Source organism: Paenibacillus gyeongsangnamensis (assembly GCF_027533625.1).
GTDB lineage: Bacteria > Bacillota > Bacilli > Paenibacillales > NBRC-103111 > Paenibacillus_G > Paenibacillus_G gyeongsangnamensis.
The window spans coordinates 1-57,671 of record NZ_JAQAGZ010000001.1; the positions used below are offsets into that span (position 1 = coordinate 1).

Here is a 57,671-nt window from a genome sequence, read left to right on the forward strand (position 1 = left end):
TGTAGGCAGGGGTGACATTTCAACCCTCAGATGCGGTTTAATAGGTTCGTGTTCCTCAACCGTCCCATGCTCAGCCTAGAAACTCATCTTGGCGTAACCGCTTCGCCTCAAGCCCCGTTTCCTGCGGACTACGTCACCTTACCAGTGTCGGTAAGTCACCGCCGCTTCGGCTCACTTCTTCTCACAGCAGAAGAAGGGCATGCCTGTAAAAAAAATTCGGCATGCATTCCAATCATGCTCAAGTAACTGCGTTCCGTTGCAAGAACTCAGTTAGCTGGGCGTACCGTACTTTACGTCTATTTCCCAAAGTTGATTAGAGCCCCGGATTTCCCGGTTATTTGCCAGCTTTCTGGGATACTGCACCCGTTCTCGCCGTTGAGGCTGAAGGATGTCTAGTTCATAGCAAAGTCGATATACACCATGCTGCCGCTTGAGGCATACGGTTAATTTCGATAACCATAGGTTGACTCTTCCCCGGCAATGAGCTCCATCAGCCATTCCTTGATCTGATTGTCACTGATGGGACGCTTTTGGTGGTTGAAAGAATACCCAGGGATTGGACGACCACCATTGTATACTCGTTCTAGCTTTATCCCCCCGCGCAATCCATGTGTCGGCGATCTCTATTTTGTCCGATAGGCGGGGTTCACCTTTTTTACGAGGTCACGCAGAATCGCTATCTCCAGATCCTTTTCACCCAGCAGTTTCTTTAACTTGTCGTTCTCATGTTCCAACTCTTGAAATTCCTTGGGTGATGGCGTATAAGCCGTTATTTTTCTGGCTTCCGGAGCGGTCTTTTTCCAATCTGTTTGTTTGGATTGACGAATCCATCGGGATAACATCTTGCCGTCAACTCCATGACGTCTTGCGACTTGACTGGCATTTCCTACTTCGAGTGCTTCTTAGATGAGCTGCTGTTTAAATTCCTTGCTGTAACTCTTCCGCTGCATCTTTCATCCCTCCACTTTGCTTAATTCATATTGTAGTGGATTAAGGGAAGAGACTCAAAGGTAATTTCGGGGCTATAGAGAAGGTAGAATTGTGAACGTATCTTCCGCTTCGCACAAAAGTGCCTGGTTCGACTTAACTGACCCTTACTTGACCAAAGGGTTCTCGGCTTGGCGCGGCTACGCGCAGTCAAAGCTGGCGAACATCTGGTTCACCCGCGAACTGGCGAGAAGGCTTGCAGGTACTTCCACAACGGCAAACAGCCTGCATCCGGGCGCAGTCAGTACGAACATAGGCATCGATCGCGATACCGGCTTCGGCAAGGCAATCCACGCCGTGCTGCGTCCATTCTTCCTCACCTCGGCGCAGGGCGCGGAGACGGCTCTTTATTTGGCTTCGAGCCGGAGGTTCGAACGGTCAATGGGGAGTACTTTTACAAAAAGAAAGTGGCGGCAACCTCTGCGAGAGCGGAAAATGATGAACAAGCACACCGGTTTTGGGAATGGAGCGAGCAAGAAGTCGGGCTCACATCGGTTCCTGTATAAGGCAGCTATGATAAGCAAAAGGCACCGTTCTCAATATGGGTCAGTTTCAGTATAATCTACGTAATCAATTCTCTATAATTTGCAATTCGAAACAGCAAAGACTAGGACTAACAGGAAAGTGCACAACGACCACATGCTGCCGGCATTACTGGGCGGCCTGTTCAGTTATAAAGGAAAAGATACAAGCATTATGCCAAGCCAGCGACCTAAGGATCATAGAAAGTCAAGCAAAAGTTGAACCTCGAATAAATTGTACCGAGGTTCAACTTTTACTTGACTTAAATAGACTCTCGGTAGTCGAAGGGGGATAAGAGCGGCAAATAGCGAAAACAACTGGAAATTCGGATATAACCGAAGTGCAAACTTCCGTTTTCAAGATATTTTCAAAAGTGGGCATGTCAAAGAAGCCGTTTCATTGGATTTTTTTTAAATGAGCCGGGTTATGCCACAGGCAGGTTCACAAGATTTCGAAGCTCTTTCAGCTTTTCTTCCTGGTGGACATACCAAGCGTCAATATGCTGGCACATTATAATGCCGTATGTGCGGATGTACCACATCTTCGTTGAGCGATGTCGGCCGGACTCCAATTTGTAATCGATCTTCTCCCGTTTGTTGGAACGTTCGACCGTCGTACGACGCTTGTAAATGAGCTTCCACTTTTCGGAGTCGCGAGGTGTTTCCGGGAAAAGCCGCGGGTTGTCTTTGCAGGATATATGGAAAGTACGTCCATGCTTCGCGGTTGTGCAGGGCTTCGAGCATAAGTTTTCCGTACCACGTTGTAGCGGGCAAATCCACTTGTGGCGCTTTCGTTTCTTTTCATAGCCGTTGCGGTGCATCTTCTTTCCAATGGGACAAATGGGAATGCCTTCTGGTGAGATGCGCATATCGCCGTCTGTCTCTCTCAGATCGTAATAGTCACGCAGGTAGGTGGCTGTAAACGAAAGATCGGTAATAAGACAGCGGAGGATGAGGGGCCAGTCTGAGTTCACGAGCACGAGGATACCGCCGGAATAGTGCTGGCGAAGCTGCTGAAGCACAAAGCTTTGGTAAGCGGAATGCGAAACATAAACCGGTTTCAAGTGAAACACCCCAATTCGGTTGGTAAGGTAGAGGACACCCTTCTCACGCGATTTTGGGGCGACTTTTAAAAAGTCAAGTGTTTTTTGCAAGAAATTGGCGAGTTTTAAAAATGTTTTTTCCAGTTTGAAGCTTGATCAAATAAAAATTCCCCCCAATAAATTGGGAGGAATCTCATATTGATGGTACGAGCAGAGCCTTGTTCCATCTGCCTCGGCATTGCCGAGAGGCTATTTAAAATATTGGGAGGGTTTCGTAGGTCTTTCCGAACATAATGGACTTAGTAGGAATGCCCATCCACGATTCAGCTAGGGTTCCAAAGACTGAACGGAAGTCGATTCCATACTTGAAGTCTCCGAAGGCATCGAGATTATGAAAGTTCGGAAGGTCTCCGTAAAGTCCTCCCTTTACCTTTCCTCCGATGACAAATACCGGATTCGCGGTTCCGTGGTCAGTTCCTCCGCTTGCGTTTTCGTGAACTCGCCGACCGAATTCACTGTAGACCACGATCACGACTCGATCCAGTACATTTCGCTGTCGGAGGTCTTGGTAGAAGGCATAGAGGTTTTGGTCGAACGTGGACAACACTCTCGCATGGGAGTTTCGTTCTGACTCGTGTTCGTCGAAACCTCCTTCAAGTTCGGTTACGTAGGCTTTCGTCGACAAACCGGAAGCGATACATTGGGCAATAAAACTTAAACGTTGAGAGAATCCGTATTTAGAAGGATAAAGACTAGTCGGGTCTTGATATTTACTCGTTTTTACAAGTCTGTCCGATGCGGTTAACGCGGATAAACCTCGGTCGAAGTTGTTGTACATAGCCGAGATAGCACGGTCACGGCGGGCGATCTCGTCGGCTTTCGCGTGCATAACGAATTTAAATGCTCGGGGATCGTCTATACGTGGATACTGTAAGTTTTCAGCATCTAGTGCTTTTGTCGTTGCACCGACCGTTAAGGCAAACAGCGGGTCTTTCTTCTCGTTCGCAAGATCAGTATAACGTCCTACCCATCCGGTAGTTTCAATTCGATTCGGAGAAGACGTTTGCCATATCTCCTGAGCTTCGAAATGAGAACGGCTGGAATCAGGATAACCTACGTTCTGGATAATTGCAAGTTTACCGTCTCCGTAAATCGACGATAAACCTTTAAGAGATTGTTGAAATGCGAGAGTGTTATTTATCTGGATAACTTCATTTTGCTTATAGCCGATCGTCGGGCGAGCATCGTAGTAGGCTCCGATTCCGTAGGGAATGATCGTGTTAAGACCATCATTACCTCCTGTTAACTGAATAACTACGAGCACAGGGTCCGTAGAGGCAACAGAATCGGCTTTTACGAATTGTTCGGCGAAACTATTAAATAAGAGCGGGGTCAGCCCGAAAGCGGTCATTGTTTTTAGGGACAGTCCTAAGAATTCCCTTCTGCTCATCGGATTACTCATCGAATACACTCCTTAGGTATACTGTGCTTCGGGAGACACATAGACTAGATACAATAAACCTCTCAGCAACTGCATAGGGTCATTTTGCCCGTTCGCGTAGTCGTTTAAAGCTTTTCTTGTAGTCGGGGAGATGTCGTAGTATCCCGCATAGTCTAGGACTTGATCTACAGCGGCAGTTCCCGTTGACTTATCTAGACCTAGTTTTTCATATGTCGCGGTATTGCAGATTTTCTCAGCGTAGTTTCCGCGAGCAAATAGATAACTTGCCGAGAGCCACCAATTGCCGCCCTTCCATCCGGCGACGTTCGGGGGTTTAAAGAGAGTCATACCCATTTGGTTTACGAGGTAGAGATCATGAATTGAGAATTCATAGGTCGGAACTTTCCTTATCAAGTCGGTCATATATTCCGTAGGGTCTTTCACTATCGATCTTAAGGCTTTATCAGAATAGAAAGTGTCCGATAGGAAGATATCTCGGAATAGACCTTTTATATCGTACCCACTATCGAAGAAGCGGTCAGCAAAGGGTTTGATATCCTGCTCGGTAGGATTCGGGAATACGAACTTATTCCAGACCTTCCTTACAATAAAGTTCGCACATTCTCGCGTAGATGTTAGAATCCGAATGACATCATTAAGATCATAGTCGCCACGTTTACGGAAGACTGTTTTGAAGGAATCGTCAAAAGAGTTCCGGTCAAAATAGACGGTCTCGGATTCACTATTTAGTCTCCAACCGGTCAGAGACTTTGCAACGTCTTTTACGTCATCCTGATTATAGTTTTCGACGCCGACTGTAAAGAGTTCCATAAGCTCTCGGGCGTAGTTTTCGTTAGGAGCTTTCTTCACGTTGGAACGATTATTTAGGTATATCATCATTGCAGGTTCGATAGAGACCTCATACAGGAAGGTCTTAAAATTTCCAAGAGCGTGAGATCGGAGAAATTGATTCTGCTCAGCCATATAAACCGGACTCACCGAAGTTAAAGACGATGTAAAATGATTATGCCAGAACAAAGTCATTTTCTCCAAGAAAGAGTTCGCGGTAGTTATGATTTCGTTATACCACCAAAATATCAATTCTTCGTTACTATTTTGATAGGTCAAGTCGACATTAGGACTCGGAGAGGTAGCGGGGGCATTCAGTATTTGGTCTACGATATCCTTGATCGGAGTACTTAGGTAGCTCTCAACTTCCGACTTCGATGTACCAAACCGAGTTCGGCGTAGTAGGTGCAATATTTTCTCTTTATCGTTCATAAAAGTTTACCTCACCGTCAATATTAGTTGACCAAGATCAGTGCCGCCGTAAGAAACATTAATTTTACTCTGTCCGGTAGGGAGATTAACTCCTGAAACAGAAACATTACCGTTCGCGTCGGCTATGTTAGCCCCACTTAGGTCTAGGTTATCACTCTTGATAGTAAAGTTCTTCGGGTCTACGGAAATTCTCAGCTTTTGTCCTAATTGATCTTTTACTGAGAAGCTAAAGGATGTATCTCCGGACTTAAGTTCCTCTGGAGAATAAACCAAGGAGGTAGGGATTTGCTCGGGAAAAATCTCTAGTCTCGCTTGATAGGAGAAGTCACCAACAATAATTCCTACCTGCGCAATTCCAGGAGTGACAGGTATCAATTTTCCGGTATTATCGACTTTCACTATCCGCTCGTCGGTACTATAATACGTATGATCCCCGATGTCTATATCTTTTAAGTTAACAGAAGTTCCATTTTGATCAACAGCGGTGTCCACTACCATCATCAGGTCGAGGTCACGATTCCCATCATTTTGTACGGTAACGTACTTAGAGTCCCAAGTCTTACCTGAGAGAGTTACCGTTTTAAACGATGTAGGTCGATATCCTACGCCGGCGTCGTAGATAGTAGCCGTTGTCGCGGCAGAGTCTATAATCTTCCCTTTTCGATCCTTTAAGGTCGCAGTATATGTTACAGTTGAGCCAACAGGGAGCGGATTCGAAGTATTGTCGAAGTATCCGTCTTTTGTTACATGAGGGTCGTCACTAGAGAATTCCACGGTTTCCCCATCACGGAGAGGTACGGAATCACCATTTTCGTTATATGTTAGATACAGAAGGCGGTCTTTCTCGACTTCGCCAGCATGTATCGATAGGCGAGTCTTAAAGGTCTTAATTGTTTTCACAGGAGAACCTTGCCACGTTACGGTAAAATTATAATTCAATCCGTTGTACTCGATAGTCTCCCAAGTTTGTCTTGCAGGCTGGAGGGAAGGTACGATTATCGTCGTTGTTTTTCCGTTCGTAAAGGTTACGTCAACTGAAGTAGGTGAGGTAGCGATCGCTTTCGTGATTGCGAGCGTTGAAGGTTCGGAGTCATGTGTTCGCTTATACTCTGCGAGTGCTACGGCGGCGATATCACCGCGCTTTATCGGGGTATCGATTTCAGAGACGGTTTCGGGAATTCCTGCACGTCCGAGAATAAGGTTAACTTCATGACCGGTAACGTGGTCGTCAGGATAGAAAAGAGTATCGGTCTTTCCGTTAATCCATCCTTTTGCGTTCGCGGTAGCAACTACACTATCCGACCAATGGGTTTTCGTATCCTCGAATTTACTATGATCGGAAGCAAGCGGAAGTTCAAGAAGGCGAACGAGCACCGCAGTAAACTCTGCGCGGGTAACAAGGTCGTCTTCTCGGAAGTCGGTCATAACCGATTTATCCTTTAGGATTTCGAAGTCAGATTGACTATGGGTTTCAGATAGTACAGGGTGCTTTTGCTGAGCGATCGCGTTCGCACAAGAAGAAGTCATTAGACCTAATAACAGCAGGGTCGTAAAGATTCGTGATTTCATACGTACCTCCTAATTCCATTGATTTAGCAGATAAACTCAAGGTCGTAGGTATTCTACCTTGGGTTCGTCTCGTTGATTGTACGGTTTCGTTAGTTTCGTTAGGTTCTGGTCCATAATCGTATTTAGTTGATGCATAAGCAGGTGATGTTACAAATAGCATCAACGCACCAGTTGCAAGTAGTATTCTTCAAAGTTATCCTCTATAAATTTTGATGTTTCTATCATTACTTATATCGAAATTGCTTTAAGAAAATATGAGAAATTTTTTTGTGGTATAACAATCTTGGTCAGGCTTGTGTTTGACATATGTATCAAATCAGGCATTTGGTACATATGTCTGGTGTTTATCGTTACGAACGGGCAGGATAGTTACATTTGATCTTGCTCGACTGGACTGTTGACCTTTCATGTATTCATTGAAATTTTGTGTTTTAGTACGGTTAAAGGAGTAGGCATTACCTCCATAAGTTACAGGATGTTTTTTAGAATGGTTGATTACTCAGTTGCTGATTTTATGACAACCATATTCATCGTGCTACACTGTTAGTTCCCGCCAACAAAGAATGCACTTTCGGTCCCATTAGGAATATATCAGAACAACGCGAACGCTTGAATAACATTCGTTAGCATGATAATTTGAGTTTGTTTATGAAGATGGTCATTTCAATAAAAAGATAATGTCCAGCTGTAGGAGATCAGCAGGATCTACATGGGGAAGGATGATAAAGTTGCTTGTAAAAGTAAAGCTTGAACGTACTAAGGGCCCAGATGCGTGGATTCTACTATCGGATTAGAAGGTATGGTCTGGATTAAGAGGTATACTGCCGATAGGAGCAATCGGAAGAATAACTGATGGGAGGAGGGTACGATGAACACGGATCTGATTACCCAGGCGAGGGAGGGCGATGGCGAGGCATTTCGTCAACTCGTTGAGCCCTATCAACGTGAGTTGCACGTCCACTGTTACCGGATTCTCGGTTCGACACATGATGCCGACGACGTCTTGCAGGAGACTTTGATGGCTGCCTGGCGCGGTTTAGGGGGGTTCAAGGAACGCGCCTCGATCCGTACTTGGCTCTACCGGGTCGCCACCAATCGCTGCTTAAATGCACTGCGATCTGTCAAAAGGCGTGCCAGTCGGCGCTTGCAAGCAGATGATCTATTGGCCTCTCAACTTGATCTACCTGAGCCTAGTTCAGTAAGTGAGGCTCTATGGGTCGAGCCCTACCCGGACATTATGCTTGATTTTTCGACTGATATACAGCCAGGCCCGGAGGCCCGATACGAAATGAAGGAAGCGATCTCACTGGCCTTCATGACAGCGGTGCAAATGCTGCCTCCTCGGCAGCGCGGCGTTCTGATCCTACGCGATGTGCTCGGTTTCCAAGCCAGCGAGGTGGCGGAGGTGCTCGACTCGAGTGTGGAATCGGTAAATAGTGCCCTAAAGCGTGCCCGAGCCGCCTTGCAGCGCAGGCTTCCGCCATCAGAAGAGCAACCTTTGCCTCTTCCGGACTCACTAGAGCGAGAATTGATCGATCAGCTTACCCGAGCTTTCGAGGCTAGCAATGTAGATGGTATTGTTGCCCTTCTCGCCGAGGATGTCATGCTCACCATGCCGCCTGAGCCGATGCAGTATCACGGACGGGAACTTGTCGCCAGATTCCTTGCCGTTGTGACCTTGCAGGAGCGTCGCCGATATCGCACGGTCACGACTAGGGCCAACGGTCAACCTGCATTCGGCTTGTATATGTGTGAACCTGATGGCTCCGTGTTCCACGCACTCGGACTTCTTGTGTTCACCGTTGCCGGTAGCCGCATTAGCGCGATCACGCGATTCGACAACAGCATGTTGTCACTCTTCGGGCTACCGAAAAGTCTGCCGCGTTGAATCCAATGGACATGCGACGGCCATCCTCAATTGCCTCCTGAAAAAAGCCACGACATCATTTGTCGGGGGGCACCGCCCACTTTGTGTCCCGACCGGTGTCTATATGAATGAGAGGGTCGTTTTGAGCTGATAGCTCGAAAGTAAGAGCCTCAACCATTCATTTTTGAGGAGAATGTATATGCAAATTCATCTTGAAACCACGCTTCCAGCAGCACCCGAGCGTGTCTATGAGTTGCTCACGAATGGAGCGAAGTTCGGTGAGGTGACCGGGCAACCCGGCAAAGGGGGGGGCAGCGCCGGCGCCTACTTCTCGTTGTTCAACGACTGGCTTGAAGGGCGCCAGATCGAGCTAGTCCCGAACGAGCGAATCGTTCAGGCGTGGCGCTTCATGAACTGGGAGCCTGGCGTCTACTCGATCGTCCGCTTCACACTGACCCCTAATGGTGATGGCACGAAGCTGGTCGTCGACCAGGAGGGTGTCCCGGAGGCCTTTCATGAGCACGTGAAGACCAACTGGAAGCCGTTCTATTTTGAGCCGTTCGCGAAACATCTTGAGGGGCTGGCATAGAGAATTTCGTGCAAAGGAGACTGCCCTTGGATACCAATCGCATTGAAACCACCATTGCCCTTCGAACAACGCCGAATCAAGTTTGGAACGCAATCACCGACGCGAAGCAATTTGGGATCTGGTTCGGCGCGGAGTTCAACGGACTTTTCACCGCCGGTGTGCAGGTAGCCGGAACGGCTTATTCCGACAAAGGTACACCCGGGCATTGCTAGGGTGCAGGAGCCCTACCTCGGGATGCCAATCGAGCTCTACGTGGAACGGGTTGAGCCAATGCACAGCTTTGAGTTTCGCTGGCACCCCTTCACTGTAGACTCTTCGGCCGATCTCTCGAACGAGCCGACAACACTCGTCTCCTTCGAAATCGAAGAGATCATAGGCGGCACGCGGCTCACGATCATCGAGTCGGGCTTCGACCAGATCCCAGCGGCACGGCGTGAATTGGCCTTTAGAGCGAATGAGCAAAGCTGGCCGACGCAGGCTTACCTCGTCGAAAAGTACCTCGCGGGCGCAATCGATCTTCTGCCTCGCGACGGAAAATAGATCTAGTTCTGCGAGTTTAAAGAAAATATTTCGCTGAGCTAACCGGGTACGATAGCTCAATACGTTAGTTCAATGAAGGACTCTATACAAACGATCAAGGAGCTGCCGCGGCGGCTCTTTTTGACATGTTCACAAAATCGGGTATTTGATACATATGTCTGCGTGCTTGAGGATTAAATCAATTGAAATTGGTTCTGCTCAACTCATTAAGTATTGCAGAAAATAGGGTATTTGAGACTTTAGCTAATGGAAAAGGTCAACCCGATGATGTGAGCAAATAGCAAAAATAGCAAAATAGCAAAAATATGAAATTTATTCCTAAAAACACCATTGAATTGATGAAGGAGTTGCCGCGGCAGCTCCTTTTCAATTGATAAATCAATTGTTTATGAATGCCGGAAAGCCGAATCATATCGGCTGTTCTTTTGTTTAGAGAGCGGAAAGCTTTTTAGGATGGATAAAAGACGTGGTACCTTTTTTGTTAAAAAAACATTAACTGACAACAAATAGCGACATTCTTTTTTTAAAACTTATAATAAAATCAAATTTGTTGTCCATTTATATGGTTATAAGGAGATTAAAAGAATTCCATGAAAAAAATATTGATCGTGGACGACCAAACTAACATTTGTTTATTACTATCCGCTGTTTTTTCAGCTGAAGGGTATCATACCTTCCAGGCCTCATCTGGTAAGCAGGCACTTGAATTTATTAGAATGGTAAGTCCTGATATCTTGATTACGGATCTGAAAATGCCAGAAATGGACGGAATCCAGTTAATAAATAAAGTTCACGCACTAAAACCAGATGTAGATATCTTTTTAATGAGCGCATATTGCGAATTGTCTGTAACTACGCAAGTCGAGGGAAAAGGCGTTAAGGGTTTCTTTCCCAAGCCTTTTGATATCGATGAAGTTAGGATGAAAATCAATGAACATGTTCTGGCTCAAATTTAGTTGATATCACGTCTACGAAAGCCAGACCTGTTCGTTTATATAGTTTGAGAACGTTAGAGAAATAACATCAGCTAGTTGTCGAGGTTTTCCACGACAGCTTTTTGTTGTACTACAGAAGAAAACAAAATCAGGCATTTTGTACAGATGTCTTGGTATTTATATTTTTTAATTCAATAATTTTCTGAAAATTCTGTATCTTTATTGTTACATATGAAGTATGATCAGGTAGGAAGCGATTACAATAGGGAGGAAACCATATGTATTTTTGTATTAAATGCAACAAAACGCACGAACATTCTGAACCCGGCACTATCTTCTCAAGCGGATTCACAACAAAGGAAGACAAGGTAATAAACGTTGGTTATTGTACAGCTTCCGTTTCAACCAAAACAAATTCAGATGGCCTAGAAGAAAAGTTAGCATACCTAAAAAGACACGCTTGTTGATCTTAACACAAGAGCAATAAGATAATCTGCTCTTTACTTTAGTAACACTGAAAGTCAGGCATGCTCAGTAAGCCTGTCCTTTATTCAACCATAGATCCCCGACAAGGCTAACTACTTGTTATCATGGATCGTGGCTCTTGTTGTTTCATATCGTTTTGCAATTACTGGAGAAATGGTAAATGAGCCGCATCCTCACAAAACACCGGCTTTGGTGAACATGTTCGCTTGAAGATCCGCCGCGGCGATATTTGTAATCAACATGTAATCTAATTTTCATGTGGCTTTAATGAACCGAGCCTATAATAAAACTCGACCCCCTTTTTAATATATAAATTAAGACCCACATCCCGTTGATGTGGGTCTCTTTCTGCGATCAGAGAGGTGACGTAACTTAAAGTAGGGGTAGAGCCAACGAGATAGCATAAAACCCACGCTAAACCAAATTGATTCCAGTTAAGCGGCGCTTGTGTCGGAGAAGATGACTTCTACGATATTTTTCGATGCTAAGCAAATTTGAAACTGGCATAACAATTAATGCTAAGGAGCCGAAAAAGTATCGTAGAAATCCTTAACATAGTGAATATGGTGTTTCTCCTTCCAAAAAATGTCTTAGCGTGGGTTATACGTCATTTGGTTGGCGGGACCCCAAATAGGACTTATGTACGCCGGTGCGAGCTGCGTCCTGGACGCTCCTGTGCGCTGTGATCGGGGGGCAGGCCGTCTGTCCGGATCTCCGCGTTCAGAAGGGCCACCGCTTCGCGTCTACTGGCAAGGGGGGGGGGGGGGTATTACGCCGACTGAGAGAATTGCGGCGTTACAGAGTGAGAAAAATAAAGCGGACCCCCATAACGGTGCTTGTTTATTTGTTACGGGTACATATGTACGCTAGATTTTATGAGCATATCCGATCACAGAAAGAGACCCACAGCAACAAGCTGTGGGTCTTAATTTTATATATTAAAAAGGGGGTCGAGTTTTATTATAGGCTTGATTCATTAATTGCAGATGAAAAACAGATTTCATGTTTATTACAAAAAATGGCCGCGGACCAACTTGTAATACCGGTTGTTGTCGTTTTGCCTACTCCGCCTTTTTGTATACCGAACGAAATTGTAATACCCATTAATCTCACCTCCTTTGTCTATGTTCTACATTCAACGTACATTTACCTTTTATCTTTTACATACAAAAACAAGAAAAAAACTGCCTCTAAAGCTATTTGTTAGGACAGGAAGCATTTTGGAGGTACGAACCATCTCTGATTTACAAAAAAATGCAAATTGGAGCTGTTTCAAATGAAAAATCTTCTCTTATCCAGCCTAAGCACCCATCTTTATTGCACATCCAAACTGATGTTTCAACCTCTTGAACCGGTTCCTTGTCCTTAGAAAATCTCAAATTAAAACCTCCTTTGAATTGGCAACTTTAAATGTCTATGTGAGAAGAATAACATTTCATATTCCTGAGAAGTTGTTCAAGCAATTAAAAAGGTTATCTGTACAAGAAGATATGACGATGCTGGAGATCGGCGCGGCTATGGCCAAAGAGTACATTGAAAAGAGAAGTCAAGACAAGTAGATCCATAGGGTGTTTTCACGAATTAAAAATTAAATATAACTGGGGTACAGCCGACATACGTGTAAAAATAGGTCACTTTCTGGAATTATATTACAATTTGCCGCCCTTTTCTTTTTAGGTTACTTATTAATTGTTGACTATAGGTTACTTTATTTTGTACAGTTAAAGTAACCTATATGAGAGGATGAACGCTATGAATTGCATGAACTGTGGCAGTACCCATGACGTGATCGATTTTATCGCCGGAGAGGAAAAGTTTGTTTTATGTGCCGATTGTCGCTACAAGCTCGTCAATAGAAGGGGAAGGGTCGTATCCATACTTAACGCCCGAGAACCCGGCAGGCCGTCCCTTGGTGTCACAAGAAAAGTGTCCCTAACGCTGCCAGAAGCCGTCTGGGAGCATCTCGACAGCCAAGCGAACGGGAACCGCTCGTTGTACCTTCGCAAGCTGATCGACCGCAACATGTCGTCAGAGGGAAGCTGGAGCAATAATGCTTGCCTCGGCTACACCATACTCGGCGCGAAGCGGCTCGGGTACAGCGAAGAGCAGACGAAGGAGCTTGTCCGGGCGATCTACGGCTTCTTCGACTGTAAGACCGTCGAAGAAGCCCGGACGGTCTACGAGCAGTCGCCGTACTGATCGGGGGGAGCAGCTACATGAAACGGCAATTTGTTTGCGAGCGATGTGGGAAAACCCACAAGTGGGACGAAGCTTTGAACGGCGTGCGCGGCTTCGAGACGCTTTGCGGCTTCTGTCGAACGTGGGACGAAAATACCGTTTGGTCGAAGCGCCGAGGCGATCTGCTGATCGCGCAGGGAAAGAGCAAAGACCGGTGGGAGGTTATTCATGGCATTCACGTCTGCCCGATCAACCGGGGCATATGGTGGCTATATCACAGCCGGGAGGATGATTCCGCCTTCGAGAAGTTTTTCGGAAACAAGGCCGAACTGCGGGCGCGGTGCAAGGAGATTGCCAACACTGATGCAGATACGCAGTAATGCCCGAACCGGCTTGAATCACACAAATGCTGTGCAAATTTATACCTTATGTGTGGTTTAAAGAACGGAAATATTTTTTGTAAATGACATATCTCCTTACTTCCCTTTCAGGGAAAGGCTTCGTAGGGTTTTTCCAATCACACAAAACTACATAATGTAACATAATGTTGCTTTAAGTTACGTCACCTCTCTGATCGCAGAAAGAGACCCACATCAACGGGATGTGGGTCTTAATTTATATATTAAAAAGGGGGTCGAGTTTTATTATAGGCTCGGTTCATTAAAGCCAGATGAAAATCAGATTTCATGTTGATTACAAATGTCTGCGTAGCAGAGCTTCGAGTAGACATCTTCACCAAAGCCGGTGTTTTATGCTGTAGTATCGTAGATTTAAACGTTTGAGCAAGTTTAAAGTTGTGACCCCACGCAACCTTGAAGCAATGAAGTCTAAATTTTGAAAAATGTGTAGATCTACGGTGATATTTTTGTTCGTTCTAATAGAATAATAACATGACTCCATGTATTTAGAAGGGGACAGTTACATTTTGAACAAGAATATAAAAAAAATGATTAGAAGAAAAAAAGTCATTGGGTCGGGTGCGAGGCGATTGGTATATGATCTGGGTAATGGCTATGTTTTAAAGGTATCAAAATCAAAAAATGGGATTAGAAGCAATAAGAATGAAGTCGTAATATATAAGTCAGCAGCCTCCAGATTAAAAAAACATCTTGCTTACATTAAAAAATACGATAAGGGATTTAATTGGCTAATTATGAAAAAATATATTCGGGATTTCCCTAAAACAAAAGAATATAAACGAAAACTTTTCAAAGTGAGGGCCAAATTTAGAAAACATGGAATCATGACTTATGATTTAGTCAATCTTCAGGGTATACCTAATTATCAAAACCTATCCAGTACTTACGCAACTAAATATGATAGATTAATAGTATGAAGTAGAGTAAGAGGTGAGGACATGAAGGAGTTAAAGGAAGCCATACTTGTGAACCATAAAAACAAAATAGTTGTTGTCGGGTCATACGAATTCATTAGCAATATTGAAAAGGAAACGAAAAAAATCAAGTAGAAGCGTTTTATTTCTACACCAAGCACGCTTGCGACCGGTTCATGAAACAGGAAATCCAGCAAAACTTTGCGCATTATGCGATCGAGCAGTTTATTTTTTGAAATTAGCTTTTCCCCAGATAATTCAAACAAGCTTAAGCTAGATCGACTGGCGAAGTGATGCTGCGATGAAACGACGATAAATAATGGTAATTTCCGAATTACTATCCATTCATGATTATCCAACGTAGATTCTTTTGAGGTAATTAACATGTCAGATGTACCTTTATCCAAGTATTCGTCTATATCCCCATGATTGCCCTGGTATAGATCAAAACGGACCTTAGGAAGATGTACTTGATAATCTTTGATAATGGAAGGGACCAAGTCCACACCTAAAATATTTAGATAGGATATGTGAACGACGCCGGTTTCGGGATTAGACAATTCGTCGATTTCATGCATGCCATTTTGGATATTTTTTAACGCTTCTTCAACCCACTTACTGAACATTTCCCCATAACGATTTAAATGGACGTTCCGACCATTACGCTCAAAAAGAGGGACCCCGAGTTCATTTTCCAGTTTAGAAATAGCATGGCTTAAAGCAGGTTGAGTAAGATTTAGGGCCTTTGAAGCCATGGTCATATGTTGAAGCCTTGCAACAGTTAGAAAGTATTCCAATTGTGTAAGTTCCATGAATGCACCCACTTACATGAATATTTGTAATAGATTTTATGAAAAACTATAAATTAGACACAAATGTTAGTCAAATTTAAAATAAGGTTGCTAATCGATGAAAGCGACCATCCTTCTCAGGATATCTCGTTAATAATAATGATAATGCTGATGAGGAATGAAAATAAAAAAAAAAGGAGTTGTTATTAATTGTCAGCGTATGTCATTTTTATCAGAGAAAAAACCAATGATCCAGAGGAATTAAAAATTTATTCTTCTAAGGCACCGGCTGGACTTGCTGGCCATCCAGTCAAACCGCTCGCAATGTACGGTACCCATGAAGTCATTGAAGGTCCGCAAGTTGAAGGAGCAGCTTTGCTGGAATTTCCCAGCTTCGAGGAAGCCAAAGCCTGGTATTCTAGCCCAGCTTATCAAGATGCATTGAAACATCGACTAAAAGGTGGGACTTACCGAGGCATTATCATCGAAGGAGTTTCAATAGAAAGTAATAAAAAATAAAGAAGATACGAAATAAAAAAGAAAATTGACTGTTATGAACGGCTTCTGACCCTATGCTTCCATTATCTTTATTTCGGATTCCTGTATTTATTGTGAGCAGTCTTGTGAATTTTACCGGTTTTTTTGCACCTAAGGGGGATCATCTTCCTCTTGACGCTTCATTTTTAAGTGCTTCAAGGTTATGCAGCCTTCCAAACATCTTAATACCTGGTATTAAGACGTATTAATCAAAGAAGAATTGCATTCGCGCAGCGGATTTTGTATACTCTCACATGGGAACATATGTTTGCGTTCAGTGGGCCTTATTCGAAAATGGCGGAGCCTTTAAAAAATATGTATCATGAAACATTTTCTCCGGGAATTCGGCATGAAGGTTCAGGGCATGTATCGCCGATTTCAAACCGAAAGCTTTGTATCTAGCGTGCTCGAAGAAGGATGGGAAACGTTGGAGCTGAAAGGACGCATTCGCCGGATTGCGTCAGTGTTGGGAGCGCATTTGCCGGACCGTTATGCCTACGCGTTGGACGTTCTTTTCCGGATCGACGAGGAATGTGTCGGGTTTCCTTATTTGTTTTTCCCAGATTTCGTTGAGGTATACGGCCAGGCGGAAGACGATTGGGAGCTATCCATGCGCGCGCTTGAACGTTTTACGGCTCGTTCATCGGCCGAATTCGCGATACGTTCCTTCATTGTGCGCGATCCGGAACGGGCGATGAAGCGAATGCGCGAATGGGCGCTGCATTCGAACGAGCATGTAAGGCGGCTCGCCAGCGAAGGATGCAGACCGCGGCTGCCGTGGGGGCAATCGCTTCCGGCGTTCAAACGCGACCCGGCCCCCGTGCTGCAAGTATTGGAGCTGCTGAAAGTCGATCCGTCGCTTTATGTGCGCAAAAGCGTGGCCAACAATTTAAATGACATCGCCAAAGATCATCCGCAACTCGTGGTCCGTACGGCCAAAAGCTGGATCGGCTACCATCCGGAAACTGATTGGATCGTCCGCCACGCGTGCAGGACGCTGATCCGGAAGGCCGATCCGGAAGTGCTCGCCCTGTTCGGCTATGCCGAAGGGGAAAAAGGAGAGGCGGTTGCCGTATCGGCGTCGATCGAGGCGAAGCCGTCCGAGCTCATGATCGGCGGCAGCTGCGAGTTGCTTTACGAGTTGCGAGTACGCGATGGAGATCCCGCCCGAATTCGGGTCGAATTCGGCATTGATTTCGTGAAAGCGAATGGGCAAACGTCGCGCAAACTCTTTTTGCTGTCGGACAAGACGGTGCCGGGCGGCAGCGTCGTCTCGGGAAAACGCACGCATCGTTTTGCCGACTTGACGACCCGCAAGCATTATCCTGGCGAGCACCGGATCGTCCTTCTTGTGAACGGCGAGGAAGCGGCCGGAACATCGATCTTCTTGAGCGGCGCGGCAGAGACGATTTAAACGGACAGGGATCCGAACACCAGAACGGCGGTGTCGATTTCTACAGCGTGAACAGCGAAGTCGCGCGAAAAATCGCCCCTTTTTGCTAGAGTAATTTTTTTCGCTGATATTTCTATGGTTTAGAAATATAAAAATATGGAGTGTGAAAGGAACAGTACGATTTATGTCGAACACGTGGAAAATTTACTTGCTGGCCGTCGTCAGTTTTCTGGTCGCAACGTCGGAGTTTATCATTGCGGGCATTTTGGATAAGGTTGCGGGGGATATCGGGGTATCTGTATCCGCGGCAGGGCAGCTGATTACCGTATATTCGCTTACCTTCGCCATCGGAACCCCTTTCCTGATGGCTTTAACGACCCGCCTGGAGCGGCGGAAGATGTTGCTTTACACCCTCGGCTTATTCGTCGTCGGCAACGGCATTGCCTTCGCTTTGCCGGGCTTCGGGTTTCTGCTCGCTTCACGAATTCTCTTGGCATTAAGCGCAGGGGTATTCTACGTCACAGCCTTCACCGAAGCTTCCCGAATGGCCCCTCCCGGGAAGCGAGGTAGCGCCATGGCGACGATTGCAATGGGATTCAGCACCGCCCTGATCGTCGGCGTTCCGTTCCGATCGGACGCGTCTTCGCCGACTTCTATAATTGGAAGATAATCTTCGGCGGGATCGGCGTTCTGGGGCTGGCCGCCATCGTCGCGATTTCCGCCACGTTTCCGCGGACGGGCGGCGAGGAGCCGGTGCCGCTCCGCAAGCAGCTGTCGCTGCTGAAGAAACCGAGTATCGTCGTTGCCTTGCTGATCAGCTTCTTCAGGTTTGGCGGGTATAGCATCGTCTTCACCTACATTTCGCCGTTTCTTCTCCAAGTTACCGGCATGAGCGAGCAGACCGTCAGCGCGGGGCTATTTGCCTTCGGCATCGCCAGCCTGATCGGCGCCAAGCTTGGAGGCTATGGCACGGACAAATGGGGATATCTCCGCACGCTCGTCGGCGGGTTAGGTGCAGTGACAACCCTATATCTTTTAAATTACAGAATCAGAGTGGCGAGGGGTTTCTGAAATTCTTAATTCCAGAATATTCAAACATGGAGGGGTCGGGAATCAACTACGATGAGGCTAACCACATTCAAATATCGGAAATTGAGCACACACTTAGGAACGTCTGGAAGACGGCCACGGGAACTTTGGGTATCGCATTGGATGGAGCCAATTTTTGGCTTCGTATAGCTAACGAAGCTGGTCATACCCAAAGTCTCCACTTTAGTGGAATGCATTCCAGGTTTCGTGACTTGTGGAGTGCGTTTGATGCTCTCTTTTCTCAAGAGGTTGGCTTCGAGAGAAATAAGATGGTTGATTACATGAACAATCGTCCTTACGCCAAAACATATATCTCCAACTACATCGCCCAACATATGGGAGTGGTAGAGAACCGAAAATGTCATTTTTACTAACATAAGTAATATAAATACAGAAGAGATTTATTTAATAATATTGAAAAAAATGGGTTAATAAAGTATTATTATGTTATAATTTATAACATATGAGAAAAATTTAAATAGTTTATGTTTGTTGTGTTATATTTACTGTCAATATCAATTAGATGAGGAAGAGATGAATATATACATAATTTTTTTAGTATACTATTTTTGTGAAAGCGCTTAATATTAATTTGAGAAGATATTTGACTTGGTTCAATTTTAAACTCAATCATCTTAACACTCGGTCTTTCTATCCGTCCTTCTACGATTAATGTGTATATTTCTGCTAAATCAAGCGACCACGAAACGGAAGAGGTAGTCCGTATTTTGTCAACTTTTTGTCAACTGCATGAATGGTTGGCTAGCTTGCCGAGCTACATCAAGCTTTATTCAAAAAATTAAGCATATGAGTTAGTAAATTAATTATGAAAGTCTCCGATACCAAGAATCCGTGGAGTTTCATGGTATTAAACCGTTAGAGTTCGCTTATTTTTTGTATGTAATTGTCACGATTGAAGCGTTAGCAATATCGGCAAAAGCATTGAAAAATAACAAAAGCTACGGGGGGAAGTAAAACAAATGTTAACAGGATTTAGCTTTCTCAAAAGAATCAGCTTTAAAAAAAGACTGCTGATCTATTCTCTTTTGTTCAGCGTTATTCCTGTTATTGTGCTTGGCACATTGTCGGCCTACATCACTTCAAACAGCATTCAAAACGAGGTCAATCGTAACCATCAAATCACCTTGAAGCAAATTGAATATCAAGTAGATTCTTTTTTGAAGAGTTTGGACTATGCTTCTATCCAGATAGCGGGGGATTTGATCATTGAAAAATCAATCAAGCTGGGAATATCGATGGACGACCTGGAGACCCTTGAAACCACATTGAATATGCTTGAAACGATTAAAAAATATCGCAGTTACCCGGATATTATTTACAATGTTTCGCTCGTTTATAATAAATACGACATGGTATACTCAAACCTATTTGGGCTATCTGACATAAAAGATTTTCCTTTCTACCAGGAGTTAGACTCCATTAATCCTTCACATATCGGCTCGGTCGTGATCCCTCCGAATACTTATCCGAATCAAACGGATTTATTACTGCTTAGGAACATACCCGCTTATTCTTCTTCGGCAAACGGTATCCTAGTTCTGCAGGTTGATGCCAAAAAATTATATGATTTTTTTCGTTCCGTCAACTTAGGAGACAAGAGTAAGGTAATCGTAGTGGACAATGAGGGCCGCATCGTGATGAGTAGCGATGCCCATGAAGTCGGGGTACGGCTGCTCCCAAATTCGGATTTATTCCGTTTTTGGGAAAAACCCGAGTCCTTCCTGGAATCCTACACTCTGAACAATTCGCAATACAATTTGTCGTCGCAAAAATCGTCCTTTAATAATTGGACGTATATCACGATGACACCGACAAAGGAATTGATCCGTAAATCGGAGAATATCAGGTGCATCACCTGGGTAATGGTGTTCAGCCTTATCGGGTTATGGAGTTTACTTTCTATCATCGGTTCACGGCGTTTGTATTTTCCAATTCACCGCATGACGTTAAGGCTGCCAAAGTCGTTAAAAACAAAGGATGGTCTTCAAGCTTTGGATTCGTATATGAATGAGGTGGTTGAAACAAACGAGCAATTAAAAGCACAGATTGACAAGCAGCTCCCTTATCTGAAAGAAAATGTGCTTTTGCATCTTCTGCGAGGGGAAATTACGGAGGATGAATTTATTAACGACAAAATGCACTGCGACCTGCGGCTTAAGGGCAACTGGTTTTATATTTGCGTATTTGAAGTAGATCGGTTGGTTGCCTTTAAACAGAGCTATCTTGGCAGGGATCGAAGTTTGATTGTTTATGCCCTATCCAAAATGATAGAAGAGATTTGTGAAGATTCGTTTCCCTGTGCAACGGTGAGTCCACAATTGGGGCAAGTTGCTTTAATTATTGGCACAGAGCAAAATGATGAAAAAATCGCTTTGCATATCAGCCAATTATGCGATCTCATACGCAAGAAAATAAACGAATATTTTCATTTCACGATCACCGTCGCTGTAAGCAGTACGCAAAAATATTACGGAAGTATAAATGAAGGCTATCAAGAAGCGCTGGACCTTTTAGATTTCCGCCTTTTAATTGGTAACGATATTACGATTACCCCGCAAAATGTTGAGAATCCCGATTCCATGAAACAATCTTGCCGCATTGTTGTCAAATGGCAAAAGCTGATCGTGCGAAGCATCGCTGAAGGGAAGATAGACCAAGCAGAGGATCAATTTATAAAAATGACCGAAGCGGTTCCCCAATCCGTATTCAATTCCAAACCGGTTATGGGACTGTTTACCCACCTTATCGGGGAAATCGATAGTTTATTCGAGGAGATGGGTTACGAGCTTAGCGAATTTTACCATTATAATATATACGCCAAATTATACTCTACAAGTTCAATCCAAGAAGTAAAAGAGTGGTTTTGTGAATCGTTTTTCCCATCGATCAAGCAGCATTTGGAAAACAAGAACCAATCGACGAAACGAGCGGTCATTCAGCAGGTGTTGACATATATTGGCGATAATTATGAAACAGACTTATCGCTGCAGCAGGTTTCCGATCAATTCGGTTTATCGACTTACCAATTAAGCCGAATGTTTAAGGAAGAAACAGATTCCAATTTCGTCGACTATTTAATTAAATACAGAATTTCCAAGGCAAAGGAATGGCTTGTCCATTCGGATATGCCGATTAAGGAAATAACCGAAAGGCTTTGCTATACGACCACCCAAAACTTTTCCAGGATATTTAAACAAACAACCGGAATTACACCGGGCAAATACCGCAGCGAAGTAAGGCACGGGGATAAGGCCCATTAACATCCCTATCATCATAAATGGACACTGACATTTGTGTTAGTAAAAAGGATAAAAGTCCCCATAGGGGCTTTTATCCTTTTTTGCAGCTTTGTATCTTTGAATGTAACGATTGTGTGAAAAATGGATACTTTCGGTTTATTTACTAAATGGATATAGTTATTAACAGAATGGATACGAAAAAAATTGAAAGGCAGGGAGTTTAGCGAATGATTTTGGATAAAGTTGGCGTTATCACGGATGAAGTCTCCGCCGATTTAATCGAAGCGTTGGATTGGACGGCTGAGCAAGGATTAAAGCATGTGGAAATACGGATGGTTGACGGCAATAATGTGATCGGACTGAATGACGATCAAATCCAGAAGAATTCGGGACGAAGTGGAGAAACGCGGACTGTTTGTCTCGGCAGTTGCCTCACCGTTATTTAAATGTGCATTGGACCCAGCCCGCCCTGTAACCGGTGGAGATCGATTCGGACAAGAAGAAGAGGATGTAGCGGCCCATTTTGAAAAATTGCCACGTATCCTGCAAATTGCCAAGATGCTGAATACGAGACGGATTCGGATTTTTTCCTTTTGGCGGGAAAAGGAACCGCAAGCCCATGAGGCCGAAATTGTCGGACATCTGCGGAGGGCGGCAGATATAGCTTGTAATGAAGACATCCAATTGCTGCTTGAAAATGAACCTTCCTGAAATGGCGGTTACGCCGAGGAGGTCGGCCGGATGGTCCACCATGTCAACTCCCCGGCATTAAAGGCGTTGTGGGATCTTGGAAACGAGCAGTTCGGGAGCAATCCTTTCCCGCAAGGGTACCGCCAGGTCAAAGATATCCTAGGGCACGTACATTTGAAGGACGCCAAAACTCAAGCCGACGGAAAAACGACATGTGTGCCGATAGATTCGGGAAGCGTACCATATGCCGATCAATTTAAGGCTTTGTTGAGCGATGGCTATGATGGATTGTATACGATCGAAACGCACTATATTCCTGAAGGCGGCACACCCATGCAGGGAACGGCAATGACTTTAAAAGGTTTGAGAAATTTGTTGAAGAGAGAGAACTTGGAATAACCCTTATGACTCATCACGGGCAAAGAATAGTAAGGAAATAGAACCGGAAATAAAAATAAAATACCATTTAAAGGATGGTTGATGGAATATGAAGAAGCTCAAGGTTGGCATTATTGGGCAGGGCCGTAGCGGTCGGGATATCCATGCTTTTTCATTAAATAAACTGACCGATCGTTACACGATAGCAGCGATCAGCGATCCATTGGAAGAACGCCGGCAAAGGGCGAAAAAGGAATTAGGCTGCGATACATACGGCGACTATAAGGAATTGTTTGGCAGAAATGATCTAGATTTGATTGTCAATGCCACACCCAGTCATCTACATGTCCCCATATCGCTGGAATGTCTCGATAACGGGTTCAACGTTCTTTGCGAAAAACCTCTCGCGAGACGAACGGCGGATGTTGATAAATTGATTGACGCCTCCAAAAAGTCCGGGAAGACATTGGCGATTTTCCAGCAATCCCGGTATTCCCCCGTATTTCAGCAAATTAGAAATATTATAGCCTCCGGCAAAATTGGCCGGGTTGTTCAGGTGAGCATCTCTTTTAACGGATTTGCCCGCAGATGGGATTGGCAAACGCTTCAGGAGAAAAATGGCGGTAATCTGATGAACACCGGGCCGCATCCCGTTGACCAGGCGCTGCAGCTTTTCGGAACGGATATCATGCCAAAGGTTACCTGTCTAATGGATCGTGCGAATTCTTTCGGGGATGCGGAAGATTATGTGAAATTAATTCTTTCCGGTGTGGGTCGCCCGACAATTGATCTGGAAATTTCATCCTGCTGTGTGTATCCAGGAGAAACTTATAACGTTCAAGGTACACTTGGCGGCATTAAGGGATCAAGCGACCATTTACATTGGAAATATTATAATCCTGAGGAAGCGCCGGCCCAACATCTGGTCACCGAACCGTTGACTAAGGCGGACGGTACTCCAGCCTATTGCGGTGAAGAGCTGAAATGGTATGAAGAAAGCTGGGATTTGGAGAAAAACACCGATCTTTTCAATACGATGGCGGGTCAATTTTACACAATGCTTTATAACGCTTTGGCCAATGGAGAGCCGTTAAAAATAACACCGCAGGAAGTACGGCAGCAGATTGCTGTAATGGAAGAATGCTTTAATCAAAATCCCGAATTCGGAAAGAACCATTCGTTTTAGTGCACCGGTCATGTTTTTAAAGTCAAAGGAGTTGTAACAATGAATCAGCAAACAAGAAGGGAAGAACTGTACGGTCGTCTGGGTAGGCTGCCTTCCCGCACAAGAGATATTTCCGTGACGAAAGTATTTGAAGAAGAACGCGATTCCTTTTTTCTGGAAAAGCTGGTGCTCGATTTGAATGGGATCGAGCCGGTTCCCACCTATTTTTTACGTTCCAAGAAGGCATCTGAAAAAGCCCCCGTCATTATTTATAATCATGCCAGCGGGGGCGAATACCAACTGGGAAAAAGCGAATCACTGGAAGGCAGATCGGTTTTAATGCGGCCTCCTTACGGGGAAGTGCTCACACAGCGGGGAATCTCTGTACTGTGCATGGATTGCTGGGGCTTTGAGGAACGAAGAACGAGATCGGCCAGATGGAGCTGATCAAGGAAATGTTGTGGAAAGGTCACTATATATGGGGGATAATGGTTTACGACAGTATTCGCGCGGTTGACTATCTCGTGTCAAGGCCAGATGTGGATGCTACTCGAATCGTCACTTTGGGTTTGTCAATGGGAAGCACCATGGCTTGTTGGCTGGCGGCCTTGGACACCCGTATCAAAGTTACCGTCGATATATGCTGCCTGACCGATTTTCAAGCATTGATCGAAGAAAAAGGTTTGACTGGCCGCGGCATTTATTATTACGTGCCGGACTTGTTGAATCATTTTACAACGTCTGAGATTAATGAACTGATCGCTCCGCGTCCCCATTTGAGTTTGGCGGGCGATCGCGATCAACTGACTCCGGTGAAAGGTTTAATCAAAATAGACGAGGAACTCAAAAAGGCATATCGGGAGCACGATGCGGCGGACGCCTGGAAATTGTTAAGATACGACGTGGGGCATCAGGAAACGCTGGAGATGCGCGAGGAAATTTTGTCCTTTTTGCAAAAGTGGCTTTAATGTCGACGTTTCCGGAACAATGATGGCAAATGCTTTACCGAGTTACATCAATGGATTGTTCAAAAATTAAGCAGTGAAAGTTGAGTATATTAGTAAGTTGAAGTTTAAAAGGTGAGGTGCTGTTATGAATGATCAAAAACTTGCTATTTTCGGAGGGCCAAAAGTAAAAACGACGCCTTACGGAACGGGCAAACGATTTGGTTTGGAAGAGATGAAGGAACTGACGGAGGCATTGGAACAAAACACCCTTTTTTATCATTCAGGCAAAAAAGTAAAGCAATTTCTTCACGATTTCAATCAATTATACGGGGCTAAGTATAGTGTCGCTACATCTTCCGGCACCGCGGCAATTCATGTTGCCCTTGGAGCTGCGGGAATCACTGAAGGCGATGAAGTAATTACTAGCCCGATTACGGACCAAGGGACGTTAATCGGCATTTTATACCAAAACGCGATTCCCGTATTCGCCGATCTAGATCCTCATACATATAACATGGATCCACAATCTATCGAATCACGGATTACACCGCGCACCAAAGCACTCCTAGTTGTCCACCTTGCCGGCAACGTAGCAGATATGGATGCGATCATGGAAATTGCCGACAAACATAATCTCAAGGTGATCGAAGATTGCGCACAAAGTTATTTAGCACGCTATAGAGGCAGATTGGCTGGTACCATAGGAGACTATGGCTGTTTCAGTACTAACGACTTCAAACATATGTCTACAGGCGACGGCGGCATTGTGACGGTTAACTCCGGTAAAGAGGAGGATTTCCACATTACCCACGCCTTTGCAGACAAAAACTATCAGCGTTTCGGGACGGCCGTAGTGCGTGATTTAAATTATTTAGCTCCCAACTACCGGATGACCGAGCTGCAGGGCGCCGTTGGAATCGCCCAGCTAAAGAAACTGCTTGCGATATGTGAGAAAAGGCATCAATACGGAGAGCGGCTTACCAATGGATTAAAGGGGCTTAAGGGGATTTCACCACATCAAGTCATCGACGGCGTATGGTGCTCATACTGGTTCTATATGCTGCGGTTGAACGAATCCGAGTTGAACTGTACGCGAGAAGAGTTTGCAAAGGCACTGTCGGAAGAAGGAATCAGCTGCAACGCAGGATATATCCCTCAGGTTGTGTACATGCAGCCCCTCTTCCAAAAGCGCCAGGCCTACTTGAACAGTCAATATCCTTTTGATTTAACAGGCATAACTTATGAAGAAGGGTTGTGTCCGGAAGCAGAACACATTCTGAAGACAGCAATCCGAATTCCGGTAAATGAATTCTTTACTGCACAGGATCTTGATGAAACCATTCAAGGTGTAAGAAAAGTGACGAGTTATTATACCCAATAACAAAGGAGAACGGTACAATGCACAAAACGTTAAAAATTGGCATGATTGGTTTGGATACTTCCCATTGCATAGCTTTTACCAAATTACTCAATGACGTAAACAACGAATATCATGTTCCCGGTGGCAAGGTGGAGGTGGCGTTTCCCGGAGGCTCGCAGGACTTTGAATTAAGCAGTTCAAGAGTAGAGGTGTATACAAATCAATTGCGCGATGAGTTCCACGTTCAGATCGTCGAGTCTCCTGAAGCTGTTGCTGAATCCTGCGATGCGATTCTATTGGAATCGGTTGATGGTCGTGTCCATTTAGAACAATTTAGAAAGATCGCCCCGTTCGGCAAGCCGGTATTCGTCGATAAACCGTTTGCAGTAAACGGGGAAGCGGCGAAGGAAATTGCCGCTCTGGCCGAACAGTACAATATCCGATTGATGAGCGCATCCGCTCTTCGTTATGCGGAAGGCTTGTCCGAAGCTATTCGCCAATCGGAAAAAGGCGAAATCATTGGCGCCGAAACATATGGTCCTATGGCGATCGTGCCTACTCAGCCGGGTTTTTTCTGGTACGGGATCCACTCGGTCGAGATGTTATTTACCATTCTTGGCGGCAACTGCGAACAGGTGAAGACCATAACAAATGAAAATCATGATGTCATTGTCGGCTTGTGGGAAGACGGCCGCATCGGGACGGTGCGCGGGAACCGTAAAGGCAATAATACTTTCGGAGCCTTGATACATCGCGAAAAAGGAAGTGATTTTGTCGATGTTTATGACAATCCTAAGCCATATTACGCTAGTTTGCTGGAAAAAATAATGGTGATGTTCCAGGAAGGCAAACATGATATTAGCATTGACGACACATTGCAGATTGTGCGCTTTCTTGAGGCGGCAAATGAGAGCAGAATTACAGGCAAATCTGTTGTCCTATAGAAAGACTGTCTTACATACTACTGATGAGATTGTATTAAAAGACTTAAGAGATTATTTCTCTTGAGTCTTTTTCTCAAATACGTTTGTACAAAAAAGAGTGAACAACATTCGCTGGTAAGTTCTCGGTAGAGATGACGAAGGCCGACTGTTGATGTTAAGTATAGAGGCGCAGAAGCAAGAAAGTGAAACAGCATCAATGCCAGAAAAAATACCTCTGATAATTTTTTGAAAGGCAAGAACACATGCCCAGCAAGGTAGGGGTTTATTGTTCAACCCTCGTATCAAACTTTGCATAGATGTATCTTTTTTTTAGAAAGAGTCCAAATAAATAGATACTTTTGTTTTATACGAGATCTCAGTAAAATGATTTTTGTGAAGGAGGTCTGGATGAAATGGAAACCCTATCAACAAACCCAATAAATAATGTCCCACAGATTAATAAAACGGGTAAGCATTCGGTGAGCAAAAAACTTTGGAAAAGCCGCTACATGTATGCTTTTGTTTTGCCGGGAACGATCTTTTTTATTCTTTATCGCTACATCCCACTGCTAGGCTCCGTTATCGCATTTCAAAACTATAGTCCGTTTCAGGGATTTATCCACAGCCAATGGGTGGGGTTCAGCAACTTTCAGCGAATATTTGCAAGTGCGGATGTCGTCCAGGTAATAATTAACACACTGACGTTATCGTTACTGCAAATTGCGTTCGCTTTTCCGGTACCGATAATTCTTGCTCTGATGTTGAACGAAGTAAGAAACGATTTTTTTAAAAAATTTATTCAATCAATCGTTTATTTGCCGCATTTTTTGTCTTGGGTTATCGTTGCCAGCATTATTACAATCTTTTTGCGCAGCGACGGATTAGTCAACATTTTTTTGCACGATATGTTCGGTACAAATCCCATTCAATTTTTACAAATTCCAGCCCTCTTTAAACCGATTGTTGTTCTGGAATTGATCTGGAAAGAGTCGGGCTGGGGAACGATTATATTTTTAGCCGCTTTAGCCGGGGTGAATCCGGAATTATATGAAGCCGCATTAGTGGACGGGGCCAACCGCTGGAGAAGAATATGGCATATTACGCTGCCAGCCATTCGCAGCACGTTCGTCATTTTATTAATTCTTCGCTTGGGAAATGTACTTGATAACGGCTTTGAGCAAATTTTCCTGATGCTGAATCCTTACGTCAACGACGTTGGAAACGTGCTTGACACTTACGTTTATTACAAGGGGATACAGCAGTCCGATTTCAGCTTCGCCACCGCCGTCGGTTTGTTCAAGTCGGTTGTCGGATTGATACTTGTTCTCGGGGCCAATCAGTTAGCCAAGCGATTTGGTGAAGAGGGGATCTATTAAGCAAATTTTAAAAAAATGAGGTGAAAATACCGATATGCTGCATCGAACGCTTGGGGAGCGAATTACAGACGTTATTAACACGATTTTGCTCTTACTTATTGCGATTGCAATGTTCTTTCCTTTCGTTTATATATTTTCTGTATCGTTTTCTTCTATAGACGATTATCTGCAGAGTAATTTTGTTTTATGGCCGAAGCATTGGGTGTTGGACGCATACAAATATACTCTGCAAAACGATCGATTCATTCACTCGATTTTTATAACGATTTATATTACCGTGATAGGCACATTATGTAATCTCGCATTCACTTCAACGATGGCTTACGGGCTTTCGAAAAACTTTTACGGGCAAAAAATTTTCATGCTCATGGTTTTGTTTTCTTTTTTGTTTGGCGCTGGTATTATTCCGACTTACCTTATCGTTAAAGCGACCGGACTTATTAATTCGATATGGGCTTTAATAATGCCTGTTCTGATCAGTCCTTGGAATTTAATCGTATTCCGACAATTTTTCAAAAGTATTCCGGAGGAACTGAACGAGTCGGCGTATATGGATGGAGCCAATGAATTTAAAATCTTTTCGCGTATCATATTGCCGCTATCCAAACCGGCGATGGCCACTTTCGGATTGTTCTATGCCGTTATGCTCTGGAACAACTACTTCACCGGGATTTTATACTTGAACGATCCTACCAAATGGCCAATTCAGGTGCTGCTTCGGCAAATTGTCGTGGTCAACGATATGACTGCCATTTCGGCAACAGCGAATCAAATGCTGACGAATCCTCCTCCAGCAGAAACGATTCAAATGGTGTCCATTTTATTGGCAACGGTTCCTATCCTCATCATCTATCCATTTCTGCAAAAACATTTTGCTAAAGGGGTGATGTTAGGCTCGGTCAAAGGTTAATTTGTTTAATTTTTCTGTAACAGGGGTTGTAAAAAAAATATGGAGGTGCTTATATGAAAGCAAGAACCGGATTAGGTTTGTTGGTCGTTGTTAGTCTGCTGCTTTCCGCCGCATGTTCAAGCGCCAGTAAACCGGCAGCGACGGGAACGGACGAAGGAAGCGCGGGAGGCAGTTCGAACGCTCCTACGGCAAGCAGTAAAAGCGGCGGGACTGATGGAAAGACATACGACGTCAACTTCATGAACTTTGCCTACACGATATTTCCACCGGCAACAGGCCCGGCAATAGATGCTATTAAGGCAAAGTACAATGTGAACGTTCATTCTCAATTTATTGCCAATGCCGATTTCAAGAATAAGCTGAGCGTCGTTATGGCTTCCGGGGATATGCCCGATGTCGTCGAAATTGATTATGCCGATCAAAATTATCACAAATGGGCCGGACAAGGCGCATTTCTGCCACTTGATCAGTACATCAATCAATACCCGACGTTCAAAGAGGTCCCCGATTCGATCTACAATCAATTTAAAGTGAACGGTCATATTTACAGCATTCCGACTTATTCGCCGACCTACACCTTCAGCGGCCTCATCCGCCAGGACTGGTTGGATAACCTGGGCTTAAAAATGCCGACCAATTACCAAGAACTGTTAAATGTGGCGATCGCCTTTACGAAAAACGATCCGGACAAAAACGGAAAGAATGATACGTATGGCTTTGCGCTCGGGCAAGACATCTCTCCCAATTATATGATGGGCGCCTGGTGGTCCGACGCCTGGTATCATAAAAGTCAAGACGGCAATTATATACCGGGCATCATTGGTCCCGGACGCAAAGAGATCATTCAAACACTTCACGACGCTTACGCTCAGGGTGGGGTGACGAAGGACTTCGCGGTCCTGAATTGGGCGCAAGTCAATAAAGAATTTTATTCCGGCAAAGCCGGTATATTTATCGGTACCCCTAGCGGCATGGTCGAGGACTATTATCTCGGATTGCTGAAAGTTGATCCAAAAGCGAAGCTTTCCCCCATCCCTTTCTTTACATCACCGGACGGCAGACAGGGCGGACAGAAAGGCCCTGGATATTTTGGTTTGGCTACGCTTTCCAGCAAGTTGAAGGACGACCCGGGCAAAGTGAAGAAAATATTGCAGATTATGGATGACGGCCGCACATTCATTCCCTATGCTCAGCGCAATCCACAGAACCAACAGTTCGATTGGGAGTTTGGCGGTGTAGGTAAAGGTTACGAGATGAAGAACGGTATACCTGTGCTACTACCGAAATCCGAAGGAATTACACCAATCCAATACATGATGCAGAGAAACGAATTTTGGAAACCATGGGCGCCAAGCAACGCAGCTAACGAATACGACAAAACCTACAATTCGCCTGAAATGCAAGCTCTTATCAAGTCGATAGAAGACATGGAAATACAGTATAACAAGCAACCGTATGACGACCCTTCTTTAGGCGTTTACTCGGAAACGAACGCAACTAAAGGAACCGACTTGGCCAAATTTATTAACGGTGAGGAAACGAAGATGATTTCAGGTCAGCGTCCAATCTCCGACTGGGAAAAAATGGTTCAAGAATGGAAAGATCGTGGTGGTGCTCAATGGATTAAAGAAGTGAACGACGGTATTAAAGCGAAAGGCAAATAATCGTTGAAAAAATGCAACCTCGCCGTGGCTTATGCTGCGGCGTGGATTTTTCCACAAGGTGTAAAATGGGAAATGAAGAGAAGGGGGCATGAGTATGCAAGATCGTAAGTCAGTACATGAAAATATGTGCCGGGTACTTCGTGAATTTATGCCAGTGTTAAAATCGTGGACAGTGGGCAAAGAGCAAAAAATGAAGGAACCGTTCGAAACAGAATACAGTGAGAATTATGCTCCGGCTAATGCAGCGGTTATTTATGCAAGTGTTTATCGCAATCACAAAGCTGCGGAGGATCTTGATTCGCTTCGCATCATGATCGCGAGATCCGTCACTTTGCTGAAGGATAAAGAAGTGAGCCCTTTCTGCCGCGTGTTTATTTTTCATTACAGCATGATGGCGTTATTAATATTGCCTGCACTGGAACGATTGGCTTTTGCTGAGCGATACAAAGATTTTTATGCGCGGTATGAGGATGACTGCAAACAGATCAATACGAACTGCGCCGCGTTGCAGTGGGGCATCGAATTGTTCGTGGATGCGCTGGGTTGCCGTCCGGTGGATGAGACTTATTTGAATGAATTATTGGATTTTGTCGAACACGGACAAAACGAATACGGGTTTATTAACGATGAAATAGACCCACAAAAAACAAAACAAGACGGTATGCCGATTGCTTACCATGCCTTTACGCTGTTTATTTTGACGGGCGCCATCGCCGTAATCGAAAATTGGAAACCGACTCTTATTTCGCAGAAAACCCGGGCAGAGGCGATTATTGCCAAGGGATTGGAATGGTTGAAGCATGCTGTATCCTTTGACGGTTTCTTTGCCATGGTGGAGAGAAGTAGCTATCAAATGTTTACTTGGGGAACATTTGTTGCTCTTTACAGTTACTCGGGAATGCAGATGGAGGGGTTTCTAAACAGGGCGTTTGAAAATTGGCTGCCTTATCAACATAAGGACGGAACCTACGGCGTAACACCAAATCATTTACCGCATGAGCTGCGAACCGGGTACGAGGGATACTCCCATGTGAACATGTACAATAACTTGGGGTTAACGGGAATTGCTGTGGCAGTACGAATTTTGGAGAGAGACATAACGATGGATTCAAGCAAGGTATCCGCGGATCTGCCGCAAAATAGCCAATTCATTGATGTGCAGAGCGGGTACGCTTTTATACGCAGAGGGTTTGATTTTTTTGGGTGCACGCTGCGCATGCATAACCGCAAATACGTTCCCGCGATGCAAGCATTCCACGTTCGTTTGGCGGATTGCAGGTTGCCTTTGGCGGAAGCGAAATTTGAAGGATATCGGCAAAAGGATCAGCGTTTCCTGTCTGAGGGCGTGTGGGAAGGATATTTATTGACGGACAATGAAGGCCACAAGCACTTTCCTGACATGACGGAGAATGTGCAGGTTATTACAACCCGTGATGGGATTGAGATGGAAACCGAAAACGAATTTCTTTACTGCAAGAAGTTGATCGCGCTTTTGTGTAATGGGATTGAGTGGAACTACACAATAAAACCGAAGCGGGATTTCCTTTCATGCGAGCAGGTCTTGCCGATACTATTGCATGACGGTAAGGAAGGCTCTCAAGTGATAGAAAAGAGTGCGCAGATGCTTCATATACATTATGGAGAACGCAAATTTGCATTAAGCTGCAGCGCTTCCAAGCAAATCGGAACTTCATTGCATCGCTCTCTGCTCTCAGTAAGCGGAGTTTCCACGAAGGCTCATCTTAAAATCGAAGGTTTTTGCAATGTTGGTGCGGAATTGCGGTGGAGCACGAGGTTAGAATTGATTTAGGCATTAATAGATCATCTGCACGGATGACTTTCTCCGTGCTTTGAAGGAGGTACATGCCCGTTTCTATGAAGTTAAAAGTGTGAGGAGCCTATTCCGATTGAGGTTGAAGGTATGACTGAGCTTGAACTGTAGTTATCATTTGAGAAATAATTCTGAAATGGAGATGGACGCTTTGATTATCGATGCCCATAATCACCCGGATTGGTACGGCTACAACTTGGAAAGATTTATTGAAAATATGGATCAATACAATATCGATAAAACTTGGTTGTTAAGCTGGGAGGCGCCGCATGACGAGTACGATCCAAATTATATTAAAAAAGTGCCGGATTACGGTCCCAACGGGCCTATTTCGTTTGAACGCTGTATCTCTTATGTTCAGCGCCGCCCGGATAAATTTATCCTTGGGTATGCGCCTGATCCCCGCCGTCCGGAAGCGATTGATCGCCTTAGTTCAGCTATCGATCTTTACGGGGTACGCGTATATGGAGAAATTAAATTGCGCATGATGTACGACAATCCCGATGCTATCCGCCTGTTCCGTTTCTGCGGAGAAAAAGGACTTCCTGTCGTTGTACATATCGATTACGAATTCAGTACGGGTAAAGAATACCCGCGCCCGAACTGGTGGTACGGCGGCGGGATTGATTCCTTTGAACGGGCTGTCCAAGCATGCCCGGAAACAATTTTTCTCGGCCACGCTCCTGGCTTCTGGGCGCATATTTCCGGGGACAATCAGTATGACAAGGTCGCTTATCCAAAAGGAAAAGTGGAGCCCGGTGGGAAAGTAATTAAGATGTTAAGAAGTTTGCCTAACCTTTATTGCGATATTTCTGCTGGTTCCGGCTGCAATGCGTTTAATCGCGACCTTGAATTCGCCAAATCATTTTTTCTTGAGTTTCAGGATCGTATCCTATATGGCAGAGATTATTTTGATAATATACATCAAGAACTTTTAAACAGTTTAGGGCTGCCGGAAGATGTGTTGTATAAAATTTATTCAGGTAATGCCCTTAAGCTGGTACCGCTGGAAAAAGGATGAACTTCACATCAACCATGAGTGAAATGGATGGGCATGATATACAACAAATATTGGGTTACTTTGTCAAAAAAAATCAATCGATTTCTGTTGAATGTTTCTGAGTATAAAGCATATGCAGACCGTGAATAGTTTAAATTGACTATTTTTGAAAGCTGGGGAATGCAGGAGATGGAAGATTCGCAACTGCATTTGAAAGCAGCGAGAGGAGTACAAAATGAAAAAAACAATTAGTACTTGGCAACAGTTTCAGGAATCTTGGGAAGGAGTGATTAACTTTCTGATGGATGGCGAATGTATACCGTTCTCTTATTCCATGCCGTCCATTGAGCATATTGTTGACGAACTGCGTTATGATCCAGAAACGAGAATTACTATTGGAACCAAAGGAAAGTCGCTTGATTTAAGGGATGTCGCAGAATCAGTTCGTCGTTTATCCATTGAGGAGGCCCTCCATTCCCCATTTGCTATGGCACATTTCAAGTTGCAGAAGTTTTACAATCCCGGAAAACTTTTAGATGGATTTGAAGAAGACGTGATGGAACCATGGAAAAGGGCACTCAAATCGGCGGGTTTCACTTGGACAAGATGTTATCCCATTTTATTTATCAGTGGTCCACAGTGCGCCACAAATTACCACATGGATTATTCGCATGTTCTGGCTTGGCAAATTTATGGAACCAAACTTTTCACAGGTCTCAAAGATCCTGATCGCTGGGCACCGCTCGAAACGCGCATTCATTGTAAAGGTGTACAAAGACCTGAAGGCATTACAGAAGAAGATGAACTAACATATGTAATGACACCGGGAACTGTCTTGTGGAATACCTTTTTGACACCCCATTGGGTAGAGGCATCCGATAAAATAGCTTGCAGTATCAATATCTCACACGGAGGCTTAAGCTATCGAGGCAAGTTATGCCGCCATGAAGATGAATTGAAACTATGGCAGCTCGAACACCCCGATGAGGAAGAAGTACTTAACTCCTACACTCCCAATTATTTGCAGTAAGAATCGCATGTGAAAAGAAGCCAATCACTATGCAGCAAGACGGGACCTCAAATTTAAGCAAGACTTCACTTGTAAGGTACTATCTAACCTTCTGCAACACGACGGTAAAAACGGAACCCACGGCTCGTCACTTCATCTGTAAGTGGGTTATCTACAAGGGCTCAAAAATGAAAATCAATAGTATGTTCAGTGCATATACTTCATTGAGTGGTTGTGCTAAATTGGAATTGATTAAGGTAAAGGGGAATATCAATGGGGTACAAATTCAGTAAATTCAATGAAGCGGTTCTGCTACCTGAGATTATTCTGGAGCATGAGGCTTCTGTATTTCTTGAAATAGAAAGGTGGACAGTCATCCGCCGCGAGATCTTGACTAAATTATGTTTAACCTTAGGGAATTTTCCTCCATCGGTTCCTGCGAGTTTCGAAGTCTTGGGGGAAGATTTGATCGAAGGAAGAATTGTCCAGAAGAAAATTTGCTACGCGTCAAATGATGGTGATAAAGTTCCAGCATACTTGCTGTATGCTCAAGATGCGGTGCAGGGCTCTGCCACGATCCCGTCTGTTCTGGCTCTTCATCAAACCGTAACCCAGGGTAAAGATGAAGTCGTCGGAATTTCCGGTAATTCGGATTTAATGTATGGACTGGAATTAGCTCGGCGAGGCTATGCCGTGCTTGCTCCGGATGTGCTCTCCGCAGGTGAAAGGATATTTGGCGGAAAAAAACCTTACCAAACCGCCCCATTTGAAGATCGGTATCCAGAATGGTCCATGATCGGAAAGATGATTTACGATCACCAACAGGGATTGGACACTCTGTCCTTATTCGATTTTGTCGATATGAATCGCATTGGCGTGATCGGTCATTCTCTTGGGGGAACTAACGCTTTTTTCTTGGCCGCCTTTGACAATCGAATCAAAGCGGTTGTAAGTAGCTGTGGTTTTGGATCGTTTGCCGGAGACCCCACTCCAGAACGGTGGGGACTTCGTAGAGAATGGTTCACCTATATTCCGAAATTGAATGAATTTCTTAGTAAAGGCGAGGCGCCATTTGAATTTAATGAAGTGGCGGCAGCCATTGCTCCAAGAGCCTATTTTAATTGGTCTACTCAAAATGATAAATTTTTTCCTCATTGGGAAGCTATCGGTAAATCTATGCTTACAATTAAACGAGTTTATGATGGTTTAGAAGTACCGCAGAAATTTTCTTCCCTTATCGGTGAAGGCGAGCACAGTTTTCCTGCTCCGATTAGAAAGATGGCTTATCAATGGTTGGATCGCCAACTGAACGACAATCATGATTGAGGAGACAGGACAAAATTGTTAGCGTCTACAAAACGGTCAACGATCGATCCTTGAAAGCGACCATGAATTGAGAATCGCACAAGCTGCAAGCCACACATGCCTAGAGATATCCCAATTTAAGCGAAATAATTATGACAGGATCAGGAGCCGCGGCGACCTGCTCCTGATCGGGTGATGACTGGGACATGTTGGATACGTGAACCTTCAATTTTTTTGGTCCCTAAAAGTAGACTGAGCAATAGTACATTTACGATAGTTCAACTAACCGCCTTATAATAGGCGGTTTTTCTTTTGTTTAAAAATAAGGCTATGTTATTTCATAATGTTGATATTTGATGGTTAAGTTCATTCATTTTATAATAAGAAATGGTTCAGATACTTAGACAGCAAGGAATATAAGAACACTGTGTCAAATAAGAAAAAATATGTTAGTCACTTCTTGCCTGGAGGAAAACAATGAATAGCTATGAATGCTATGTGGATTTCACTGCGCCTTTGAGCAAGGTGTACGAGGCTTTGACCACCACTGAGGGCTTACGTGGATGGTGGACAAGTGACTGTGATGTGAGTACGCAAGTGGGGCAAGTGTCCACGTCTAGATTTGGCGAGACGTTCAATCAGATGAGGATTGAAGCTCTGGAGCCAAACAATCTAGTGCATTGGTATTGTATCGGTCAATATCATCATGCTGATGAGTTGACTATTAAAGATGAGTGGAAGGGCACTAATGTGATATTTACGTTATCAAAGAACGATATCGGAGGTGCAGTTAGACTGAATAGTAGACACAGATTATACTAGATTCAATAACTTGAGTGAGGGAGCCTGTGTCTATGAAAAAGGTCGAACACGATGAGACGTACAAGAAGCAGACGGTGCAATATATCAAGGAGAGTGGGAAGTCAGTAGCCGAGATCGGTCGTGAATTAAAGATTAACGCCAATACCTTGTATGGCTGGATAAAAAAGTATGGCAGAGAGCCGGAGATCGCTGCAGTACAAGCTTTTAAATCCGAAGATCATCGACTTAAAGAATTACAAAAGCAGATTCGTGATCTCCAGGAGGAGAACGAGATTTTAAAAAAGGCGATGCACTTCTTCGCGAAAGACCGTCGGTAAGATATACGTTCATCCATGAACACCGCTCCGAGTATCGACTGGAGAAGATGTGCAATATCTTGGAAGTTTCTCGTAGCGGCTATTACAAGTGGTTAGGGCGCCCTGAGAGTGAACGCAAACGTCAGCACAAGGAATGGACGGAGCAGGTCAAAGAAGTGTATGACAAATCCAGACAGCTCTACGGAAGTCCCAAAGTGACCCAACAATTGAATAAGAATGGCGTATCGATCTCCGAGCGAACCGTCACTCGTATTATGAAAGAGAATGGGATCCGATCGAGAACGGTAAAGAAATACAAAGCAACAACCAACTCCAAACACTCCCTACCGGTTCAAGAGAACGTGCTGAATCGGGAGTTTACTGCAAGTAAGCCAAACGAAAAGTGGGTAACGGACATTACCTACGGTACGCCCAGCTAACTGAGTTCCTGCAACGGAACGCAGTTACTTGAGCATGATTGGAATGCATGCCGAATTTTTTTTTACAGGCATGCCCTTCTTCTGCTGTGAGAAGAAGTGAGCCGAAGCGGCGGTGACTTACCGACACTGGTAAGGTGACGTAGTCCGCAGGAAACGGGGCTTGAGGCGAAGCGGTTACGCCAAGATGAGTTTCTAGGCTGAGCATGGGACGGTTGAGGAACACGAACCTATTAAACCGCATCTGAGGGTTGAAATGTCACCCCTGCCTACACCGCTTAACAGGCAGGTCGCGGACTGACCTCCGTTAGTCGTATTGACGGCGATCACGAATGCTAGTCAAATATGTACGTTGACCAGCAAGGATTCAAGGAGAGTGCACAGCTAGATCTTGATGTCCGCGGCGACTTGCAGAAAGCAAGGATAAAGACTGCGATAGGCAACCTCGCCCATGTGCGGAGTCCAACATGTGAACTGGGGAAGGTTTGCACAGATGTTAAGGGAGTGTGCCCCCGATGATGTGCAAGCTGACGGAGCCTCCGTAGTAGTCTGAGACCGGGAAAGCCGGTTACATGGCGAAGGGAGGCAGTTTAAGTGGTTTGCTTGGCTCATTAACTGACCCTAGTGAGGTGAAGACCTTTGATAATCAGCGAAATGCAAAGCAAACTGGCGACATGGTCAATAGAAAATAAAGAACGCAAGTTTGACAGACTCTTAAGACTTGTTGCTGGCAGGTCTTGGCTTAGCGAAGCGGCTAGAATCACGCTGGCTTCCAGCGGATCCCGAACACCAGGCGTGGATGGTATCGATAAACGCAAAATGGAAGAACGACTCGATCTTGAACTGGAGATCATTCGCCACGAATTGCTGACTGGCTCGTACAGTCCGCTACCCGCCCGCCGCGTGTATATCCCCAAAGCGAATGGCAAGCTTAGACCGTTAGGTATTCCTTGCCTACGAGACCGAATTGTGCAAAGGGCCATGTTGATGGCAATGGAACCCATATGGGAGAGCGATTTTCATCCAGTTTCCTATGGATTCAGACCGGCGCGTAGCGTCCACCATGCGATACGAACCGTCAAAATGCAACTACAAGACGGTAATGAACAACATGCGGCGACCGCCGGCCGTTGGGTAATCGAAGGAGATTTGGCGAGTTACTTCGATACCGTACACCATCGTCTGCTTATGAAGGCTATCCGTAAACGCATTGCCGACCAACGATTTCTTGCCCTGCTCTGGAAGATGATTAAGGCAGGCTGCATTGATCGCGGCCTATTCCGTGCTGCAAGTGAAGGTGTTCCGCAAGGCGGGGTCATCTCCCCACTGCTGTCCAATATTATGTTACACGAATTCGATCAATGGATGGAAGCGAAATATTTGAACAAGAAAGTACGGAAAGACCGTTGGGCATGGAACTTCGGCATTCTTAAAGAACGTCCGATTGCCATACGAGAATCTCGGCAATGGAAACCTGCGATATCTTACTGTCGTTACGCGGATGACTTCGTTGTGGTAGTTAAAGGAACCAAAGCGCATGCGGAAGAAGTGCGTGAAGCATGTCGGGAGTTTCTTGAAGACCAACTGAAACTCACGCTAAATATGGAAAAGACGCATATTACGCATGTTAATGACGGCTTTGTATTCCTCGGCCATCGCATTATTCGCAAACGGGGGTCACGTGGTCGTATGCGGCCTGTGACGACGATTCCGTGGGAGAAGTACCGCCGCTTTTCCGAGAAATTAGTCAAGCAACTGTCAGGAAACTACGGCGTGAATGTAATGGATCTGGTCGAAAGCCTAAACCGACAAATTGCGGGTTGGGCAAACTTCTACCAATATACCGACCATACGGCGACTATATTCAGAACCGGGCTGATATTCGAATACCACCAAGATTGATCGTACAATTTTCTGGAAGCTCGGATACTGGCTGGCTCGAAAGTACAAACGTGGCTTCAGATCGCTGATGCGAGATCATGTCCGATCACCCGAGAAGGGCAAAGCCAAGATTTGGGTTCTGCAGGGCCAGAACAGTCGCGGCTTTTATGGAGAACTGGCGCTAAGAAGGCTTATAACCAGCCGAAAAGCATGGTTCACGTGGAGAAATCCGGCCGAAAATCCGTACATCCTGCGAGTAGAGAAAAGCCGTACATTGGAATCACGCTATGAAGATGTCGCCTTTGCTTTGAGCAACGCTTAAATGGAGAGCCGGATGCGCTGAGAGGTGCAAGTCCGGTTCGGGAAGGAGAGGCAGGGAAATAGCTCGACTACGCCCTGACTCTTACTTCACTTTCGACGAATGAAGGCTGGCTCTATTTGGCGAGCGTAATGGACCTATACTCACGTAAAATCGTGGGCTGGCACATGAGTGAGCGGATGACGAAAGAGCTTGTTCTACAGGCTTTAAAGCAGGCATACGGACGACAGCATCCAGAACAGGGGTTGATACATCACTCGGACCGCGGTAGCCAATACGCCTCCTTAGATTATCAAAAGCAGCTCCAAATTTACGAGATGATTGGCAGCATGAGCCGTAAAGGGAACTGCTACGATAACGCCTGTATTGAGTCGTTTCACAGTGTCCTGAAGAAGGAACTGATTTACCTTAATAAGTATGAGACGCGAGAAGAAGCGAAGAAGAGCATCTTTGAGTACATCGAGGTGTTCTATAATAATCAGCGCATCCATTCTTCTATTGATTACAATACGCCATCTGATTACGAACGTACGTACCTGATTCAGGCGGCTTAATATATAAATCTGTGTCTACTATCTTGACAGAAGTCCAGAGGTACCTATCTCGTATTTAGACATCAAGGCTTAACCCCAGTTCTTGAGTGTTACGAAATATGCAATAAAGGTTGGACCCATTTTATCAAAGTTAGTTTAAAGGGATATGTAGAAACAGGGGTGGGACAGCCGTTTATGGAACAGCAATAACAATATTTCGTGAATTAAAGTAACATAAACGATTTAATTAACCGCCTTTTCATTGGGCGGTTTTTTCTTTGATCGAAAATCAACAATTAGATATAACACAGTCAAAAATAAAAAGAAATATCAATTCCAAACAAATCATTTTGTGAAATATTTTTTCTCAATTTAAGCCACTTTTCCCGGTTTAAACCCGTAAATTTAGAGTCTCATACCCTTATCCTCGCCAATGCATAGTTTTTCATTGATTTACGTCAGTGCCGCCCTTGACACGGAGCCTCTGCGGGCATGATTTCTCGCGATAGGGCGATGCGGGTCATGAAGCATCGCGAGGCTTGCAGCCTATCATGCCCACCCCTCCCTGTAAAGGGCTTTACCCATCCACTATACCTTGATTACAAATGGCTTGACGGCTTGCAGACGTATAGCTTGAAGAAATTCCGATGGAGATAGATCATACAAGCTGCCATGAATCCGCCGCTGGTTGTAAAACAGCAGATAGTCGGAAACAATACGGTAAGCATCCTGGTAACTGTCGAACTCATGTCTGGATAGACAGTCTTGCTCCAAGATGGCGTGAAACGCTTCAATGTGTGCATTTTTATTTGGTGTTTTCGGTGGAATCCGCTCGTGCTCCACTTTCAGGTTCAGGCACGCTTCTTCAAAGGCATGGCTGATGAATTGTGGGCCGTTATCTGTGCGAATCACCGGCCGTTGTTCTTTTTCAAAGAGCTGTCGTTTCCACAGCGCCCGCTGCAGAATCTGCGCGGCATGCTTGCCTTCGCAAGAGAGACCCATATGGTAATCGATGATGGAACGATCATATACATCTATGATGCTGAGTAAGAAAAAGAAACGCTGCTCTACTGCAATATAGCCGTACTTTACGTCCATTTCCCAAAGCTGATTCGAGGCACGGATTTCCCTGTTGTTCGCCAGTTTTCTCGGGTAATGGATTCGCTTCCGACGCTGGGGCTGCAGGATATCGAGTTCCTGGCATAGTCGGTATACTTTTTTCTTGTTGATAACGAGTCCATATTGCCGTTTCAGGCATAAGGTTAACTTGCGGTAGCCGTAAATCGACTCGTCTCCCGTAATGAGCTCCATCAGCCATTCCTTGATCTGCTCATCGCTAACCGGTTGCTGCTTCTGATCCAAGGAAAACCCGGGGATCGGGCGTCCGCCGTTATACACGCGTTGTGACTTGAGGTGCTTTTTTCGATAGTAATAGGTCTGCTCGCTGACGCCGACGATTCGCAGCACTACGGCAGCTGCATATCCCCGCGCAATCCATGTGTCGGCAATCTCTATTTTGTCCGATAGGCGGGGTTCGCCTTTTTTACAAGGTCACGCAGGATCGCTATCTCCAGATCCTTCTCACCAAGAAGCTTTTTCAACTTGTCGTTCTCATGTTCCAACTCTTGAAATTCCTTGGGTGATGGCGTATAAGCCGTTATTTTTTTGGCTTCCGGAGCGGTCTTTTTCCAATCTGTTTGTTTGGATTGACGAATCCATCGGGATAACATCTTGCCGTCAATTCCATGACGTCTTGCGACTTGACTGGCATTTCCGGCTTCAAGTGCTTCTTGGATGAGCTGTTGTTTGAATTCCATGCTGTAACTCTTTCGCTGCATCGTTCATCCCTCCACTAGTGTTATTTACATTGTAGTGGATAAGGTGAAAGGACTCAAAGGTAAATTCGGGGCTTTAGAGTTCCCTTTAAACCAAATGATTGCGTATTCCGGTAATGTTTGGACACTCATTCCGAAAAGATTTGGACACCTATTCCGGTAATATGTAGACAGTCATTCCGAAAAGTATTGGACACTCAATCCGGAAATGTTTGGACAGTTTTTCTTTCCAGTTTCCCCTCTCAAGATGGCATCCACTTTTAGCAAAGGTGCTGTTTCCAAAAGCAACGGGAAGACCGAAGAAGCGTACAGAACCCGACTGGAATCACTTGTATCAGGAGTCCAAGAGAAAAGGGGTCACCCTGCAGCTTCTCTGGCTCGAGTACAAGAACCAAAACCCGGAGGGCTATCAGTACAGTCAGTTTTGCGAGCGGTTTAACCAGTGGAGGAAGACGCAACAGCTCACACTTCGGCAAGAACACAAGGCCGGCGAAAAGCTATTCATCGACTACGCAGGTCCCACAATCCCCGTAATCGATGTTGAAACCGGTGAAATTAAAGAAGCTCAGTTGTTCGTTGCCACTCTTGGAGCCAGCAACTACACCTATGTAGAGGCCCAGTGGGGACAAGATCTCCAATCCTTCATCAACGGCCACGTACGAGCATTTCAGTTCTTTGGCGCTGTCCCTGAGCTTCTCGTACCGGATAATCTGAAAGCCGCCGTAAAGCAAGCCGACCGTTATGAACCTGGGATCACTCGCACGTATTACGAGCTCGCGTCCCACTATGGTTGCGCTATCCTGCCTGCAAGGCCACGCAAACCAAAGGATTATACCGAAGATTTAGTTATCCCGAAGTATTCTTGCAAGGCCATTTAAAAAGCTGCCTTTTATCGTAAAAGGCAGCACTCGTTGGTAAAATAATTCGGGATAATCATTCCGCTCGTTCTACTTCAGTCCACACAGATGAAGTAGCAATTCTTCATTATCTTGCCAAACAGGAGTATCCTTCGGAACATCATTGTTTACATATGTTTTCTCAAGAGCGGCTTTTAACATCGAAGTATCGACTGAAGCGTAGATATCAGTCGTGTTTACGCTAGTGTGTCCCAGAAAATCTTTAATGTAGGAAAGTGGCATTCCCGTCTGGTATAAATGCATGGCACGCGTGTGCCGAAACAGATGAGGATGTACTCGTTCGGGAACTTCCGGACAAACGAGTCTGGCAGATGCTCCGTAACGATTCAGGAAACTTGCGACATTGTCCGAGGACATTTTTCCGGTCTTGCCTTTAATAACCGTGTAAAAGAGCAGATCATTGTTATGCATGGTTTCCGGATGGAAGTGCTTCATATACAAGTTGAGATGCTGTATAGTTTTTTTCAGTAGTGGAACCGCACGTGTTTTTTGTCCTTTGCCCGTAAGGTAGACGCAAGGCACGCTATCATTCAGGTGCAAATCCTTTAATCGGAGATCCAATACCTCTTGAATGCGGGCACCGGTATCATATAGAAAAATCATGAAGAATCGGTCACGGATACCGCGGCGAGTATTCTCATCAGGCTGTTGAAACAAGGTTGACAATGCTTTTTCGGACATATAGGTAATGGCCGCGCTGGGCGCTTTTTTCAATGGTACTTTGCTGAGTTCCATGTAGGCTAGCATGAGCGAAGCATCTTCCTGTGCCGCATACTTGAAGAAGGATTTTAATGCTGCCAGCCTGTGATTCCTTGTGGATGCGCTGCATTTACGTTTGGTTTGAAGCCAATCCAAAAACTCTCCGATGAGTACATGATTGAGCCTATCAAAGGTGATTTTGGAAAACGAGAGTCCTTTTTGTTCCTTCATAAAAGTTCTCAGCAGATGAATTGTATCCCGGTAGGCTTTCACCGTGTTTTCAATGCAGCATCGGTTCTTTGGCAGATAAACCAGGAGAAAATTGCGCACATATTTAAAAAAACGATCATCAACCTTCATCCTGTAACCTCCGGAATCAAATACGAGAATCGTTCCTCGGCTTCAGAAGTCAGAACAGGGAAGAATTCCGGAACCAGATGCAGGTAGTAGTCGGTCTCCATTAAATGCTCATGGCCGAGATACATTGAGAGGTACGGTAAATATGCATTCAAGTCCTTCTTTTCCATAACCCACTGATTCAGCCGATTTACGGCAAACGTGTGACGGAAATCATGCACACGCGGAGGGTTTCCACTGACACTGACTATGCCAGTCTTGTTCCAAAAATCATGGAAGGTATAACCTGAAAAATCCTTTCTGTAGCGATGCCCGCGATGATTCGGAAAAAAATAGGTTCGATCGGGAAAGATGTAACTGACTTTTTCATGATAGACCCTACAGAGCTGTAGAATATCCTCGGACAACATAACCGTTCTGTCCTTATGCCCTTTGGACTGACGGATGGTAAGTTTACCTGTCGTCAGGTCAACATGCTCGACTTTCAACTTGGTAACTCTGAGGAACGTAAGCCACAACAGTACAGTACCCGAAATATGACAGGTACAACCAAATGTCGTGCTGGACTGTTTTGGTTGTATTCGCATTGATCTAATGCGAAGAAAAATGCCTTCAATTCTTGCTTCGTGTAAATGTGTGGAATGTACCTGATTCCTTTTGCCGGTATGCCTGAAGGAACCACATACGCCTCTACTCCGACGCTGTTCAGATACTTTGCAAATTGGCGAATTGGAGTAATCCTGCGAATAAGCGTGTTCACATGCTCATCTGGTCGTTGTTCCGCCCAGTGCATGACCAGTTCACGGGTAAGTTGCCTTTCTTGCGGATAATGTTCCATACAAAATCGATCAAATGCCTTCAGCCGTTTTTGACATTCTTCATATGGAAATCCAACTGCGCGCTTTTGCTGAATGAAATCTTCCAGTTGTCTCTTAAAGTTGCTGGAGAACATGCCGCTCATTTCCATTCTTCCTTTGCAACTTCGATCCCATTCATCCCCAAGGCGCATGCACGAAGATGCTCCAAATCGGTTGAAAGATATATTTTGGTTGTATCCTTGTTAGCGTGGCCAAGAATACTGGATATAATCGGCTGCGGCGTCTCGGCGGCCAAAAGCCGGGCTGCGACAGAATGCCTTAAACAATGGGGGCCTCGTCGTTCTCCTTTGCCTTGTCTGATCCCAGCTTCTTTCATGCAGCTGCTGATCACCTGGTACAAACCAGCATTTTGTGAAATTTGGGTATACGGTGCCTGACTACGCAGAAATACATAGGGGTCCAGTGATTTTGGCGTGAACTAATATTCGGACTCATAAGAATGAGTGTTGAAACTAGGATTTATTTACGACAGACAAGTTATTTTACGCTATGTGGGATAGTTAGTTTCTATATTCGTTATACATACCTGACGATAACATATTCAGTTGTTATAAGTTTCCAAACTTCTTATGATGTGGTATGATACTCGCATCTACGTATGTGGGGGAAATTATGACATTATGACAAGATTAATTTATATGAACGCAGGAGATAAAATTATGGAATGTCTGGAAAACGAGAACATTCCTTTTTGTGATGTCCTAAAACGGAGTTTATTGAGTCTGCTTTCCAAAATTTGTATATATGAAGAAGAGGAAGTTAAGATCAGGCCAATGATCTTAGTTGCTAGAAACTTAGATTCAATGATTTCTAAAATTCCTAGTCTATTCCTTGAAACAGTCCGTATTAGTGATGGATGTGATATTACTGGAAAAGATATGATGAAGCAATTAAAAGCCATTATTCCTTTTTGTAATAATGGCTGGACTGCATATATAAATATAATAGAAGATAGTCATATAAGTTACGGAGTAATAAGATCTTTTGGTTTAAAGACTAATTCATTTACAGATCTAATTTTTTCTTTAGCAGATAGTGAAGATGGCGGATTGTTATATTTTTCTGTCAAAGGCAAAACTGAAATCTTCCTAAAAGGTCTTAAAACTGTAGATCAGGTAATTGATACGAGATTTATTTCTAGTGAAGGTATAGGTGAGCAAACAAATGCTGTTGATATGCTGCTGGAAGATATAACAAGAGGGGTAACATCCCAAAAATTGAGTGAGATAAAAATTCTTTACTCAAAGCTGCTTCAGTTAACTTTACAAAAAGTACATGGCACAATTTGTACAGTTATCAAAAAGGATGTCAATTTAAACGATATTGCATTATTTAAAGATGGAATAAGATTTTCCGAAATAATTGATTTAACAGAATATGCTGAAAAAGCGTTAATGGAAAAAGCTGATTCTAGTGAATTAGAAAAATATTATGCCATATCTGGTCTTATGCTTGAAATGATGAACGTAGATGGCATTACCATAATTGACGAGGCTGGACGAATAAGAGGGTATAATATTTTTGTTGAATCACAACAGGGTATTGAAATAACTGGCGGGGCTAGAACGAGGGCTGCACATACGATTGTACAGTCTAAGAATAAAAACATAGTAGGGGTCTACCTGCAGTCTCAGGATGGCAATGCTTCTTATTGGAGGAATGATCTATGAGTTTTTCTCAAGATGGCAGTATGGTGCTTTGGCAAGCTAACACAATAAATACTATTTCATTAATTGATGCAGATAAAGCAAATGAGATTATACCTTATGCTATCGGGTTAAGAGACAAAGAAAAAAGTAAGATAGTCCAAGCTTTTGATGCAAGATTATATGATATGGCTACAGAATATACTTGGAAAAGAACAATTAATAAATTAAAATCCTCAGTATTAAAGTTAGGTATTGATTTTGTGTTAGAGATGCTCGGAAGACCGAATACCAGTGCTGATAACCCTGAAGATTCATTAACTGAGACAGATATTATTAATCTTTCTGCTGACTTGGGGATAATCGACAGAACGGCTAAACTCCTTATGCTCCAGCAAATTGATCTAATAAACCATTTTACTGATCCAGATGTTGACAGTGATATGCCTAAATTAATTGCATTAAGCTGTCTGTCAACTTGTGTTCAGTATGTTCTGGGTCAAAATAACGAAACAGACATTGAATTCAATAACTTTAGAGATAGATTATATAAGGAATCTTTAGCTGATGATGATAGTTTGTTTATCTTGCTGGATGATTCACCATATTTTTATAAACGTACAGTGATTCGCACCCTTCTTAGTCTAATTAAGAATTCAAGGGGCGGCGAACGTGACAATGTATTGCATAATTTTGATCGTTTTATTCCAAGGTTGTGGGACAAAATCTCTGGTGAAGATAAATGGTCGATAGGGAACACGTATGCAGAAGCAATAAGTAACGGGGATATTAAAGAAGCTTCATATTTTAAAAATGTATTAACCAAAGTAAAAGGTTTTGATTATGTCCCTGAAACTTTAAGGTCTCAGACATTCATTGAGATCGCACATGATTTGCAAAGAGCTCATCTTAACTTCAATAATTTTTATAATGAGCCAAGTGCAGCTAGAAAATTAGAAGAACTAGGTACAATACCTTCTCCTGCATTCGGGACATGTATGACAGCAATTTTGATGTGTAAACTTGGCAACTCGTATGGGATATCAGATAGTGCTCAGCCTTATCTGAATAGAATGCTAAGTAGAGTATCGGATGTTAGATGGAAATATTACCTAGATGAAGTGCTTTTGAACGAGAGTAATATTTTAATTAAACTGTTGAGAGATAAACCCTATAAAAATTGGTTTGAGTTAATTAGTGAGTTTAAATTGAATGATTTGTCATTGGACAACCAAAATGTACGAAGGTTAATTGAACTTTCTGTTTCTGGTAAGCGACCACTAGTCGAAAAGATAGTAAATGAATATTTACAGTAAATTATAAAAATGGCAAAGAAACCTGTCTGAAAGAGAGGCCACTGAAGAACTTACTGTTTTTCTTCTTCGGCGGCAAGCTCATAATCAAAGAAGACATCTACCCAAATTTTTGGGGAGATGTCTTCTTTTTTAGGTCTTATTCGGGGATATCAACCCTAGATTTCAATCCGTTAATTTCAATATTCGCTTTAGATTCACTGCAAATATGGACATGGCTCCTTGCAATTGCATACCAAGCAGACCCGAGGATGTGGCGACATCGTACCCGTGTCCGTGTTTGAGTTCACTGTTTTTGGCTTCAATTTTGTAGCGTTCCTTGGCTTTTACTTTGAAATACTCCGTTTCTTGGAATGCCATTTGTTCCGAATGCTCGTCGGACTTAATGCTCACAGAGTAGGTTTTGCTTTTAGCACCCTCTTTGTAGCAGCCTTCCTTTAGCGGACAACGCTTGCATTTCTCGATGTCGAAAAAGTAGGTGTCCGTCTGGTTCGCGCCAACGCCTTTCTTGCCTTGCCGAGCCTTTCGAATAGCCATATGTTTTCGTCAAGATAATTTTGAGCCACTGCGATTAAATCAAAACTGAGCCATTCTGAAAATTTTTCATTACATGTCCATTCTTTTTATAGGTGTGTCTTATTACACCCCTTTTTTTGGAAGCATAATTTTGCCACAGTAAATTGGAAGCATAAGCATGTCAAAACGGCAAACTTATGGGTTAAGTGACAGTGTCCTCCATAAAAATTTGTATAAGTCAAGATCGCACATCACGGCAGCAAAACCTCTCTCTACCCGCTTCGAAACTTAATTTGTAACTATATATTGCAGTCCTTATTTTCACTTCAAAACTTAATTTGTAACTAAAAAAAGAGTGATTTTCCTGCAAACCCTTGATAACACTGACTTTATTCACTTCAAAACATATTTGTCACCCGACAATTGAGTCGAATTCTTTTATAAGAATTTAAAGAGTTAGTCAAAAAGAAAGGTCTTCAAAAGTTAATAATCCCGGTACGTCCAAGTTTTAAAATGGATTATCCGTTAGTACCTTTTGAAGATTACATCTACAAGAAACGAGAGGACGGCTCGCCATTTGATCCATGGATTCGAACACACTGGAAGATGGGGGCAAAAATCATAAAGCCAATCCCTCATGCCTTCAATGTTAAAGATTAAGGAATGGGAAGAATGGACGGCGGTTTAGATAATAAAATTTCTGGTAATAATTATTATTATAACATGATTATTTGAATAGGAGACAAATGAATGGAACAGAAGGAACAATTAATAACAGAGGCATTTGAACTTGATGTTAGTGTTGAAGGATTAAGACCACAAATTAGACTTGTTATAGATCCACTTACTAGGGAAATCATGGGATTTGACTTGTTAACTAAACTAGAGTGATGTTATCGGAAGTAAACAATACTGAATAATTTAATAGTTCTCTTGCTATGTTGCAACATGTATCTAACATCTATCATTGCAAGACTCTTTTATTTGTAATTGGATAAAATGTAATTATTGAAGCTTTCAAATTATAAATAACTTGTAATAAATAATACTTTCAAGAACCTCGATGAAGTATGTATTACTTAATGTTGAATTTTAATAGAGAAGGTTTGATAGAGCTTAGCTCGGCTTCGTTAATATACATTTCCTTTATGAAATATTTGGAATTTACAATATCAATAGCGTTTAAATTATGAAAAAAGTGCTTTTTTATTTTTGGAACTCATCCCAAATAGGATAGCTTAGTAGAGAAAAAGTAATACTAGAAAAAAATTTATCAAACAATGGTATAAATAAAAACGCGATACCGAAAAATGGTATCGTGTTTTTTATTGTTTCTTTTTACATGGCTGATTTGCTTATAAAAATCATGCATTTACATGAATAATAATACGGTTTCTCAGTAGTGGATAGTCTCAACAATTATGAAAAAATGGATCTTCCTGAAAAGTATACCTTTATATATTTATCATTAATTATGAAAACGACCCTTGTTAAATCAACGATTCTCAAGTTAATTTTCTCAATAATTATGACGCCACACACTTGGTGTGTGTTGTCATAATTGCTGAGAGTATTTTCAAAATTAGAGAGAGAGATAATCATAGTAATTGAGAAATGAATAATTATGCATGAATATGCATATCAACGCAAGGGTTTCTTCACACTAGCTGGTGTGCACGACGATGAGGTGGATTTCTGGTTCTGCTTGGCGAACGAGATTACTTGGGGCAAAAATATAATGCCGTGGTAACGTTGACGCATCAAGGTTTTTTGAACTCATATTTCTCTGTAATTCTGACAACACACACGGCTATATGTGTGGTGTCAGATCGAATATTTTGTGATAAGAACGGAAACAGATATTTCGCTAGAATTTCTTTTGAAAATGTGGGTTCTATGATTTAGTGGGCAAGTGACTTTGTTGCTAAGGGACTATCGGATTGTTTCATAAAAAGATCCATCTTGACATCTCGAAATATACTGTGTATTCTCATTATGTGTTTACTCAATATAATAATACACCATTAAGTGAGCTATCCGCTAAGGAGGCCAAATGGTAGAAAGAGGGTGTCGCGAATATTCTAACTGTTATAGTACAAAGTCTTTTGATTCTTGTTTTTTTCTTTAGCAGTCTGAGTAAAATTGCTGGTGCGACCATGCAGGTCGAAGCGTTTAATCATTTAAAGCTGCCACAATGGTTCAGAACATTTACAGGATTTGTACAATTGATTGGCGTTGCAGGACTGATTGCGGGCTTTTGGAATAAGGTTTTCTCTCAATATCAACATTATGGATAGCTTGTACGATGCTGTGGATGGGCAGTCTGCAGCGAACACCGCCGCGACGGCCAACGCAACGTACGACTACTATGCGAACGGGCAGGTAAAGTCGATTACGTACCCGACTTTGGCTGACGGCACAGTCTTAAAGAGAGTCTATGATTTACCTTACTGTAGAAGAGAGAAGAGTTTTTTGTAGATACACAGATTAAATTCATTCTTTACCATCTAACGTACTAACGTACAAGGTTGAATCCACTTGAGATTATGTCTTTAAGAAGAGACATGAGCAGATTGAAAAAGCAATTAACATGTCTGCATAAATATTTTTTAAGAATAGACTCATAGAGATTTAATCACATATAAATAAGGAGACAAAATCATGACAAAATTCCCCCAAAGGTTGTATGACCCTGTTAAAATCGGAGCGTGGCATCTGCACACACGCACGGCAATGGCTCCTATGACTCGCTGCTTTGCTGATGATCAAACAGGAGTTATTACTCCTGAGGTAGTAGAATATTATCGTAAGCGAGCTGCAGATGGAGTCGGATTGATTATTACTGAGGGCGTTGTCATTAGCCCACGTGCGAAGGGAAATCCTGGAGTACCCGGTATTTATACAGCAGAACAAATTACTGCTTGGAAAAAAGTGACCGAAGCGGTTCATAAAGAGGGTGGAACGATTATTGCGCAGATTTGGCATGTAGGTCGTGCATCTCATCATGAATTAACTGCTGGTATGCTTCCCCAAGCCCCTTCTGCTATTCGTGCCGAAGGTCTTATACCACGTTTTCGTAAACCTTATGATATGCCAGAAGAAATGAGCAAGGATGATATTAAAGAAGTAATCAATCAGTTTGCACAGGCAGCCAAAAACGCCATTGAAGCTGGTTTTGATGGTGTGGAGATTCACGGTGCTCATGAGTACCTAATCAGCCAATTCAATTGGGAAGGTACCAACAAACGGACAGACAAATATGGTGGTGACTTAAAAGAGCGGCTTACCCTTATGAAAGAAGTGTTCGGTGCAGTGATTGATGCAATTGGTACAGATCGTACCATTATGCGTTTTTCTACATTCGGAACCGGTAATCCTCTCGATATGTGGGAAGATCCTGAATTGACAATCCGTACTTTTGTAGAAGCGTTTAAAAAAGTAGGAGCAACTATCATTCATCCATCTACTATGGATTTCACTCAAGTGATAGCTGACGGAAAAACCTTGCATCAGCTCGTCAGAAAGTATTGGGATGGTGTAATCATCGGTGTAGGTAATTTAACTGCCGAAACAGCTGAACAAGCTTTGGAAGAAGGAACAATTGATCTGGCTGCATTTGGTCGTCCGCTTATTGCCAATCCAGATTTTCTAAATCGTATTAAGCATGGTGAAGAACTCATTGAATATGATGGAGCGAAACATCTTCCTATCCTTATCTGAAAGTGTAAAAAAAAGGAATATAAAATCCTTCTAAAATGCGGTTCGTAACGGCGGTTTTATATTATGTTGTGGGCTATCCGCTAAGGAAACCAAACGGTAGAAAGAGGGAGTCGCGAATATTCTAACTGTTATAGTACAAAGTCTTTTGATTCTTGTTTTTTTCTTTAGCATTCTGAGTAAAATTGCTGGTGCGACCATGCAGGTCGAAGCGTTTAATCATTTAAAGCTGCCACAATGGTTCAGAACATTTACAGGATTTGTGCAATTGATTGGCGTTGCAGGACTGATTGCGGGCTTTTGGAATAAAGGTTCTCTCTCAATATCAACATTATGGATAGCTTGTACGATGCTAGGTGCTATATTGTTTCATTTACGCGTTGGTGACCCGTTGAAGCGATGGGCTGCTCCGTTACTTTTAATGATAGTATCCATTACATTATCATTTTTATACTTTTCCGAGCTAAGAGATGTTTTCATCTGAAATGTTTTTTTTATTATATCCACAATCCATCAGGAGATGACAAATAATGAGTACTGTTCTTTTTGTAAAAGCTAATAATCGTCCTATTGAACAAGCGGTGAGCATGCAATTGTACGATTCCTTTCGCAAAGCTTATATCGAATCCCATCTTAAGGATACAATTCTCGAATTGGATTTGTTTCACGAAAACCTTCCTTATTTTGATGGACAAATGCTCAGCGGAATTTTCAAAGCAGCTCAAGGAATGCAACTTACGTCAAAAGAAGCTGAACTGAAAGATATTGCAGACCGCTATCTTGATCAATTTTTAAGCGTTGATAAAATCGTATTCGGTTTTCCGCTGTGGAATATGACGGTGCCGGCAGTGCTTCTTACTTATATCAATTATTTGAGTCGGGCAGGAAAAACGTTCAAATATACTTCTCAAGGTTCTATCGGACTAGCGGGAGACAAAAAGGTTGCATTGTTATGTGCAAGAGGTGGCGATTATTCCGAAGAACCATTGGCTTCAAACGAAATGGCTGTAAATTATGTTACCAGAATTATGAAGTTATACGGAATTCACGATATCACAACCGTTATTATCGAGGGGCACCATCAATATTCTGATAGGAGTGAAAACATTATTCAAGCTGGTATTCGTAACGCACGCGATGCCGCCAAGTTATTTTAAGAATAAAAAGAGGCAACCCAAGTTATTGATGCAGGGTTGCCTTTCTCATATCTCATGGTTAATTCAAATCATCTTCGCAAGCACTGGGTAGTTCCTTTTCGTTAAATAGATGTAACAACAATTCCAGGAACTGTGAGCGTTGCTCCTGTGTTAGGCCTTGAACTAACTTTTCTGCTATTTCTGTCTGTTTCGAAAGAGCTTCACTTAGATGGGCCTGTGCCAGTTCCGTAAGCTGAAGACGAGTTGCCCTGCGGTCCGTCGGATCAGGAGATCGGATAAGGAGGTTATCTTTTTCAAGCGCGTCTACTAAGTCGGTAACGGTTCTTGCTTGAATACCCAGTTTAGCCGCCAATTCATTCATTCGGATTTTTCCTACCTCCGATACAGTAGACAGCACGCGTAAGCGGGGACCGGTTATTTGAAAAGGGATGTCAAGTGAAGAAAATTGCGTCTTAAATTCTCTTTGGATAGAGTGAGTCGCTCTAACCAATATATGAATAACATCAATCGCTTGAGGATCTTTGAAATGGATTGACATATGAACAGGGCTCCTTTTATTAATAATGATTGGATACTTACGATTTCTGTACACTTGTTCTTTAATAATTCATTATAACCCGATTAGTTTGATGAAGTCACTAATACAACTATAACTTCTTCCGAATGTGCATCCTTAGTAATGAAAAAACAGGGGGAGGGAATAATTATGAATGATACAGCGGTAAAGAATGGTGATAGGCTGCTGCGTATTCTGGTCGTTGCATTGATATTCTCTGTCATGAACGGGACGATGTTTAAAACGTTCGGACTTATTCTTTTTGCCTTTGGCTCTTTCGTTGGTATGCTAGCTTTCGATTACTGGATGGTTGTTCTCGGTCGTGTACTGCAAGCTTCCGGGGCCGGGGTACTTCCCGCGACAGCGATGATAATTCCCACTCGATATTTCGCTCCCGAGAAGCGCGGAAGAGCGCTTGGTACATCGGCAATCGGACTTGCTCTCGGCAGTGCACTTGGACCGATTATCGCGGGTTTGATCTCGAACTTCGGAAGTTGGAGGCTGCTATTCGTCGTCGGGGCAATCATGCTGGCTTTATTTATCGTGAGAGTCCGTGCGGTATCCAATCCTTTTAATCAGCCGGAAATCTTTGCAAATAGAAGCTTCTCTTAACATACCTCCAGTTGGCGATATCAAACCGCTGAAAGGTTAAGTCGGCTTGTATTGTAACAGATTCCATCATCGTTTTGATGAAGGGATTTTTTTTGAACCAAAGCAGGTTTTACAAAAATTCAACATGTCGATGATACCCTCATAACAATACGGTTGTATTCTAATAATGACAAGTGAATATATAAGTTTGGGTTGGAGATATAAGAAACCTATAGTGAGATGAACCATTCTTTTGGTCTTCTCTTGCTATAGGTTTTTTTGCTTAGTGCGATAAGGAGGTGATTAGGTTGAGGAAAGAAGAGTTTTACTTGTCACTTGCAAAATATAAGAAAGTCGCTTCCGTAACGCAAGTCAAGCATATTGAGAAAGTGCTTGAACATCAAGTGAGCGGGGTATTTCTTTTTGCCGGAAATATCGGCATGATTAAGCGCTATGTTGATTTTTACAAATCTCACAACCTCTTTGTGTTTTTGCATATGGAAAAGATTCGCGAGCTTCAATCGAACAGAGAAAGTCTTGAATTTATTTCCAATTATATCAAACCGACCGGGATTATCAGCACCAAAAATACAGTGATCCAGCAAGCCAAAAAACTGAATCTGCTAACGATCCAGCGACTCTTTCTTATCGATTTCGATGCATTGCACACCGGCATGGAGTCGTTTCAGGAGACGAAGCCGGATGCCATTGAGCTATTGCCGGGCTTGCTTCCGGATATGGTGGCTACGATAAAAAAACAAACGGATATTCCTATCATTACCGGCTGGTTGATCAGTACACGGGAGCAAATGATCGCTCCTATCCAAAAAGGGGCCTTAGCGGTATCTACGGGGAATCCGGAGTTGTGGGGGGCGGATCTGACTAACGGATAAACATTAACACCTAGTTAACATAATTCTTCGCCGAGAAAATATTAAACTTACATTTGTTATATACACTAGGTATTGGAACTGAACCTATACATCTAACAGGAGAGTGAGAATCGACATGGGTAAATGGAAAACGACGACATTAACATCATGTATCGCCCTGGGTTTGACATTAACGCTTGCAGGGTGTGGAAAAGGGACTGCCACATCAAGCGGTGCTTCAGCGAATGCCGGAACCGCCCCGACCGGGCCTGTTACGATTGAATACTGGCATGTGAATTCGCAGGATTTTGGCGGAGATGGCGTAAAAGAGCTGGTCAAAAAGTTCAATGATACGCATAAAGATATTCAGGTTGTCGACAAATATCAACCGGGCAACTACCCGGGGCTGCTGCAAAAAGCGCAAGCTGCCATTAGTGGTGGCACTCCGCCGGATGTAGCGCAGATCGGTTACAACTTTATTTCTTATGTGACGGAGAATGTTCCGTTTACCTCGGTTGAGGATGCTGCCAAAAACGATAAAAAAGAACCGAATTTCATTAAAGACAATTATCTGTCCAATATCATTCAGCTTGGGCAATCGAAAGACGGGAAAGTCGTTGGCCTTCCTTATTCCGTAAGTAATCCGGTTATGTATTATAATGCCGATCTTTTAAAACAGGTGGGCTGGGATGCAAACAATCCGCCTAAAACATGGGACGAGGTTCGGAAATTAAGTGCTCTGGTGAAGGAAAAAACGGGGAATTACGGACTTTACATTCAGGAACCGCCCGATAACTGGGCTCAATATGCCTTGGGGAAATCGAACGGCGGGGAATGGTTGAAAACGGAAAACGGAAAGCCAAAAGCAGCATTCGATAATCCTGAAGTGATTCAGGCGTATCAAATGATGGGCGACATGGTGAAGGACAAGCTGGCGCTGCACGCCAAATGGGAAGAAGGGCTTCAGGCGTTCAGCAGCGGTAAAGTGGCGATGGTTGTCACAACGATTGCCAAGCGCGAAAGCTTGCAAAAGCAAAGCAAATTTGACCTGCGTACGACGTTGTTCCCAACATTTGGAGACAAGAAACGCAGCATTCCGGCGGGCGGCAATGCCTTGTTCATCTTCTCCAAAGATCCGAACAAACAAGCGGCTGCATGGGAATTTATCAAGTTTATGGAATCTCCTGAATCTTTGGCCACATGGACGAAAGCAACCGGCTATTTGCCTCCGCGCAAAGGAGTGGCTGAAGACCCGAATGGACTGAAGTCTTTCCTCGAAACAAATCCGTTAATGAAACCGGCCCTTGAGCAGATGAACGGCGTAGTTCCGTGGGTCAACTTCCCTGGTGCTAACGGGCTGCAGGCCGAACAAGCGTTGATCGACGCGCGCGACGAAATTTTGACGGGCAAATCGGACGCTGCGACAGCGCTGAAAAACGCGGCGGATAAAGTAAATAAATTGCTTCAATAATCTGATGGAGGAAGGTTTTTTGAGATGAAACCATTTATTAATCTGCTACCTTATATGCATCGTGTGGACGATGCCGTGGAATTGTTGGACCGCTGGAAGGGCGGCATTGAAATTTCAATGGATGGGCCGAACTGGAGAGAACCGCTCAATTGGGAGCAAGAATGTCACAGGTTCGATAGCCACGTGGGACCTCTAAGCGTACATGCGCCGATTTGGGAATTGAATTTGGCTACCCCACGCTTCGGCGTCATTCGCGAATATTCCTTTGAGGTCTATAAGGAATGCCTGAAATGGTCCAAGATTATCGGAGCCGAGCAGGTCGTTATTCATCCGAGCCTATACTCGACACCGGTGTTCCTGCGCCGCGAATCCCAGCAGGTGGCCAAAGAGAATTTGATGAGATTGGGCGAAGAAGCCCATAAGCTCGGTATTGACATGGCCGTGGAGAACGTCGGACTCG

Annotated in this window: 50 protein-coding genes and 9 pseudogenes (1 of these 59 running past the window's edge); 44 read left to right on the forward strand and 15 right to left on the reverse strand. The window is 43.7% G+C overall.

The annotated features are described in order from the left end of the window. Positions 1–623: 623 nt before the first annotated feature. Positions 624–869, reverse strand: a pseudogene (locus O9H85_RS00005) (hypothetical protein); the annotation flags it as partial. Between the two features lie 157 nt (positions 870–1,026). Between O9H85_RS00005 and O9H85_RS00010 the strand changes: the two are divergent. Next, positions 1,027–1,493 (forward strand): annotated as a pseudogene (locus O9H85_RS00010) (short-chain dehydrogenase); the annotation flags it as partial. Positions 1,494–1,933: 440 nt separating this feature from the next. On the opposite strand, the gene O9H85_RS00015 reads toward O9H85_RS00010, so the two are convergent. The 4 genes from O9H85_RS00015 to O9H85_RS00030 form a co-directional block, all read right to left on the reverse strand. Beyond that, positions 1,934–2,572 (reverse strand): transposase, encoded by a 639-nt coding sequence (locus O9H85_RS00015; RefSeq protein WP_269879226.1) that lies wholly within the window; start codon positions 2,570–2,572, stop codon positions 1,934–1,936. A 232-nt stretch (positions 2,573–2,804) separates the two neighbouring features. After that, entirely contained in the window at positions 2,805–4,013 is a 1,209-nt protein-coding gene (locus O9H85_RS00020) for a DUF1501 domain-containing protein (protein ID WP_269879227.1), read from the reverse strand. A 12-nt stretch (positions 4,014–4,025) separates the two neighbouring features. After that, the gene (locus tag O9H85_RS00025; protein ID WP_269879228.1) at positions 4,026–5,273 is read right to left on the reverse strand and encodes a DUF1800 domain-containing protein; all 1,248 of its coding nucleotides are present in this window, start codon (positions 5,271–5,273) and stop codon (positions 4,026–4,028) included. 6 nt (positions 5,274–5,279) lie between these two features. Then, positions 5,280–6,842 (reverse strand): S-layer homology domain-containing protein, encoded by a 1,563-nt coding sequence (locus O9H85_RS00030; RefSeq protein WP_269879229.1) that lies wholly within the window; start codon positions 6,840–6,842, stop codon positions 5,280–5,282. Between the two features lie 868 nt (positions 6,843–7,710). Here O9H85_RS00030 and O9H85_RS00035 point away from each other — a divergent pair. From O9H85_RS00035 to O9H85_RS00055, 5 genes are all read left to right on the forward strand, one after another. Next, entirely contained in the window at positions 7,711–8,730 is a 1,020-nt protein-coding gene (locus tag O9H85_RS00035) for an RNA polymerase subunit sigma-70 (RefSeq protein WP_269879230.1), read from the forward strand. A 178-nt stretch (positions 8,731–8,908) separates the two neighbouring features. Further along, positions 8,909–9,298: an SRPBCC domain-containing protein gene (locus O9H85_RS00040; protein ID WP_269879231.1), complete on the forward strand. Its 390-nt coding sequence runs from the start codon at positions 8,909–8,911 to the stop codon at positions 9,296–9,298. Positions 9,299–9,324: 26 nt separating this feature from the next. After that, positions 9,325–9,510 carry an SRPBCC family protein gene (locus tag O9H85_RS00045; protein ID WP_269879232.1) on the forward strand — a complete coding sequence of 62 codons (186 nt, stop codon included), beginning with the start codon at positions 9,325–9,327 and terminating at the stop codon, positions 9,508–9,510. Between the two features lie 22 nt (positions 9,511–9,532). Then, positions 9,533–9,838, forward strand: coding sequence for an SRPBCC family protein (locus O9H85_RS00050; protein ID WP_269879233.1), 306 nt, complete (start codon positions 9,533–9,535; stop codon positions 9,836–9,838). A 590-nt stretch (positions 9,839–10,428) separates the two neighbouring features. Further along, a complete protein-coding gene (locus O9H85_RS00055; protein WP_269879234.1) occupies positions 10,429–10,794 on the forward strand; it encodes a response regulator in 366 nt (121 codons plus the stop codon). A gap of 1,709 nt (positions 10,795–12,503) precedes the next feature. On the opposite strand, the gene O9H85_RS37605 is transcribed toward O9H85_RS00055, so the two are convergent. Next, positions 12,504–12,584, reverse strand: a complete 81-nt coding sequence (locus O9H85_RS37605) for a cold-inducible protein YdjO-related protein (RefSeq protein WP_269879790.1) — start codon at positions 12,582–12,584, stop codon at positions 12,504–12,506. A gap of 427 nt (positions 12,585–13,011) precedes the next feature. Between O9H85_RS37605 and O9H85_RS00065 the strand changes: the two genes are divergently transcribed. The 3 genes from O9H85_RS00065 to O9H85_RS00075 all read left to right on the forward strand — a co-directional run bounded on the left by O9H85_RS00065 (position 13,012) and on the right by O9H85_RS00075 (position 14,773). Then, entirely contained in the window at positions 13,012–13,458 is a 447-nt protein-coding gene (locus tag O9H85_RS00065; protein ID WP_269879235.1) for a DUF2239 family protein, read from the forward strand. Positions 13,459–13,475: 17 nt separating this feature from the next. Beyond that, a complete protein-coding gene (locus O9H85_RS00070) occupies positions 13,476–13,817 on the forward strand; it encodes a hypothetical protein (protein ID WP_269879236.1) in 342 nt (113 codons plus the stop codon). A gap of 545 nt (positions 13,818–14,362) precedes the next feature. Next, positions 14,363–14,773 carry a hypothetical protein gene (locus tag O9H85_RS00075; protein ID WP_269879238.1) on the forward strand — a complete coding sequence of 137 codons (411 nt, stop codon included), beginning with the start codon at positions 14,363–14,365 and terminating at the stop codon, positions 14,771–14,773. On the opposite strand, the gene O9H85_RS00080 is transcribed toward O9H85_RS00075, so the two are convergent. Then, the gene (locus tag O9H85_RS00080) at positions 14,740–15,582 is read right to left on the reverse strand and encodes a LysR family transcriptional regulator (RefSeq protein ID WP_269879239.1); all 843 of its coding nucleotides are present in this window, start codon (positions 15,580–15,582) and stop codon (positions 14,740–14,742) included. The two genes, O9H85_RS00075 and O9H85_RS00080, sit on opposite strands and share 34 nt — an antisense overlap. Positions 15,583–15,771: 189 nt before the next feature. Here O9H85_RS00080 and O9H85_RS00085 point away from each other — a divergent pair, with 189 nt between their 5' ends. From O9H85_RS00085 to O9H85_RS00105, 5 genes and pseudogenes are all read left to right on the forward strand, one after another. Then, positions 15,772–16,080: a DUF1330 domain-containing protein gene (locus O9H85_RS00085; protein WP_269879240.1), complete on the forward strand. Its 309-nt coding sequence runs from the start codon at positions 15,772–15,774 to the stop codon at positions 16,078–16,080. A gap of 312 nt (positions 16,081–16,392) precedes the next feature. Continuing rightward, positions 16,393–17,512 (forward strand): annotated as a pseudogene (locus O9H85_RS00090) (DNA alkylation repair protein). Between the two features lie 163 nt (positions 17,513–17,675). Beyond that, positions 17,676–18,502, forward strand: a pseudogene (locus O9H85_RS00095) (MFS transporter); the annotation flags it as partial. A gap of 1,058 nt (positions 18,503–19,560) precedes the next feature. Continuing rightward, positions 19,561–21,861, forward strand: a complete 2,301-nt coding sequence (locus tag O9H85_RS00100) for an AraC family transcriptional regulator (RefSeq protein ID WP_269879241.1) — start codon at positions 19,561–19,563, stop codon at positions 21,859–21,861. Positions 21,862–22,067: 206 nt separating this feature from the next. Next, the gene (locus O9H85_RS00105) at positions 22,068–22,286 is read left to right on the forward strand and encodes a hypothetical protein (protein ID WP_269879242.1); all 219 of its coding nucleotides are present in this window, start codon (positions 22,068–22,070) and stop codon (positions 22,284–22,286) included. Here O9H85_RS00105 and O9H85_RS00110 read toward each other — a convergent pair. Further along, positions 22,279–22,593 carry a hypothetical protein gene (locus O9H85_RS00110; RefSeq protein ID WP_269879243.1) on the reverse strand — a complete coding sequence of 105 codons (315 nt, stop codon included), beginning with the start codon at positions 22,591–22,593 and terminating at the stop codon, positions 22,279–22,281. The two genes, O9H85_RS00105 and O9H85_RS00110, sit on opposite strands and share 8 nt — an antisense overlap. Between O9H85_RS00110 and O9H85_RS00115 the strand changes: the two genes are divergently transcribed. The 18 genes and pseudogenes from O9H85_RS00115 to O9H85_RS00195 form a co-directional block, all read left to right on the forward strand. Then, positions 22,582–22,929, forward strand: coding sequence for a sugar phosphate isomerase/epimerase family protein (locus tag O9H85_RS00115; protein ID WP_269879244.1), 348 nt, complete (start codon positions 22,582–22,584; stop codon positions 22,927–22,929). The genes O9H85_RS00110 and O9H85_RS00115 overlap by 12 nt on opposite strands. A gap of 88 nt (positions 22,930–23,017) precedes the next feature. Then, on the forward strand, positions 23,018–24,094 hold the full coding sequence (locus tag O9H85_RS00120) for a Gfo/Idh/MocA family protein (protein ID WP_269879245.1): 1,077 nt from the start codon (positions 23,018–23,020) through the stop codon (positions 24,092–24,094). 39 nt (positions 24,095–24,133) lie between these two features. Continuing rightward, the gene (locus O9H85_RS00125) at positions 24,134–24,520 is read left to right on the forward strand and encodes a hypothetical protein (RefSeq protein WP_269879246.1); all 387 of its coding nucleotides are present in this window, start codon (positions 24,134–24,136) and stop codon (positions 24,518–24,520) included. Beyond that, positions 24,511–25,041: an alpha/beta hydrolase family protein gene (locus O9H85_RS00130; protein WP_269879247.1), complete on the forward strand. Its 531-nt coding sequence runs from the start codon at positions 24,511–24,513 to the stop codon at positions 25,039–25,041. Before O9H85_RS00125 ends, O9H85_RS00130 begins: the two co-directional genes overlap by 10 nt. Positions 25,042–25,165: 124 nt before the next feature. Next, a complete protein-coding gene (locus O9H85_RS00135) occupies positions 25,166–26,401 on the forward strand; it encodes a DegT/DnrJ/EryC1/StrS family aminotransferase (protein WP_269879248.1) in 1,236 nt (411 codons plus the stop codon). Between the two features lie 17 nt (positions 26,402–26,418). After that, positions 26,419–27,324 (forward strand): Gfo/Idh/MocA family protein, encoded by a 906-nt coding sequence (locus O9H85_RS00140; RefSeq protein ID WP_269879249.1) that lies wholly within the window; start codon positions 26,419–26,421, stop codon positions 27,322–27,324. Between the two features lie 392 nt (positions 27,325–27,716). Next, entirely contained in the window at positions 27,717–28,679 is a 963-nt protein-coding gene (locus tag O9H85_RS00145; protein WP_409348072.1) for an ABC transporter permease, read from the forward strand. Positions 28,680–28,713: 34 nt separating this feature from the next. Further along, positions 28,714–29,589: a carbohydrate ABC transporter permease gene (locus O9H85_RS00150; RefSeq protein ID WP_269879250.1), complete on the forward strand. Its 876-nt coding sequence runs from the start codon at positions 28,714–28,716 to the stop codon at positions 29,587–29,589. A 53-nt stretch (positions 29,590–29,642) separates the two neighbouring features. Further along, positions 29,643–31,253, forward strand: coding sequence for an extracellular solute-binding protein (locus O9H85_RS00155; RefSeq protein WP_269879251.1), 1,611 nt, complete (start codon positions 29,643–29,645; stop codon positions 31,251–31,253). A 94-nt stretch (positions 31,254–31,347) separates the two neighbouring features. Further along, on the forward strand, positions 31,348–33,063 hold the full coding sequence (locus O9H85_RS00160) for a hypothetical protein (protein WP_269879252.1): 1,716 nt from the start codon (positions 31,348–31,350) through the stop codon (positions 33,061–33,063). Positions 33,064–33,235: 172 nt separating this feature from the next. Further along, positions 33,236–34,105 carry an amidohydrolase family protein gene (locus tag O9H85_RS00165; protein ID WP_269879253.1) on the forward strand — a complete coding sequence of 290 codons (870 nt, stop codon included), beginning with the start codon at positions 33,236–33,238 and terminating at the stop codon, positions 34,103–34,105. A gap of 214 nt (positions 34,106–34,319) precedes the next feature. Continuing rightward, positions 34,320–35,114: a hypothetical protein gene (locus O9H85_RS00170; protein ID WP_269879254.1), complete on the forward strand. Its 795-nt coding sequence runs from the start codon at positions 34,320–34,322 to the stop codon at positions 35,112–35,114. A 252-nt stretch (positions 35,115–35,366) separates the two neighbouring features. After that, positions 35,367–36,419 (forward strand): dienelactone hydrolase family protein, encoded by a 1,053-nt coding sequence (locus O9H85_RS00175; protein WP_269879256.1) that lies wholly within the window; start codon positions 35,367–35,369, stop codon positions 36,417–36,419. 456 nt (positions 36,420–36,875) lie between these two features. After that, positions 36,876–37,220 carry an SRPBCC family protein gene (locus tag O9H85_RS37610; protein WP_409348073.1) on the forward strand — a complete coding sequence of 115 codons (345 nt, stop codon included), beginning with the start codon at positions 36,876–36,878 and terminating at the stop codon, positions 37,218–37,220. Between the two features lie 32 nt (positions 37,221–37,252). Continuing rightward, the gene (locus O9H85_RS00180; RefSeq protein ID WP_269879257.1) at positions 37,253–37,537 is read left to right on the forward strand and encodes a transposase; all 285 of its coding nucleotides are present in this window, start codon (positions 37,253–37,255) and stop codon (positions 37,535–37,537) included. A 47-nt stretch (positions 37,538–37,584) separates the two neighbouring features. Further along, positions 37,585–37,941 (forward strand): annotated as a pseudogene (locus O9H85_RS00185) (IS3 family transposase); the annotation flags it as partial. Positions 37,942–38,592: 651 nt separating this feature from the next. After that, the gene (gene ltrA / locus O9H85_RS00190; RefSeq protein ID WP_269879259.1) at positions 38,593–39,855 is read left to right on the forward strand and encodes a group II intron reverse transcriptase/maturase; all 1,263 of its coding nucleotides are present in this window, start codon (positions 38,593–38,595) and stop codon (positions 39,853–39,855) included. A gap of 381 nt (positions 39,856–40,236) precedes the next feature. After that, a pseudogene (locus tag O9H85_RS00195) lies at positions 40,237–40,707 on the forward strand (IS3 family transposase); the annotation flags it as partial. A 567-nt stretch (positions 40,708–41,274) separates the two neighbouring features. On the opposite strand, the gene O9H85_RS00200 reads toward O9H85_RS00195, so the two are convergent. After that, positions 41,275–42,524, reverse strand: a protein-coding gene (locus O9H85_RS00200) for an IS3 family transposase (protein ID WP_269879260.1) whose coding sequence is annotated in 2 segments (ribosomal slippage) — positions 41,275–42,215 and positions 42,215–42,524 — 1,251 coding nt in all. Because the reading frame shifts where the segments join, the coding sequence is not laid out codon by codon here. Positions 42,525–42,733: 209 nt separating this feature from the next. On the opposite strand from O9H85_RS00200, the gene istA reads away from it, so the two are divergent. Beyond that, positions 42,734–43,399, forward strand: coding sequence for an IS21 family transposase (gene istA, locus O9H85_RS00205; protein ID WP_269879261.1), 666 nt, complete (start codon positions 42,734–42,736; stop codon positions 43,397–43,399). A 69-nt stretch (positions 43,400–43,468) separates the two neighbouring features. Here istA and O9H85_RS00210 read toward each other — a convergent pair whose 3' ends face one another. From O9H85_RS00210 to O9H85_RS37615, 4 genes are read right to left on the reverse strand one after another with little or no spacing between them, the layout of a single operon-like run. Beyond that, positions 43,469–44,497 (reverse strand): tyrosine-type recombinase/integrase, encoded by a 1,029-nt coding sequence (locus O9H85_RS00210; protein WP_269879262.1) that lies wholly within the window; start codon positions 44,495–44,497, stop codon positions 43,469–43,471. Next, positions 44,494–44,982, reverse strand: coding sequence for a tyrosine-type recombinase/integrase (locus O9H85_RS00215; protein WP_269879263.1), 489 nt, complete (start codon positions 44,980–44,982; stop codon positions 44,494–44,496). Before O9H85_RS00215 ends, O9H85_RS00210 begins: the two co-directional genes overlap by 4 nt. After that, entirely contained in the window at positions 44,979–45,455 is a 477-nt protein-coding gene (locus O9H85_RS00220) for a hypothetical protein (RefSeq protein WP_269879264.1), read from the reverse strand. The genes O9H85_RS00215 and O9H85_RS00220 overlap by 4 nt, the downstream gene beginning before the upstream one ends. After that, positions 45,452–45,703: a tyrosine-type recombinase/integrase gene (locus O9H85_RS37615; protein WP_409348074.1), complete on the reverse strand. Its 252-nt coding sequence runs from the start codon at positions 45,701–45,703 to the stop codon at positions 45,452–45,454. The genes O9H85_RS00220 and O9H85_RS37615 overlap by 4 nt, the downstream gene beginning before the upstream one ends. 328 nt (positions 45,704–46,031) lie before the next feature. Between O9H85_RS37615 and O9H85_RS00225 the strand changes: the two genes are divergently transcribed. Together O9H85_RS00225 and O9H85_RS00230 are read left to right on the forward strand one after the other, a co-directional pair. Further along, positions 46,032–47,042, forward strand: coding sequence for a hypothetical protein (locus O9H85_RS00225; RefSeq protein WP_269879265.1), 1,011 nt, complete (start codon positions 46,032–46,034; stop codon positions 47,040–47,042). Next, positions 47,039–48,334 (forward strand): hypothetical protein, encoded by a 1,296-nt coding sequence (locus tag O9H85_RS00230; protein ID WP_269879266.1) that lies wholly within the window; start codon positions 47,039–47,041, stop codon positions 48,332–48,334. The genes O9H85_RS00225 and O9H85_RS00230 overlap by 4 nt, the downstream gene beginning before the upstream one ends. A 162-nt stretch (positions 48,335–48,496) precedes the next feature. On the opposite strand, the pseudogene O9H85_RS00235 reads toward O9H85_RS00230, so the two are convergent. Next, positions 48,497–48,871 (reverse strand): annotated as a pseudogene (locus O9H85_RS00235) (transposase); the annotation flags it as partial. Between the two features lie 726 nt (positions 48,872–49,597). On the opposite strand from O9H85_RS00235, the gene O9H85_RS00240 reads away from it, so the two are divergent. The 5 genes and pseudogenes from O9H85_RS00240 to O9H85_RS00260 all read left to right on the forward strand — a co-directional run bounded on the left by O9H85_RS00240 (position 49,598) and on the right by O9H85_RS00260 (position 53,721). Then, the gene (locus tag O9H85_RS00240; RefSeq protein ID WP_269879267.1) at positions 49,598–49,738 is read left to right on the forward strand and encodes a hypothetical protein; all 141 of its coding nucleotides are present in this window, start codon (positions 49,598–49,600) and stop codon (positions 49,736–49,738) included. A gap of 1,214 nt (positions 49,739–50,952) precedes the next feature. Beyond that, a complete protein-coding gene (locus O9H85_RS00245; protein WP_269879268.1) occupies positions 50,953–51,144 on the forward strand; it encodes a DoxX family protein in 192 nt (63 codons plus the stop codon). A gap of 382 nt (positions 51,145–51,526) precedes the next feature. Then, a pseudogene (locus O9H85_RS00250) lies at positions 51,527–52,567 on the forward strand (alkene reductase); the annotation flags it as partial. A 145-nt stretch (positions 52,568–52,712) separates the two neighbouring features. Then, positions 52,713–53,048 carry a DoxX family protein gene (locus tag O9H85_RS00255; RefSeq protein ID WP_409348076.1) on the forward strand — a complete coding sequence of 112 codons (336 nt, stop codon included), beginning with the start codon at positions 52,713–52,715 and terminating at the stop codon, positions 53,046–53,048. Positions 53,049–53,094: 46 nt separating this feature from the next. After that, entirely contained in the window at positions 53,095–53,721 is a 627-nt protein-coding gene (locus tag O9H85_RS00260; RefSeq protein ID WP_269879269.1) for an FMN-dependent NADH-azoreductase, read from the forward strand. Between the two features lie 58 nt (positions 53,722–53,779). Here the strand turns inward: O9H85_RS00260 and O9H85_RS00265 are convergent, their stop codons facing one another. Further along, positions 53,780–54,259: a MarR family winged helix-turn-helix transcriptional regulator gene (locus tag O9H85_RS00265; protein ID WP_269879270.1), complete on the reverse strand. Its 480-nt coding sequence runs from the start codon at positions 54,257–54,259 to the stop codon at positions 53,780–53,782. 168 nt (positions 54,260–54,427) lie between these two features. Between O9H85_RS00265 and O9H85_RS00270 the strand changes: the two are divergent. The 4 genes and pseudogenes from O9H85_RS00270 to O9H85_RS00285 form a co-directional block, all read left to right on the forward strand. After that, positions 54,428–54,886: pseudogene (locus O9H85_RS00270) on the forward strand (MFS transporter); the annotation flags it as partial. 290 nt (positions 54,887–55,176) lie between these two features. Continuing rightward, complete coding sequence (locus tag O9H85_RS00275) at positions 55,177–55,761, forward strand: glycerol-3-phosphate responsive antiterminator (protein WP_269879272.1); 585 nt, start codon at positions 55,177–55,179, stop codon at positions 55,759–55,761. A 115-nt stretch (positions 55,762–55,876) separates the two neighbouring features. Next, positions 55,877–57,211, forward strand: a complete 1,335-nt coding sequence (locus tag O9H85_RS00280) for an ABC transporter substrate-binding protein (RefSeq protein ID WP_269879273.1) — start codon at positions 55,877–55,879, stop codon at positions 57,209–57,211. Between the two features lie 24 nt (positions 57,212–57,235). Then, positions 57,236–57,671: the 5' portion of a sugar phosphate isomerase/epimerase family protein gene (locus O9H85_RS00285; protein ID WP_269879274.1), read on the forward strand. 359 nt of this gene lie beyond the right edge of the window; only the first 436 of its 795 coding nucleotides appear in the window; it begins with the start codon at positions 57,236–57,238; its stop codon lies off the right edge, out of view.

Excerpts from the sequence above, each read along its gene's own strand:
- O9H85_RS00020 (WP_269879227.1), bottom strand. The coding sequence starts at position 4,013 with ATGAGTAATCCGATGAGCAGAAGGGAATTCTTAGGACTGTCCCTAAAA.
- O9H85_RS00025 (WP_269879228.1), bottom strand. The coding sequence starts at position 5,273 with ATGAACGATAAAGAGAAAATATTGCACCTACTACGCCGAACTCGGTTT.
- O9H85_RS00030 (WP_269879229.1), bottom strand. The coding sequence starts at position 6,842 with ATGAAATCACGAATCTTTACGACCCTGCTGTTATTAGGTCTAATGACT.
- O9H85_RS00035 (WP_269879230.1), top strand. The coding sequence starts at position 7,711 with ATGAACACGGATCTGATTACCCAGGCGAGGGAGGGCGATGGCGAGGCA.
- O9H85_RS00040 (WP_269879231.1), top strand. The coding sequence starts at position 8,909 with ATGCAAATTCATCTTGAAACCACGCTTCCAGCAGCACCCGAGCGTGTC.
- O9H85_RS00050 (WP_269879233.1), top strand. The coding sequence starts at position 9,533 with ATGCCAATCGAGCTCTACGTGGAACGGGTTGAGCCAATGCACAGCTTT.
- O9H85_RS00055 (WP_269879234.1), top strand. The coding sequence starts at position 10,429 with ATGAAAAAAATATTGATCGTGGACGACCAAACTAACATTTGTTTATTA.
- O9H85_RS37605 (WP_269879790.1), bottom strand. The coding sequence starts at position 12,584 with ATGTGCAATAAAGATGGGTGCTTAGGCTGGATAAGAGAAGATTTTTCA.
- O9H85_RS00065 (WP_269879235.1), top strand. The coding sequence starts at position 13,012 with ATGAATTGCATGAACTGTGGCAGTACCCATGACGTGATCGATTTTATC.
- O9H85_RS00070 (WP_269879236.1), top strand. The coding sequence starts at position 13,476 with ATGAAACGGCAATTTGTTTGCGAGCGATGTGGGAAAACCCACAAGTGG.
- O9H85_RS00080 (WP_269879239.1), bottom strand. The coding sequence starts at position 15,582 with ATGGAACTTACACAATTGGAATACTTTCTAACTGTTGCAAGGCTTCAA.
- O9H85_RS00100 (WP_269879241.1), top strand. The coding sequence starts at position 19,561 with ATGTTAACAGGATTTAGCTTTCTCAAAAGAATCAGCTTTAAAAAAAGA.
- O9H85_RS00105 (WP_269879242.1), top strand. The coding sequence starts at position 22,068 with ATGATTTTGGATAAAGTTGGCGTTATCACGGATGAAGTCTCCGCCGAT.
- O9H85_RS00115 (WP_269879244.1), top strand. The coding sequence starts at position 22,582 with ATGGTCCACCATGTCAACTCCCCGGCATTAAAGGCGTTGTGGGATCTT.
- O9H85_RS00110 (WP_269879243.1), bottom strand. The coding sequence starts at position 22,593 with ATGGTGGACCATCCGGCCGACCTCCTCGGCGTAACCGCCATTTCAGGA.
- O9H85_RS00120 (WP_269879245.1), top strand. The coding sequence starts at position 23,018 with ATGAAGAAGCTCAAGGTTGGCATTATTGGGCAGGGCCGTAGCGGTCGG.
- O9H85_RS00125 (WP_269879246.1), top strand. The coding sequence starts at position 24,134 with ATGAATCAGCAAACAAGAAGGGAAGAACTGTACGGTCGTCTGGGTAGG.
- O9H85_RS00130 (WP_269879247.1), top strand. The coding sequence starts at position 24,511 with ATGGAGCTGATCAAGGAAATGTTGTGGAAAGGTCACTATATATGGGGG.
- O9H85_RS00135 (WP_269879248.1), top strand. The coding sequence starts at position 25,166 with ATGAATGATCAAAAACTTGCTATTTTCGGAGGGCCAAAAGTAAAAACG.
- O9H85_RS00140 (WP_269879249.1), top strand. The coding sequence starts at position 26,419 with ATGCACAAAACGTTAAAAATTGGCATGATTGGTTTGGATACTTCCCAT.
- O9H85_RS00145 (WP_409348072.1), top strand. The coding sequence starts at position 27,717 with ATGGAAACCCTATCAACAAACCCAATAAATAATGTCCCACAGATTAAT.
- O9H85_RS00150 (WP_269879250.1), top strand. The coding sequence starts at position 28,714 with ATGCTGCATCGAACGCTTGGGGAGCGAATTACAGACGTTATTAACACG.
- O9H85_RS00155 (WP_269879251.1), top strand. The coding sequence starts at position 29,643 with ATGAAAGCAAGAACCGGATTAGGTTTGTTGGTCGTTGTTAGTCTGCTG.
- O9H85_RS00160 (WP_269879252.1), top strand. The coding sequence starts at position 31,348 with ATGCAAGATCGTAAGTCAGTACATGAAAATATGTGCCGGGTACTTCGT.
- O9H85_RS00170 (WP_269879254.1), top strand. The coding sequence starts at position 34,320 with ATGAAAAAAACAATTAGTACTTGGCAACAGTTTCAGGAATCTTGGGAA.
- O9H85_RS00175 (WP_269879256.1), top strand. The coding sequence starts at position 35,367 with ATGGGGTACAAATTCAGTAAATTCAATGAAGCGGTTCTGCTACCTGAG.
- O9H85_RS37610 (WP_409348073.1), top strand. The coding sequence starts at position 36,876 with ATGAATAGCTATGAATGCTATGTGGATTTCACTGCGCCTTTGAGCAAG.
- O9H85_RS00180 (WP_269879257.1), top strand. The coding sequence starts at position 37,253 with ATGAAAAAGGTCGAACACGATGAGACGTACAAGAAGCAGACGGTGCAA.
- O9H85_RS00210 (WP_269879262.1), bottom strand. The coding sequence starts at position 44,497 with ATGAAGGTTGATGATCGTTTTTTTAAATATGTGCGCAATTTTCTCCTG.
- O9H85_RS00220 (WP_269879264.1), bottom strand. The coding sequence starts at position 45,455 with ATGAGCGGCATGTTCTCCAGCAACTTTAAGAGACAACTGGAAGATTTC.
- O9H85_RS00225 (WP_269879265.1), top strand. The coding sequence starts at position 46,032 with ATGGAATGTCTGGAAAACGAGAACATTCCTTTTTGTGATGTCCTAAAA.
- O9H85_RS00230 (WP_269879266.1), top strand. The coding sequence starts at position 47,039 with ATGAGTTTTTCTCAAGATGGCAGTATGGTGCTTTGGCAAGCTAACACA.
- O9H85_RS00240 (WP_269879267.1), top strand. The coding sequence starts at position 49,598 with ATGGAACAGAAGGAACAATTAATAACAGAGGCATTTGAACTTGATGTT.
- O9H85_RS00260 (WP_269879269.1), top strand. The coding sequence starts at position 53,095 with ATGAGTACTGTTCTTTTTGTAAAAGCTAATAATCGTCCTATTGAACAA.
- O9H85_RS00265 (WP_269879270.1), bottom strand. The coding sequence starts at position 54,259 with ATGTCAATCCATTTCAAAGATCCTCAAGCGATTGATGTTATTCATATA.
- O9H85_RS00280 (WP_269879273.1), top strand. The coding sequence starts at position 55,877 with ATGGGTAAATGGAAAACGACGACATTAACATCATGTATCGCCCTGGGT.